We start from the raw sequence: 56,895 nt of genomic DNA on the forward strand, positions 1-56,895 counted from the left end.
GCTCCGGGTCGATCATGGCCGTGGCGCTGCTTTCCACGATCTCCTGAATCGTCTTCATGCCCGCCCACACGCCGCTGAAGCGGCTCATGGCAATGGCGTGCAAGCCCAGGTCCAGAATGTCCTGCACCGAGGTCGGGAAGAACACCGGCAGGCCGCAGGCCTTGAAGATGTGGTCGCTCTGGTGCGCGGCGGTCGAGCTCTTGGCCACGTGGTCGTCCCCGGCCACCGCGATGACGCCGCCCCATGGCGTGGTGCCCGCCATGTTGGCGTGTTTGAACACGTCGGAGCAGCGGTCCACGCCCGGGCCCTTGCCGTACCAGATGCCGAACACGCCATCGAACTTGTTGATGCCGGGCGGCGCAAATCCCAGCTGCTGCGTGCCCCACAGCGCGGTGGCGGCCAGCTCTTCGTTCACGCCCGGCTGGAACACGATGTTCTGCGCCTTGAGGTGGGGCGCCGCCTTCTGCAAGGCCTGGTCGTAGCCACCCAGTGGGGAGCCGCGGTAACCGCTGATGAAACCCGCGGTGTTCTTGCCCACCAGGGCGTCGCGCTGGCGCTGCAGCATGGGCAGCTTCACCAGCGCCTGCACGCCACTCATGAAAGCGCGCCCCTGGTCGAGCGCGTATTTGTCGTCCAGCGTCACGGTTTCCAGGGCGCGGCGGATGTGTTCGGGCAGGGGGGCGTTCATCGTTGTGTCTCCGTGATGGGCAGGGTCGCCTCGTGGGCGTTTCATGGGCCGAAGCCGTGCGCCTCGTAGGCACACGGCTCCAGTGTGGCGCACAGTGTATGCCCCGTCGCGCGACAGGTGTTTGCGTTTCATGCCCGATTTATGGATGATCAAGCAACATTCTTTCTCCGAAGAGGCTCCCATGGAAACACTCGACAAGTTCGACATCACCATCCTGCAAGAACTGCAAAGCGATGGTCGCCTCACCAACGCCGAACTGGCCCAACGCGTGGGCCTCTCGGCCGCCCCATGCTGGCGCCGCGTGCGTGCGCTCGAAGAGGCTGGCTTCATACGCGGCTACCGCGCGGAGATCGACCGCGAAAAGATCGGGCTGGGCGTGCTGGCCTTCGTGCGCCTGGACGCCGACCGCAACAGCGGCGACGTCACGCGCAAGCTGGAGAACGCGATCCGCGAGATTCCCGAGGTCGTGTCCTGCCACTACATCAGCGGCTCCGGCACCTTCGAGCTGCAGGTGGTCAGCCGCGACCTCAACCACTTCAGCCAGTTCGCCCGCGAGGTCCTGCTCAACCTGCCCAACGTGAAGGACCTGCACACCAGTTTTTCTCTGGGTGAGGTCAAGTCGGCGAGTGCACTTCCGTTGTCTCACCTGCTGGCAAAAAGTACGAGCTCGGCAAACCGCTCCAGAACTTGAACATTTTTGTGGCCATTCGTCTAAAATTTTCGACCGTTGGGTAACAAAGTCGCCGTAAGTTGTTGAGATATGTGAATTTTTTCCCACTGCAAGCTTGCCAGCGCTTGTGCCATTTCGTAACATTGGGCCAACCAACCCCGTGGAGCAGGTACCTGAAAGTGCTCAGTCCACACATCTCACTTCCACTTGAAGGAAACGTCGTGAAAAAAGCCCTGCTGCTCAAAACCACCCTGGCCCTGGCCCTGGCCACTCCTTTGCTCGCTTCGGCCGAATCGCAGCTGGTCACCGCGGGAAATGCTCAGGCCGCCCTGGACTTTCGCGTCATCATCCCGCGCGTACTCTTTCTGGGTGTGGGCGCCGGCGCGCTCACGGTCCCCCCGGTCAACAACACATCCGTCAACCTGGTGACCTTCGACTACACGACCAACCCGGGCGCCGTCGGCGCTGGCGCGGGCTCGCCCGCCGCGGTCATCACCGGCGCCGTGGTGCCGGTGCGTGTGGTGGGCAACAACGGTCAGATCGTGCTCACCGCCGCCACCGTCGGCGCGTTGTCGAACGGCGTCCCGGGCGAAACCATTCCCTGGACCCAGATCACCGCCACCAGCAGCCTGGCTGCCCTGCCCAGCCCGGTGATTCCCGCGAGCGGCACGGGCGCCGGCAGCAACGTGACGCTGTCCTCCGGCACCAAGATCACCGACCGTACGGCCGACTGGACGTTCAGCTACGCCAACACGGCCGTGGTGCCTGCCGGCACCTACGGCGCGATCGTGGCCAACAACAGCCGTGTGACCTACACCGCCACCATGCCCTGAGTCTGCTTCAAGGAGGCGGCCAAGCCGCTCCCATTGAGATCGCGGAGGGTTTGCGTGGAGCAACCCTCCGTGATCATTTCAGGCCTTTGCAAAGGCATCGATGACAGTGCCCAACGGGAACCCTTTTGAACAGCCCCCGTCACAATGACACCATGAAGCGCACGACCCGCCGCATCACCGTCCGCCAGGCGGGCAGCGCCTGTCTGGCTTTGCTGTTCGTTGCGGAGATGGTCGCTGCTCATGCGTGGTCACTGAACGTCAACTCGGGCCAGCGTCGGTTGTTTTTGCATGTGGGCAACGGCACAGTCAGTGGCGCAAGCGGCACCCTCAACGGCGCCTCTCCCACGACCAACGCCACCCGCAACCGGGTGGAAGTGGCGGTGCCCTTTGCCCAGCTGGGCAACGGAGCGGCCCTCGCCATGACCAGCAACAGCACCCAGAACATCAGCCTGTACGGCGATGGCAACAACACCTGCCCGACACCCGCCAGTCAAGTCATGGTCGGTGCAGGTTTCCGCCGCAACTCCGGCAGCGCCAGCGCCACGCTCACCGTGGTTTCACCGGCCAACCTGACCAGCGCCGGCGGCGACACCATCCCGTTCACCCAGATCAGCTGGACCGTCTCCGCGCCAGGCAGTGGTGCGCCGAATGTGATACCTGCCGGCACCTTCAACGGTGGCACCCTGACCCTGGCCACCGTGCCCGGCAACACCTACCTCGAGAACTGCCACACCTTCAGCTATGCCAACAGCGCGGTGCGGGCAGCGGGCACCTACAACGGCACGGTGACCTACACCCTGACGGCACCATGAACCTGTCGAGTCGCCTGCTCGTGGGCATGCTGGGCGTCTTGATCGCCGGCGTTGCACTGGCCAACCCGCACCGGCTGGACGACTCGCTGAGCCACACCGTGCCACCCAATGTGCAGATGCAGTGGCTGCCCATGGCAAGAGGACAGGCGTCCTCGGGCGACATGGAAGCCTGGGTGCGCGTCAACATCCGCATCGATACGCGCGACTGGGTCGGTCGCAGCGGACGCATCTACATGGTGCTGCCGCGCGATCAGGCCTCGAACATCGAGGCGGTCTGGACCACCCAGGGCCGTCTGCAGGCTGGGCGGCTGGTATCCGGCGAACGAACCCTGGTGTACGCCGGCACGATCCCCGGCGCCACGCTGGAAGACCAGATGCAGGTGCGTCTGCGCTCGAATGCCGACTGGACGTCCAACAGCCGGCGCCTGAATTTCCACTTCGAACTCGACGTCGACTGAATCGCCATGCCGACTGTGTTGCCAGGATTGTTTGTCCGCACCCTCCATACGCTGCTGGGTTGGGCGTGTGTCGGGGTTGCCCTGTGTACGCCACTGGCTTCATGGGCCCAAGGCTTCGCTGCCTACATCACCCCACCGCGGTTCGAGGTGCAGGCGATTGCGGGTCAGTCGCTGCGCCAGGTGATCGAGATCCAGCACGCGGGTCAGCAGAAGGGAAACTACCGCATCTACACCGCCGACTGGAAACTCAATACCGACAACTCGGTGACCTTCAGCGACGAACTCGCCGCAGACAGTTGCCGGCCCTGGGTGGCGATCGAGCGGCGCGAGCTGGTAATCGAGCCTGGCGCGCGCTACCGCTACCGCTTCGAGATCACGCCCCCGCCCGGTACGCCGGCCCGCGAATGCCGCTTTGCCATCATGATCGAAGGCTTGGAGCCGGCCCAGGTTCAAGGCAGCCTGAACTTCCCGGTGGGTGGGCGCATCGGCGTGATCGTATACGCAGCCGTTGGAGACGCTGCGCCGCGGCTGGAGATTGCCAGCACCCGGGTGGTGACGGTGGATGGCAAGCCAACGGCCGTGGTCGATGTGCGCAACCTGGGCAACGCACATGGTCGGATGGGTGGCTTCGTCGATGGCACCGACGCCACCGGCGCACGCTTCGAGCTGGCACCTTCAGACCTGCCGATCCTGCCGGGCGAGACGCGAGCGGTGGCCCTCAGCCCGGTGGTTGAAGATGGCAAGCCGGTGCCCGAGGTGCGGTTTCCGCTGGTGGTCCGGGGCAAGCTTGAATGGGGCAAAAACAGCGTGCCGCTGGACACGCGCTTCAACCCATGACGAAAGGGGTGACGCGCCCGGCCCGTTGCCTGCTGGTCATCGTGGGAGCCCTCGCACCCCTGTCGTTTGCATGGGCGCAGACGGCGCCGCCAGCCACGGCCGTACCGGCCTACGTGGACCGTGTGATCGAAAACCTGCCGCCCGAGGCAACCACCGACGACACCGGCTACGAATACAACCGCGAGGGCTGGCCCCGTTTCCTGCGCCTGGAGACCCGGCTGGGCACGCAACCCTTCGACCAGACCCAAAGCACGCGCATCGGCTACGGCATCTATGGCCTGCTGGAAACGCCCAACCACGGAGCGCTGTCGGTGGACGGCACCTACGCGCCCCGCGACAGCAGCGGCACCCTCACCCTGCGCCAGCGGGCGATGCCGCTGGAGGGGGGCTGGCTCACCAGCAACGAGCTTGGCGTGATCAACGCCCCGGCACCCGAAATCACGCGCCTGCCGGGGCGCATCTACCTGCCATCGGCCATCCTCCAGGGCCTGAGCACCGAGCTGGAAAACCCCGAACAAGGCTTGCAGCTGCAGGCCTCCACCGGCGAGCCCGGGCGGCTGGACTTCCTGCCCGCCAGCGGATTCCGGTCATTGCCCGGGCGCCGCACCACCTTGTCGGGTCAATGGCGCATCAACGCTTCCGATGCCAGCCCGCTGTCTAGGCAAGGTTGGACGGCGGCGATGAAGCACGAAACCGCACGCGGCGTCAGCGAGCTGGACAGGCCCCAACAGGCCAGCGACTTCGTCAGCGCCGACTCCACCCTGCTGGCTCTGCGGCACGAAGGGACGGAGCATCACGTTCAGGGACAGTTGATCTCCACCCGGGCCACCAACGTGAGCGGCGCACGCAACGGTTTCTGGATCGACAGCGAGTGGCAAGAAGGGCCACGCCGACACGGCGTGGGCGCCTACCGGCTGGAGCCCGACCTGACCTGGGCCAACCTGCCGGTGGCCAACGACATCGTGGGTGCCTATGTGCGCTCGAACTGGCGCACGCGTCAGTGGTCGGCGGAAGGCTCGGTGGACTGGCTGGACTCGATCAGTGGACGCAGCGGCAGCGGCTATTTCGCCACCGGGTCTGCGCGCTGGCGCATCAACCGCGACCACACGCTGGGCGCCGGTGCAGCGGTGCGTCGCTTCAATGGCAACGCCTGGAGCACCTATGGTGACTGGCGCATGCAGAACAGCTGGGGCAGCACCGGCCTGAGGTTGGAACTCACGGGTGGCGAAGACCAGATCGCCTCCCGTGACCTGACCTGGGACCAGGAATGGATGGTGCCGCAGGGCTGGGCGCTGTCCACCAGCCTGGGCACCACCGCCTACAGCGCCGGCCAGAACCTGCCGGCGGAAACCACCTGGAACGGGGCGGTGAGCGTGGCCGCTCCGCTCTCCGGCCAGGCGGGCCTGCGCGGCAACCTCAACACCGAGCGCAGCAACAGCGGACAGACACGCCACAGCCTGAACGTGGGCGCCAACTGGCGGATCGACGCGCGCTGGAGCCTGGAGGGCAACTACAACCGCTCCTCCGGCCGAAGCCGCTTCAGCCCGTCACTCGACCCACTGGCGCCGTTGGCCGTGGTGATTCCGGAAAATGACCGCTCGTTCTACGCCGTGCTGCGCTATGAGTTCCAGGCCGGCAGCCGCGACGTGCCGCTCGGCGGCAAAGCGGCCGACGGGGGAGGGCGCATCGAAGGCACGGTGTACTTCGATGCCAACCGCAGCGGCACCCAGGAAGCCAGCGAAACCGGCGTTCCCAATGTCACTGTGTTCCTCGACAACCGATACGCCGTTCGCACCGACAGCCAGGGTCGCTTCGAGTTTCCGTTTGTGGCCAGCGGCCCGCGCACCGTGACTGTGCGCGGCGATACCCTGCCGCTGCCGTGGAACGTGGTCGACCAGGGCCAGGTCAAGGTGGACGTGCGCCTGCGAGAGAACATCGCAATGACGATCCCGGTACAGCGCAACGAATGAGCCCGGGGGGGCGCCCCTCAAGTTGGAGCGGTGGGTGTCGATAGTGGGACATGACCCGATTTTTGCGCCCTCTCCTTGCTGGACTGACCTCCATCCCCTTGCTGCTGATCCCGGCACCCGGCATGGGTGAGAGCCTGCTGGTCACGCAGGGACGCGCAGGCGCTTCACTGGACTTCCGCATCATCATCCCACCCATCATGCGGGTGCTGGAAAACAGCCACCCTTCACAACTGGTTCCGGTGGTCGGCGGTGACTGGAGCGCCGAGCAACGGCTGGTGGTGCTTTCCAACATGAGACGCGGCTTCTGCGTCACGTTGCGCATGAACACCTCGGACGTGGAAGCCTGGCGCTTGCAGACCGAGCAGTCCGGCGGCGTCACGCTCAGCCCAGTATCCGACGGCTACCGCTTGTGCACACCGCGCCCGGGGCGCTACACGCTGCTGCTGCAACACGAGTTCGAGGCCAGCGGCAACGGCGACATGCAGTCGCTGCGATGGCCGGTGCAGACAGACATCACGGCCCTCTGACCGAGCCGACCCGCCCGCGCAACCGCGTTTCGGGATGTAAGAACCCCACTCATGCCCAGACAGCGGTTACATCGACCTCTTGCTGCAGTGCACCATTTTGTTCTGCACTTAACGTCCAACGCGCCAGCGCGGCCTTCGCGCGGGTCACCTGGGCGGTGTCCGCAGCGCGGACCGTCCAGATGAAGGGCCTGGGTTCCTTGTCCAGCCGTTCGGTGTACTGGGCGATGGCTTGCTGAAGTTCGGGCACGCTGGTGAACCGGTCGCGGGCGATCCCATGGTGGTCGATCTCGCGAAAAAAACGCTTGACCGTGCTCAACCACGAGGTGTTGGTCGGGGTTGAGTGCACGACCAGGCGCGGGTGCTGGGCCAGCCAGGCCTGGACCTTGGGTCGCTTGTGCGTGGCCTGGTTTTCAACGATCAGGTGCAGCTGCAGATGCCTGGGCGTCTGGCGATCGATCAGGCGCAGGAACTTGAACCACTCCTCGTGGTGATGCCGGTCCTGGCACTCGGCAACCACGACACCCTCCAGCTTTTTCAGCGCGACCAACAGGCTTGTCAATTCATGGCGCACGCCGTCGCTGGCCACGGCTCCGGCAACCACGGGCTGGGTGCGGTTGTGCGTCTGGACATGGCCCTTCCCGGCACAGCTGAGCACCAGCACATGCTCGCGCGGGTTCACGTAGAGCCCCACGACGTCGATCCACCCGCCGTCGAGGCACAGAGGCGGCGGCGGTGAGACTTTGAAAGCCTCCATCAGATGCGGCTGGATGCCGTTGCGCCGCCACACCCGTCCGATGGTCGTGGCGCTCAGACCCAGATGCGAAGCCAGCGTGCGCGTACTCCAGTGCGAGCCTGTGGCCGGTTGATCTTGCAGCGTGGTGTGCAGGATGTGCGACTCGACCTCGGACGTCACGCTCGGTGTGCGCCCTGCACGCGAAGCGTCTTGCATCAATGCCTGCAGACCGCCTTCGATGAAGCGCTGCCGCCACAACGCCACTTGCCGCCGATCCAGCCTGACCTCTTGGGCAATGTCCTTGTTCTGCCAACCTTGCGCCGCCAGCAGGATGACGCTGGCACGTTGCTGTACACGTGCCTCCACCCGCCTGCCTCTGGACAGCGTGAGCAACTCGGATGAGGTCTTCTCATCCAGCTCGATCGCTTTGGCAACTCGCATCGTTTCAACCTCCTTGAGAACCGGGCCCTGTCGGAGAACACAAGAGCCATCAATTGCGGCGCATGCCGCCCATTCACCTTGAGTCATGGCATCGAAGCAAGGTTCGATCCAGCGCACTCCTCGTGGCGCAACTCAAGGCTCGTTACATGTCGAGCCGACACCTGCCATAAGAATGAAAAAACAAGTGCGCGACTGTACGTCAACGCACACAACGAAATCAGGGTGTCCATTCATGTCGTGCTTCAACCACCAGACGTTTCCACGCTCGATGCAGGTGCATTCGATGCACCCGCATGGGGTCCATGCAGTGACCACCGCCATCCGCAGGAGGCAGTGACATGGCCCGCGCCCGCCCCGCCGAGAGGCCGCCGCCAGCCGCAAGTGGCCCGAGCATCGTCGTCCCGTTCTACAACGAACACGACCTCGCCCGAAGTCTGGCCCCCTGGGCCAACCTCAACCAACGACAGCAGCAGGCCAAGGCATGTCTGGTGCTGACCGACCTGCTGGTGCTCGGGCTCTGCTTCGTCGCCGGGCGCCTGCCCGCGTGGCTGCTCCACGACATGAGCCTCCCGCAAGCGATGAACGTCTGGTGGTCTGCCAATGGCCACCTGCGCGTCATGCTGTTCGGCGCCATTGCCCTGACCATGGTGTGCTGGATGTGGACCGTGCAAGGCCACTACTCTGCTCACCGCCGCAAACCCTGGTGGGACGAAACCCGCCAGTTGATCCAGGTCATCGTGCTCGCAGCGCTGCTCGACGCCATGGTGATCTACCTCGCCAAGTGGCCGCTCTCGCGCTTGTGGACCGGGGCGACCTGGGGCCTCGTGCTGATCTGCCTGCCGCTGGCGCGCCTGGCCATCCGCTCATGGCTGTTGCGCGCCGGCCTGCTCACCCAGCCCTATGTGCTCATCGGCCATCCCGACGACGTCGAGAAGGCCGCCGCCGCACTGGCCAGCGAACCGCTGCTGGGCTACAAGCCCGTGGCCGTCGTCTGCCCCGACCCGGGCGCGCGGCTGGTCGAGCTCGGTGAGTACGTGGCCGCACCCACCGCGCTCAGTCCCGGCGTGCGGGAGTTTCTTGCCCGGCCCGGGCCCTACCAGCTGGTGGGCGTGCTCGGCATCCGGGACAACAACTGGCTGCGCGAACTCGCGCAAGACCTCATGCTCACCCGCGACGACCTGGTCATGGTGCCCGCAATCGGCGGCCTGCCGATCTACGGCATGGAGGTCTCGCACTTCTTCAGCCACGACGTGTTGCTGCTGCGCGCCCGCAACAACCTCAACCGCCGTGGTCCGCAAGTGCTCAAACGCGCGCTCGACATCGTGGGCGCTGCCGCCCTGCTGGTGCTGCTGACGCCGCTGTTCGCCTGGGTCGCGTGGCGCATCAAGCACGACGACGCCGGTCCTGTGTTTTTCGTACAGAAGCGCGTGGGGGTGGACGGCCAGCTGTTCGACTTCATCAAGTTCCGCAGCATGGTGATGGACGCCGACGGTGCGCTGGAGCGCTGGAAGACGGAGAACGAAAAGCTCTACGTGCAGTACCTGGCCAGCAACTTCAAGCTCGCCAATGACCCGCGCGTCACGAAGATCGGTCGCATCATCCGCCGCACCAGCATCGACGAACTGCCCCAGCTCATCAACGTCCTGCGCGGCGACATGAGCCTCGTGGGCCCGCGCCCGCTGCTGGCCCGCGAGCTGGGCGAATACGGCAAGAGCATCCGAGCCTACGGCAAGGCCCGCCCCGGCATCACCGGCCTGTGGCAGATCAGCGGCCGCAGCACCAGCACCTTCCAGCACCGCATCAACATGGACCTCTGGTACGTGCGCAACTGGTCGCTCTGGTACGACCTTGTGATCATGCTGCGCACCGTGCGCGTCGTGCTCCGACAGGAAGGCGCCTGCTGATGCCCACCCAACTCCCCTCCCCCATGAACAATCCTGAAACCATCTACGTGGCAGGTCACCGCGGCATGGTCGGCTCGGCCATCGTGCGCCAGCTGCAGGCCGCGGGCCACCCCGCCAGCCACATCGTCACCCGCACCCACGCCGAACTCAACCTGACCGACCAGGCCGCTGTCCGCGCCTTCTTCGCGGAGGCCAGGCCGCAGCAGGTGTACCTCGCCGCGGCCAAGGTGGGCGGCATCCACGCCAACAACACCTTCCCCGCCGACTTCATCTACCAGAACCTCATGATCGCGGCCAACGTGATCGAGGCCGCCTTCTGCAACGGCGTGCAGAAGCTGCTGTTCCTCGGCTCCAGCTGCATCTACCCCAAGCTCGCTCCGCAGCCCATGAACGAGCACGCCCTGCTCACCGGGCCACTGGAAGCCTCCAACGAGCCCTACGCCGTGGCCAAGATCGCCGGCATCAAGCTCTGCGAAAGCTACAACCGCCAGTTCGGTGACAGCCATGGCGTGGACTACCGCAGCGTCATGCCCACCAACCTGTATGGCCCAGGCGACAACTACCACCCGGAAAACAGCCACGTCATCCCCGCGTTGATCCGCCGCTTCCACGAAGCCAAGGCGTCCGGCGCGCCCGAGGTTGCCATCTGGGGCAGCGGAACGCCCCTGCGCGAGTTCCTGTATGTCGACGACATGGCATCGGCCTGCCTGCACGTGATGAACCTGCCCAAGGCCCTCTACGAGCAACACACCCAGCCCACGCTCAGCCACATCAACGTGGGCTACGGGTCGGACATGACCATCGCCGAGCTCGCCCACGGCATCGCGCGCGCCACCGGCTTCGCCGGCCAGATCCGCTTTGACACCAACAAGCCCGACGGCACGCCCCGAAAGCTCATGGACAGCAGCCGCCTGGGCCAATTGGGCTGGCAAACCAGCAAGGTCGATCTCTCCAGCGGACTGGCCTTGACCTACCAGGACTTCCTGCAGCAAACCGCTCAATGACGGACCCCATCACCATGACAAAGAACCCACCCGCTTCCCACATCCAGCCCAAGGTCGCCCTCATCACCGGCGTCACCGGGCAGGACGGCTCCTACCTTGCCGAGCTGCTGCTTGACAAGGGCTACATCGTGCACGGCATCAAGCGCCGCAGCAGCCAGTTCAACACCCAGCGCGTGGACCACATCTACCAGGACCCGCACATCGAAAATGCCCGGTTCAAGCTGCACTACGGCGACCTGAGCGACACCAGCAACCTGATCCGCATCGTGCAGGAAACGCAGCCCGACGAGATCTACAACCTCGGCGCGCAAAGCCATGTGGCGGTGAGTTTCGAGAGCCCGGAGTACACCGCCGATGTGGACGGCCTGGGCACGCTGCGCCTGTTGGAGGCCATCCGCATCCTCGGGCTGGAGAAGAAGACCCGCTTCTACCAGGCCAGCACCTCCGAGCTCTACGGTCTGGTGCAGGAAATCCCGCAAAAGGAAACCACGCCCTTCTATCCGCGCAGTCCCTACGCGGTGGCCAAGCTCTACGCGTACTGGATCGTGGTGAACTACCGCGAGGCCTACGGCATGTACGCCTGCAACGGCATCCTGTTCAACCACGAATCCCCGCGCCGCGGCGAGACCTTCGTCACCCGCAAGGTCACGCGCGGCCTGGCCAACATCGGCCAGGGACTGGAGCACTGCCTCTACATGGGCAACCTGGATTCGCTGCGCGACTGGGGCCACGCCAAGGACTACGTGCACATGCAGTGGTTGATGCTGCAGCAGGAGCGGCCCGAAGACTTCGTCATCGCCACCGGCGTGCAATACAGCGTGCGCCAGTTCATCGACATGGCCGCGAAGGAACTGGGTGTGACCCTGCGCTTCGAGGGCGAAGGCGTGAACGAGCAGGCCGTCGTGCAGTCGGTCGTGGGCGACAAAGCGCCCGCGCTCCAGCCGGGCCAGGTGGTGGTGAAGGTGGACCCGCGCTACTTCCGGCCCACCGAAGTGGAGACCCTGCTGGGCGACCCCAGCAAGGCCAAAGCCACGCTGGGCTGGGTGCCGCAGATCACGCTGCAGGCCATGGTGTCGGAGATGGTGGTCTGCGACCTGGCCGACGCGCGGCGCCACGCCCTGCTGAAACACCACGGCTACGCCGTGGCCGTGACCGGCGAACACTGAACCTGTTCGAACGCCCATGTCAGCTACACGCCCCTTGCGCGCACACCCACCCGTTCTGTCGTCGCTCGCCGGGCGCATGGCGTCGGGTGCCGGTGCGTACGGCTATGCGCAAGTGGTCAGCATCGGCACGCAGCTGGTGTCGCTGCCGCTGTTCCTGCACTACTGGGACATGGCCACCTACGGCTACTGGCTGGCACTCACCGCTCTGCCGTTCTATCTGTCGCTGGCCGACGCCGGCATCTCCACCGCGTCGAGCAACCAGATGATCGGTCTGATTGCGCAAGGCCAGAAGGCGCGGGCGGCCGAGGTGTTCCAGAGCGCGGTGGCATTTCTGTTGTCCGTCTCGCTGCTGGTCTTGCTTGTGGTGGGGGCCACCTTGCTGCTGCTGCCCGCCTCCCTGCTGGCCGTGCCGCAATGGAAAACGGTGCTCATGCTGTTGTCGGTCAGCGTGGTGCTCAGCCTCCTCTGCAGCCTGGCCGAAGTGGTCTACAAGGCTACCGGCGGCTACGCTGCGGGCACCTACCTGGTCACCACCGGCCGCCTGGCCGACTGGGCGGGCGGCCTGGTTGGCCTCGTGCTCACCCGGAGCTTCATCGGCGTCGCGTCGGGCGCGTTGCTCGCACGTGCGGCATACACGGTGCTGGCCATCGCGCTGAGCCAGCGCCGCACCGACTTTCTGCGCTGGGGCGTGCACAGCGCCAGCCTCGCCGACATCCGGCAGGCCGCCGCGCCGGGCATGCTGTTCCTCTCGCTCTCCCTGACCAACGCACTGAGCCTGCAAGGTTTCACCTTGCTGGTGGCAGCCACACTGGGCCCGGCCGCCACCGCAGTGTTCAACACCTACCGTACCGTCGCGCGCATCGTAGTGCAGGTCACCAACGCCCTGAGCAATCCGCTCTGGCCGGAACTCACCGCGCTCAACGGTCAGAAAGACGACGGCGCTTTCTGGCGGCTCTACCGCCGCGCCAACCGCCTGGGCATGCTGATCGCCGCCGCGGGCGCGCTGCTGGTGTACCTGGTGGCTCCGTGGCTGCTGGACCTCTGGACCCACGGCCAGATTCCCTTCACCGCCACCAGCATGGCACTGTTCCTGTTCTACGCGGCCGTGTGTTCGGCCACCCAGATTCCACGCGTGGTGCTCATGGCCATCAACCGGCATGGCGGACTGGCCTGGCAGAGCCTCGTGGCCGCGGTGGTCTCGCTCGGCGTGGCCTGGCTGATCTGGCGCAGCGCTGGCATGACGGGGGTGGTGGCCGCCATGGTGCTGGGCGAGGCCCTGGTCTGGTTCACCGCCACGCGCGCCGTGCACCGCTTGCGTACACCGAGGGCCGCCGCATGATCGTCGACCTCCAACACAGCCCGCCACCACAGGCGTCGCACGACGTGGTCATCGTCGGCGGTGGCACGGTGGCCCTGTTGCTGGCCGTGCTGCTGGAGCGCCAGGGCCAGCGCGTGCTGGTGCTGGAGACCGGCGGCGGCAGTTTCGAGGCGCCAGCCCAGCAACTCAACGAAGCCACCGTCACCGGCCGCGCCCACACCGGCATTGCCGTGGCGCGTGGGCGCGCTTTGGGCGGCACCTCCAACCTCTGGGGTGGCCAGCTCACCGGCTTCGTGCCGTCCGACTTCGAAGCCCGCCCGGGTGTGGCCGATGCGCCCTGGCCCATCACCTACGAAGACCTGCTGCCCTGGTACGAAGCCGTGGCCAAAGAACTGCGCCTGGCCGATGTGCTGGATGCATCCACGCCGCAGGCGCACAAGCTCTTCGGCGAGCACTACCCCGACATTCCCGGCTTCACCCTGTTCCTGACGCGCTGGCTCAAGGAGCCCGCAATGGCGCGGTACTTCCACGAACGCCTGCAAAACGCGCCGAACCTCACCGTCTTGCTGCACGCCCACGCCACGGGGCTGGATCTCGCGCCCGATGGTGAACGCATCGCGTCGGTCCGGGTGGCGCAGCCCGACGGAACATCGGTCTCCATCCGTGGCCAGCGCTTCGTGCTCGCCAACGGCACCATCGAAATTGCCCGCCTGCTGCTCGCCAGTGCGGCCGAGCAGCCCCAGGCCCCCTGGGCGGACAACACGTGGGTGGGCGCGGGCTTTCAGGACCACCTGGAGATGCGGGGCGGCCGGGTGCACCTGCTGGACAAACCCCGCTTCCTGCTCACCTTCCAGAACATCGTGCTCGGTGGCCACAAATACCAGCCCAAGCTGCGGCTGGACTCCGGCGTGGTCAACACAGGCGCGGATGCGGCGCTCAACGTCACCGGCTACTTCGCGTTCGAGTCCAGCATCGCGGAACACCTGCAGCACTTGAAAGTGCTGGTCCGGTCACTGATGCGCGGCGGACTGCCGAAGCAAGGCCTGGGCGACATGATTCGCCACATCAAGGGCATGGGCAGCGCCTGGTTTCCGATGATCGTGCAGTACCTGCGGCACCACCGCATCTACAACCCGGGCGACCGCGGTGTCTGGCTCGTCATGCACGCCGAACAGCTGCCCCGCGACGACAGCCGCATCACGCTCGACCCCGAGCGCAAAGACCGCTTCGGCATGCCACTGGCGTCGCTGGACTGGCGCATCGGCGGCCAGCCCGAGGTGTGCGCCATGGCCGCCTTTGTGCGCCGGATTGGTGACAGCCTGCTGGCGGCCGGCCTGGCCCGTGTGGAAATCGACGCACTGCTCGACACCGAAGACACCCGCGTGCTCGACCAGGCTCGCGACACCTTCCACCAGTGCGGCGGTGCGCGCATGGGCCACCACGCCGGCGACGGCGTGGTCGACAGCGAGCTGCGCGTGTTCGGCACCAGCAACCTCTTTGTGGCCGGTGCTGCCGTGTTCCGCACCTCCAGCTACGCCAACCCCACCTTCACCGCCATGGCACTGACGGCCCGCCTGGCCGAGCGGCTGCAGCGCGAACCGTCCACCGCATGACGATGGACAGCTCCACCGACCTCATTTCGCAACGGCTGGGCTTTGGCTGCGGCCGGCTCAAGGGTGGCCATGAGAAGGCCAATGCCCTGCGGCTCGTGCATGCGGCGCTGGACCTGGGTGTTCGCCACTTCGACACCGCGCCACCCTACGGGCTGGGCATGTCTGAATCGGTGCTCGGCGAAGCCCTCAAGGGTCGGCAAGAGACCGTCACCGTGTTCACCAAGGCCGGGCTGGCGCGCCCGGCTTCGCCCGGCCTCCTGCAGACGGCGCGGGCCATCGTCAAGCCCCTGGCCAGGCACATCCCCGGCCTGCGCAACGCTGTGCTCAAGGGCATGGCCCAACGCGCTGCCCAAGCCAACTTCAACCCAGACTTCATCGCCCGGTCTTTGGAGACCAGCTTGCGCATGCTCCGACGCGAGCGGGTGGACGGCCTGCTGCTGCACGAAGCACAAGACCACGACACGGTGGAACCCTTGAAGCCGCTGTTCGAGCGCTGCATCGCCCAAGGCCAGCTGGGCGCCTATGGCAGCTCCACCGGCGAGTCACGCGACCAGCTCGTGCGCTTCGGCACGGTCCTGCAATACCGCTGCCCGATGCCCGGCCTGGACGGGGCACCACCCGCAACCACCGACATCCTGCACGGCGCGTTCCGTTTCATCGCCCCCGCCATCGCACAGCAGCTGGAACGCGACAGCCAGCTCAAAGACGAACTGGCCAGCTTGCTGCCCGCCGGTACCGATCCGACTGCCGCCACCGGCGCACTCGCCCTGGCCTACGCGCTGGACCGGAGCCACAACCGCCTGCTGTTCTCGACCAACCAGCCGCAACGCCTGGCCACCACGCTGGAACAGGTGCGGCACATCACCGGCTCGGCCCGGTGGCGGTCCACGATGCAGGCGCTTCAAGCGGCCTTCAACCACACAGGTGTGTCATGCGCGGCCTGAACACACGGCTGTCGCGCTGGCTGCTGGGCGGCGCCATCTACCTCACCGGGTGGTACTCCGAGGGCCCGGCGCTGCAGGCCTCCCAGATGGGCGCCATCAGCCTGCTGCTCCTGGCGGGCTTCTTTTCCGCGCTGTCCGGCGACACTCTAAAGATTCGCCCCAGCCTGGTCGAATGGCTGTTCGGCATCGCCTTCCTGTTTGCCATGCTGGTGGCGTGGATGACGGGCAACGTGCTGTCCACGATGTACGGCGCCATGCTGTTGCTGGTGCTGGTGGCCATTGCGTTCCTGATCCGGCACCGGAGCGCGGCCGAGCTGATCGCCGTGTTCCGCTGGGCCTACGTGGCGCTGGTGGGCACGGTGCTGGCCCTGGAGTCCCCGGCCTTGTTCGCCTCGCTCGTGGGCAGCGTGGAATACGGCCTGGGACTCGTGCGGTACCAACCGCTGGGCATGCACCCCAACCTCAGTGGCCTGGTGTACGGCGGTGGCGCCCTGCTGTTCCTTCAGCGCTGGCTGGCTGCGCCCACCCGGTCGCAAAAGGGCTTTGCGCTGGCCATGGTGGCGCTGTGTCTTTGCGTGCTGCTGGCCGCCTCGGCCCGCGCCGGCATGCTCGCGCTGGCCGTTGCCGGCGCAACGGGCATCAGCTTGATTGCCTTGCGCGGCTCGCGCCGCTCGCGCATGAGCCTGGTGCTCGCGGCGCTCATCGGCGTGGGCGTTGTCCTCTTCAACTGGGCGGCCATCAAGGACTACCTCTCGCTCATCCTGGACATCGACTCACCCACCCGCGGCGTGGAGTCCGGCGCCACCGGTCGCACCGACATCTGGCGCGCCGGCATCGAACTGGTGTTCTCGGACGCCTCGTTGCTGTTCGCAGGCCGGGGCATCCGCTCGGCGCTGCCCGAGATCATCGGGTTCCCGGTCGAGAGTTCGTACATCAACCTCGCGCTGGAACACGGCATCTTTTTCGGCTCACTCATCACGCTGTCGTTCGTCGTCACGGCCGGCCGCGCGCTTCAACAGGGTCTCAACCCAGGCCAGCACAGGTACCAGCTGTTCATGGTGGGACTGATGCTGGTCTTCATGCTGGCCCAGTCCTTCTTCAACCGCTACCTGATCGGCGTGGGCAATCCCTATTCGCTGTGGATCCTCGTGTTGCTCCTGCAAGTGAACCTGAGTCCGATGGCCACCGCCACCCACCGATCGCGAAACGCCTCGCGATCGACCCTTCCATCACACAGCCTGGATCGGATCCCGACATGACACGCAGACACACAGACACCACCCTCATGCTGTGCCTGGCCACGGTGTTGATCACCTTGTCGCACCTCGACGCCTTCGTGCCGGACCCACGCATCGCCACCGGCGGCGCGATCGGCAACTCGCTGTTCTTCTTCCTTTCGGGCTATGGGCTGGCCATGAGCTTGAATGCCGCCGGGTCGGACGCAACCAGCCCCTCGCTGCTCGCCTACCTAGGCAAGCGGCTCTCACGCCTGTACCCCGCCGTCCTGATCGTCGCCTGTGCCATGCTCGCCACCCTTCAGATCCAGATGGTCAGCATCACCGACATCGTCGCGGCCTTTGTCTGGCCCACGCCGTTCTGGTTCATCTCGGCGGTGGTGGTGTTTTATGTGCCGATCTTCTACCTCGCGCGCCTGCAGCCCGCCGGCATCGCCACAGCCATGGCGGCACTGCTTGTGCCGTACGTCTTCTTCTACAGCCGGCTGGATTTGTCGCAGTTTGTGGTCGAAGGCCCGGACTATTTCAAGTGGATCAACTACTTCGGCATCACGCTGATGGGCTGCCTGGTGGCGCGCCTGAAGCTCACCCCGAAGCTCAGCCTGTTCACCGTCGCGGCACTCCTGATGTCACTGCTGCTGTTCCTCGTCACCAAGCTCACGGTGTTCCGGTACGACATGGGCCACCTGCAGTTCCTGTTCCACGTCTGGCTCTACCCCATCGTCTTCTTCAGCTTTCACATCTTCTCCTCCGAGGCGGTTCTCAAGCCCCTGCGGGCCACGCCCCTGTTCCCCGTCGTCGCGCTGCTGGGCGGCCTGACCCTGGAGATCTACCTGACCCAAACCGCCTGGATCCACTGGCTGGAAGCGCAGAACTACGACTTCGGCCACACCGTTCTCCTGCTCATGGCCCTGGTGCCCGTGTTGGTGTTTTCGGTGCTGACGCAGTGGCTGTCCCAGCGCCTGACGGCCGGCGCATCGCGCGTGCTCCACAAGCCCCGGGTGAACCCACAGAAACCGGTCGACCTGACATGAACTTCGTCTTCTGGCATTCCTACCTCATGTTCCACCAGGCCGCGTACATCCGCGAGCTGGCGAACATGCCCGGCAACACGGTGCACTGGTGCGTGGACGAGGCCTTGCCCCGCCGCTACCGCGAGCGCGGCTATCCGGTGCCGCACACCGGCCAGGTCCAGGTGCACGTGGCGCCCACACCGGCGCAGATCGCCGAGCTGGCATCGCTGCCCGACTCGGTGCAGGTGTTCTTTGGCCTGCGGGGTTTCGCCCTGCCGCTGGCCGCCTTCAAGGCCAGCCTGGGCGAGCCGGTGCACCGCTTCCTGATGACGGAGAACCGCTACGAGCCGGGCGCACAGCTGCTGCCCCGCTGGCTGGTCTACACATGGGACGCGCTGCGCTACCGCCGCCACCTGAGCGGCGTGTTCTGCATCGGCCATTCGGGCCGTTACGGTGGTGCGCGGTTCTTCTCGGCCTGCGGCTACCCGGTGGATCGCATCGTGCCCTTCATCCACGTGGTGGACAGCACACCGGTGCAACACCTGCCGGTGCAGCGCGATCACAAAGAAATCCTCTTTGTGGGCCAGTTGATCGTGCGCAAGCGGGTCGATCTGTTGTTGCAGGCCTTCAGCCAGCTCGACGTTCCCTCGGCCCGCCTGCGCATCATTGGCCAGGGTGAAGAAACGCAGAACCTTCAGCGGCTCGCCATCCAGCTCGGCGTGGCCGGGCGGGTGAGCTTCTCGCCGGGCATGCCCAACGCCGAGACCGTCGCGGCCATGGCCTCGGCCGACGTGCTGGTGCTGCCCAGCCGGTTCGACGGCTGGGGCGCGGTGGTCAACGAAGCCTTGATGGTGGGCTCCCCCGTGATCTGCAGCGACCGCTGCGGCGCCAGCGATGTGATCGAGAACGGGCGCAATGGTTATGTGTTCGAGGCCGGCAACGCCAGCGCGCTGGGGGAGCGCCTGCAGCGCATCTGCGAGGACTTCCAGTGGGACCGCGCTGCGCTGGCGAGCGCCGAGTCCGTGCGCCTGGGCGGAGCGGCGGTGGCCGCGCGCTTTCAACGCAACGTCCGGCGACTGCTCGCCACCTGCCCGGCCCACAGCCCGCGCGGCGCAACCCCCACCCAGAAGATTCTCAAAAAATGAACGTCGGCATCCTCACCTTCCACTTCAGCGACAACTACGGTGCCGCGCTGCAAGCCTATGCCTTGCGCCGCTGGATGAACGAGCGAGGCCACCACGCCAGCTTCATCGACTACCGGCCGGCGCACATCGAACACGGTGGCAGCCTGTGCCTGCCCACGTCACCGGCCAAACTCAAGGCCAACCTGAAGGTGGTGTATCTGGCGGTGTCGTCATTCATCAACGAGCACTTCGGCAACAAGAGCCAGAAGGCGAAGTTCGATCAATTCCGTGAGCGCTTCCTGGATGTCAGGCCCGATGCCGCGCCCACCGACAACAGCGCATCGCTGGCCGCCGCGCGGTCGTTCGACCTGCTCGTGGCGGGCAGCGACCAGATCTGGAGCCCGTCCCAGCATTTCGGTTTTGATGCGAACTACTTTCTGGCCTTCGCCAAGCGCTACCCCGCCCGAAAGATCTCGTACGCCGCCAGCTTCGGTCGGGACCGGGTGTCCGCGTCGGAAGCGGCGCAGCTGCCGCCGTTGCTGCGCAACTTCGATGCCATTTCGGTGCGTGAAGCCTCCGGTGTCACGCTGGTCGAACGCGCCACCGGGCACAAGCCGGCCAACGTACCCGACCCCACGCTGCTGCACAGCGACTACACGGAGCTGACCGAGAGCGCGCCGTCCACGCACGACGAGTCCTACCTCTTTTGCTACGGGCTGCGCTCGCCCGACAACATCCGTCAAACAGCCGAACTCGTTGCACAACAACTGGGTTGCCCCATCCGTTCGCCGCACAACCCGCACCGGCGCTGGGTCGAGATCGGCGACACCGTCCATCCCGATCCCGGCGAGTGGGTCGCCTTGATCAAGAACGCACGGTTTGTGGTGACCAACTCGTTCCACGGCACGGTGTTCTCGCTGCTGTTCAAAAAGCCCTTCATCGTGGCCGGGCTGACGGGCGACAAAGCCGCCGCCAATGCCCGCGCGATCCACCTGCTGCGCGCCGTCGGACTGGAAAGCCGTTTTGCGCCGGCGTTCTCGGCGCAGAACACCCAGGCCCTGATGGCGCGGGACATCGACTGGGCCGACGTGGACCAGCAGCTGTCGGAGCTGCGACGGGCCGGCAACGCATTTCTGAGCACGCAAATGGAGGCCGCAGCCCCATGAGCGAATCCCTGAACGACGTCACGCGCGACTTCCGCTCGCTGCGCTACCGCAGCGACTTCAGCACCGCGGCCAAGCTGCGGCGCTTCGCGTGGGAAGTGGTGTGGCTGCTGGCCTTCAGGCCCACGCCGCGCTGGGCGCTGCACGGGTGGCGGCGCCAGCTGCTGCGCTGGTTCGGCGCCGAGATCGGTGATGGCTGCCGCATCGCACCCAGCTGCCGCGTGTGGGCACCGTGGAACCTCGTCATGGGCGAGTTCTCGGCGCTCGGCGATGGTGTGGACTGCTACAGCATGGGCCGCATCACCCTGGGCTCCAAGGTCGCGGTGAGCCAGCGCACTTTTCTGTGCGCCGGCTCGCACGACATCCATTCCCTCTCCAGGCCCTTGATCACCGGCCCCATCGTGATCGAAGACCACGTGTGGATCGCGGCGGAGTGTTTTGTGCACCCGGACGTGGTGATCCGGGAAGGTGCCGTCATCGGCGCGCGTTCGGTCGTGCTCAAGGAAATGCCCGCTTGGTCCGTCTGCGCCGGCAACCCGTGTCGAAAGATCAAGGACCGTGTGGTGAAGGAACGCCATGTTTGACAAACTGGCCAAGGTGGTCGGCATCTTCAGCGAGGCCCTGCGCGACGCTCTCTTGTTCCTGCGGTTCAACTCGTACTCGCCGCTGGTGGACAAGTCCCGGCGCGCGTTCTACAAAATCATCATCGAAGCCCACACGATCGAGAAGGGGCTGTCGCTGCCGAACCCGAAGCTGCTGTTCGGCAAGGACAAGATCCGTTTTGTCATGGCCGCACTGTCGCGCTACGACCTGCAGCACTCTGCCGTGCCCGCCCACATGTCGCTGGGCGCCCTGGACGCCTACGTGAACTTCCATGCCAAGGTGGGCGCGTCCGACCCCTTGCTCGACGAGATCGCGAACTACCTGAAAACCTGGGAAGCGAAACTGCCCCGGCCCTGGAAGGGTGGCACGCGTGACTACTCGTTCAATGGCCAGCCACCGAGCAGCCTGCAGCACCTGATGGCCAGCCGCTCCAGCATCCGCACGCTCCAATCCACGCCGCTGCACCCCGACCGGATACTCGAAGCGATCGCACTCGCACAGCTCGCGCCCTCCCAGTGCAACCGCCAGTCATCGCGGGTACATGCCTACCAGGACCCCGAGCGCATCCAGGCGCTGCTGGCCCTGCAGGGCGGCTCGCGCGGCTTTGCGGGATCGGTCGGCAACCTGTTCGTGGTGAGCTCGGACATCTGCGCCTGGGGTGGCCCGGGGCAACGCAACCAGGCGTATGTCGACGGTGCGCTGTTCGCCATGTGCCTCATGTTTGCCTGCCGCTCGATGGGCTGGGGCGCCTGCCCGCTCAACCTCGCCATCAACCACAAGACCGAGTCCGCGATCCGCAGCGCGGGCGACATACCGGCCGGTGAGCGGCTGATCATGATGATCGCCTTCGGTGAACCCATCGCCCCCGACACCCGGGTGGCTTTCTCGCCGAGAAGGCCGGTGGCGGAAATCGCCACGCTGCACGCATGAGGAGATTTCCATGACCATCACGGCGATCATCCTGACGTACAACGAGGCCCTGCACATCGAGCGCGCCATCCGGTCCATCCAGCCATTCACCGACCAGATCTGCGTGGTCGACTCCGGCTCCACCGACGGCACCACCGAGATCGCGCGCAGGCTGGGGGCCGAGGTGCACACGCACGCGTTCGTCAACCAGGCCAAGCAGTTCCAGTGGGCGCTCGACACGCTGGTCATCCGTGGCGACTGGGTGCTGCGCCTGGACGCCGACGAAATCATCGAACCCGACCTCGCGCGCGAGATCGCCGACCAGTTGCCGCTGCTGTCGGGCGAGGTGGTGGGCGTCAACCTCAAGCGCAAGCACATCTTCATGGACCGTTGGGTGCGCTTTGGTGGGCGCTACCCGCTGGTGATGCTGCGCCTGTGGCGCCATGGGCACGGCCGCATCGAAGACCGCTGGATGGACGAACACATGGTGGTCTGGGGCGGGCACACGGTCACCTTTGACGGCGGCTTTGCCGACCACAACCTCAACGACCTGAGCTACTTCGTCGACAAGCACAACAAGTACGCGACGCGCGAAGCCATCGAAGTGCTGAACCAGCGGCTGGGCCTGTTCGGCCGCGACGAAGGGCTCAACGCCCACAGCGCTTCGTTCCAGGCCTCGTCCAAGCGCTGGGTCAAGGAACGCATCTACAACCGCATTCCCTTCACCGTCAGCGCCACCCTGTACTTCTTGTGGCGCTACATCTTCCAGCTGGGTTTTCTGGACGGCCGCAGCGGGCTGGTCTACCACTTCCTGCAGGGTTTCTGGTACCGCTTTCTCGTGGGCGCCAAGCTCATGGAGCTGGAGCGGGCCGTGGCCCACCTCGACGACAAGGCCGCCATCTGCGCCGAGCTGAGCCGCCTGACCGGACACAAGCTGGTGGCGCAGAGCGCGCCCGTGGCGAACCCGGCCGTCAACCAAGACCGGCTGGCACCCCGCCTCTGACCCCAGGACTCACATGCCGACCTCCACACGACTTCCCTTCATGACACTGATGCTGGTGGCCCTTTGCCTGGCCGCGCGTGCCGGGGCGCAGGCCAGCGACCACCTGATCTGCAAAGACGCCGCCACCCCAGCGGGCGCCACACAGGTGGGCGCCTTGCAACCGTTGTTCCGCGATTGCCCCCGGCTCAATGACATCGATTTCACCGGGCGGGCCGACGGGCGCAAGTACTACAGCGGCGTCTACACAGGTCCGCCCAAGGACCGCAGCTTTTACGAACAGGCCGACGACGGCGTGGTGATGCAGCGGGGGGGCGTGCTGGCCACCGTGAAGACCACCTCGTACCCCGGACACTTCCCCTTGCTCAGCGGGGCACGGCCGTTCTACATCGAAGCCCAGGTGTCGACGTCGTCCAACCACCGGGACAACTTTCCGGCGGTGTGGCTCATGCCGATCGAACACAACGCCCGCATGGAAGACGTGTACGAAGGCGACCCCAAGAGTTTCGAGCGCTGGTTCGAGCTCGACATCGACGAAGGCGGCTTCGGACCGGGCGGCCACCACACCGCCATCTCGTGGTCCGGCATCTGGCCCAACTACAAAAAGATCCAGAACCCCAACCCGACATCGAAAGTGCCGCTGGACCGGACGCAGCCCAACGTTTTCGGCGTGTCGTACTCACCCGAGACCCTGACGGTGCGCTGGTGGCTGAACGGCCAGCAGGTGCTGGAAGCGACCCAACCCTTTGTGCCCGAGATCGCGCGGCGGCAGAACTTCTACCTGATCGTCTCGGCGCAAAGCCACAGGAACATCAGCCACTACCAGATGAAGCTGCTGGGCGTGCGTGCCTTCGTGGGCGACGCCGTGCCAGCACCCAAAGCCAAGGGGCCGCCGTGAAGCTGCTTTTCTACGGCATCAACTTCGCCCCCGAGCTCACCGGCATCGGCAAGTACACCGGCGAGATGGCGCAGTGGCTGGCCCGCGCGGGGCACGAGGTGCGCGTCATCACCGCACCGCCCTACTACCCGGCCTGGAAGGTGAGCACCGGCCACAGCGCCAGCGCGTACCGCACCGAGACGTGGCAAGGTGTTCGGGTGATGCGCACGCCGCTGTGGGTACCGGCGCAGCCGGGCGGCCTCAAGCGCCTGCTGCACCTGGCCAGCTTTGCGCTGAGCAGCCTGCCGGTGTTGTGGGCGCAGTGGCGCTGGAAGCCCGACGTGGTGTGGGTGGTGGAGCCCGCCCTGATGTGTGCGCCGGCGGCGGCGGCATTTGCTTCCCTGCGGGGCGCCCGCAGTTGGCTGCACATTCAGGACTACGAGGTGGACGCCGCGTTCGACCTGGGCCTGATCAAGGGCCCTGCGCTGCGCCACTGGGTGCAGCGGGCCGAGCGCTGGCTGATGCGCCGCTTCGACCGCGTGTCCACCATCTCCGGCCGCATGGTGGACCGCGCCCGGACCAAGGGCGTGGCGCCCTCGCAGGTGGTGCATTTCCCGAACTGGGTGGACATCAGTGGCATCACCCCGCTGGCAGCACCCAGCACCTACCGCGCCGAGCTGGGCCTGGCGCCCGACGCCGTGGTGGCCCTGTACTCCGGCAACATGGGCAACAAGCAGGGGCTGGACATCCTCGCCGACGTGGCACGCCTGCTGCAGGACGAGCCGCGCATCCAGTTCGTATTGGGCGGCAACGGCTCGGGGCGGGCCGACCTGCAGGCGCGCTGCGCGGGTCTGAACAACGTGCGCTTTCTGGACCTGCAACCGCTGGAGCGGCTGAACGACTGGCTGGGCCTGGCCGATGTGCACCTGCTGCCCCAGCGGGCCGATGCGGCCGACCTGGTGATGCCCTCCAAGCTCACCGGCATGCTGGCCAGCGGCCGCGCCGTGCTGGCCACCGCCTTGCCTCACACCGAGTTGTGCCGGGTGGTGGAGCACGACGCCGTGTGTGGCGTTGTGGTGCCGCCTGAGAACCCGGTCGCCATGGCCCACGCGCTGCGTGCGCTGGCCTCGGACCCGACCCGCCGCGCCACGCTCGGCGCCAACGGCCGCCGCCACGCCGAAGCCGAGATGAGCCAGGACGTGATCCTGCGCCGGTTCGAAACCCAGTTGCGCGAGCTCGTGCAATCCCAAGGAGCGCTGCATGACCGCCCCGCTCCGCAATGAACATAGGCCGATGTGCCTGAAAGGAGACGCACCATGCGCCATCACCACTTCCTGACGTTCAAGCACTGGGCCATGGGCGTGCTCGCCGTGGCAGCGGCCCTGCCGCTGCTGGCGCAGACGCCCACGGCCACCGATGCCGTGAGCGTCATCGAGTCGCCGAACGCGCCCATCAGCGCCCCGTCCACCGCTGGCACCGACTACCGCATGTCGTCCAACGACCTGATGGAGTTCGACGTGTTCGGCGTGCCCGACATGAAGCGCGATGTGCGCGTGAACGCGTCGGGCGAGATCACGCTGCCACTCATTGGCCAGGTGAAGGTGGCGGGCCTCACGGCACAGGCCGCAGAACAACTGATCGCTGCGAAGTACGAGGAGAAGTACCTGCGCGACCCGCAGGTCTCGCTCTTCATCAAGGAGTTCACCACGCAGCGCGTCGCAATTGAAGGTGCAGTGATCCGCCCGGGCATCTACCCCATGACGGGCCAGCTCACGCTGCTGCGCGCATTGGCCCTCTCGGGCGGCTTCGCACCCTACGCCGACATCAACCAGATCGTGGTGTACCGCAGCGGCACAGGCGGTGCGCGCGAACAGGCCACCTACGACCTCGACAAGGTGCGATCGGGCCAGGAAATGGACCCGGACATCCGCTCGGACGACGTGATCGTGGTCCAGCGCAACGCCCGGCGGACAGCGCTGCGGGACTCGCTCTTCGGCGACATCCTGAGCACGCTCAACCCCTTCAAGTAACAGGGCTGCACACCATGGCTTACACCGACCAACACCCATCGCCCGCCGTTCCCGGCCCCAGGGGCGCGCTGGCCCTGCGCCGCGAGGGCGCCCTGTCCGACCACCTGCTGGCCCGGGGCGAACCCGAATCGATCACCGACGACCGCATCGACCTCAAGTCGCTCTGGCGGGCCGGGGTCAAACACAAATGGACCATCGTGGGCATCGCTGCCCTGTGCACCGTGGCGGCCGTGCTGTACACGCTGCGCATCGCGCCGCTCTACCAGAGCGCGGCCCTGCTGCAGATCGACCGCGTGGCGCAAAAGGTGGTGGGCTTCAACGCCGAGGTCGAGCTGGACGAGGGCCCCGCATCCGATCAACTGCAGTTGCGCACACAAATCGAATTGCTCAAGAGCCGCAGCCTGGCCGAGCGGGTGATCGACGAAATCGGCCTGTACAAGCCGGACGCACCGCCCGCTGCGCCCGACCCGGCTGGCGATGTCGATGCCTTGTCGACAGGCTCGGAGCCGGTCGACAAGGCATTGGCCTGGGCCGTCCAAGGGTGGGGCCAGCTGCGCGCGCTGGTGGCCCCACCACCCGAGGACAGTGGCCCGATCAGCCGGGCCGCGGCCGTGGCGCAGTTCAAACAAGCGATCACGGTGGAGCCCATCCGCAACTCGCGCCTAGTCGAGGTACAGGTGCTCAACGCCGACCCGGAGCTGGCCGCCCACATTGCCAACACCATGGCCAAGGCCTTCATCGCCACCAACATCGAGCGCAAGCTGCACTCGTCGATTTACGCGCGCGAATTTCTGGAAGAGCAGATCCGCCAGACCAAGACCAAGCTCGAAGAGAGCGAGCGCGTCATCAACACCTACGCGAAGAAGAACGAGATCCTGAACCTGGGCGACAAGGGCAGTGCGGCCACCCAGACCTTCGTGGACTTCTCCGCTGCGCTGGCCAAGGCGGAGCAGGACCGCATCAAGGCCGAGACGCAATACAACCAGGTGCGGCTCAACCCCGAGAGCGCGCCGCAGGCGGTGGTCAACGAGGCCATTCGGGCCTACAAGGAACAGCGCGCGCGACTGGAAGCCGAGTACGCCAAGAACCTGGCCATCTACAAGCCGGACTACCCCACCATGGTGCAGGCGCGGGCCCAGATCGCCGATCTGGAAGCGCGCATCAAGACCGAGGTGAACACCATCCTGGCCAGCATCCAGGGGCAGTACATCGCGGCCCGAAGAACCGAAGAACAGCTCAAGGCCAAGGTGTCCAGCAGCCGCAGCGAGGTGCTCAATGTGCAGGACCGCAGCGTGGACATGAACCTGTTGAGCCGTGAGCTCGACACCAACCGGCAGGTGTACGACAGCCTGCTGCAGCGGCTCAAAGAGGTGAGCGTGACCGCGGGCATCACCACCAACAACGTGAGCATCGTGGACGAGGCGTCGGTGCCGCTGTTCCCGGCCAGTCCCAACCTGAAGATCAATGTCGGCCTGGGCATGATGCTGGGTCTGTTCCTGGGCTTGCTCGCGGCCTTGCTGCGCGAGCAGCTGGACGATTCGGTGAAACACGCCAACGAGATCGAAGGCCTGTACCGCCTGCCCCTGTTGGGCCTGATTCCGTTCACCAAGCCCGAGAAGGGCCGCAATGAACCCGTGGCCCTGCTGGCCCACCGCGAACCGCGCAGCGGCTTTGCCGAGTCGTACCGCTCCATGCGCACGGCGCTGCAGTTCAGCACGACCGAGGGTGCCCCGCAGCGCTTCATGGTGACGAGCTGCGGCAAGGGCGAGGGCAAGACGACCACCGCACTCGCGCTGGCCATCAACTTCGCCCAGCTGGGTCAGAAGGTCTTGCTGATCGATGCCGACATGCGCAAGGGCTGGGTGCACTTGATGCTCAACATGTCCAACGAGCGCGGCCTCTCGAACCTGCTGAGCGGGGACCGCAACACCGACGGGCTGATCCGGGACACGGCGGTCACCAACCTCGCCGTGATAACGGCGGGCCCCGTGCCACCCGACCCGGTGGAACTGCTGATGGGCCCCCGGCTGGGCATGCTGCTGGAGAAAGCGCAGGCCATGGGCTACCACCAGATCGTGATCGACGGGCCGCCGCTGCTGGGCATTGCCGATGCGATCGTGCTGGGCAACCAGATCCAGAACATCGTGTTTGCCGTGAAGGCGGGCGGCACGCGCAAGGACAGCATCAAGGACGCCCTGCGCCGCCTGCGCAACGCGGGCCTGGCACCCATGGGCATGGTGCTCACGCACGCGCGCAACGAGCACACCAGTGACTACGCCTACGCGGCCTACTACGGCGATGGCTACAACGACCGCCAGACGCCGCGCGCCGCCCGGGCCAACCCGGTGCCCACCGCGAACACCCCACCCGTGCCGCTGCCGGCGGGCAGCCGCATCGAGCCCACGCTGGATCCGTCGTCCGCATGACCCCGCCCGACTGGCGTAGCGTGCTGCCCCGGCTGATGGCCTTCGAACGATCACCCGGGCTCTACCGCGTGGTGCTGCGCGAGCCGCGTCCGCTGTTCGAGCACATCGGCGGCGTGATGCTGCTGGCCACCGGGCGCCCGGTGGCCAGCCTGCCTGAGGCCACCGCCAATGCGCATGAGCTGCGCCGCGCCGCGCGCTTTTTTGTGCGCACGGTGATGCTGCGCCCCGGCTCGGACCCCTTCACGCTGCTGGGCCTGCCCCCGGATTTCGAGTCGGCGCAATTGCGCGAGCACTACCGCCTGATGATCCGCCTCACGCACCCCGACTTTGGCGCCACCGCCGAAGGCTGGCCGGCCGACGCCGCCACGCGGGTCAACCTGGCCCACGACCTGCTCTCGTCGCCCCAGAAGCGCGCCGCCTACGCGGAGGCCATGCACACACACCTGCCAATGCGCCGCCGGCTCATGCGGCCATGATCGATCTGCACAGCCACATCCTGCCGGGCATCGACGACGGTGCGAAGACGCTGGACGAGTCGCTGGCGATGGCGCGCATTGCCGTGGAAGACGGCATCCACACCATGGCCTGCACACCGCACATCTACCCCGGCATGTACATGAACGACGGCCCGGGCATTGCGCAGGCCTGCGCCCGCCTGCAGGCCGAGCTGGACCAGCACGGCATTGCGCTGAAACTGGTGGTGGGGGCCGACGTGCACCTGGTGCCGGGCCTGGTCGATGGGCTCAGGACAGGCCGGGTGCCCACGCTGCACGGCTCGCGCTACTTTTTGCTGGAGCCCTCGCACACCACACCACCGCCACAGCTGGAAGCCTCGGTGTTCGACCTGATCACCGAGGGCTACACACCCATCATCACGCATCCGGAACGGCTGACCTGGGTGGAGAGCCACTACCCGGTGTTCCTGCGGCTGATCGAACAAGGCGCGTGGATGCAGGTGACGGCGGGCGCACTGACCGGCGTGTTCGGCAAGCGCGCCCGGTACTGGGGCGAACGCTTCATCGGCGAAGGCCACACCCACCTGCTGGCCACCGACGCACACTCCACCGGCCGGCGCCTGCCGCGCCTGACCGAAGGGCTGAAGGTGGCGCGCCGCCTGGTGGGCGACCATGAAGCCAGCCGCCTGGTGACCGAGCGGCCGGCGGCGGTGTTGGACAACCTGCCCCCGCAGGGCTTGGGACTGACGCCGAAGCAAGCGGATCGCCCTTCAATGATCAGCACCTGGTTTTCAAGACGGCCTTCGTTGCTCTGAATGAGGACCGCAGACGCGGCTTGCGACAGATGACCGGGCTGGTGCGACCCAACGCAGCTGCCTTGACCACGATGCCTGATGTCGGCCATGTCTTGACCCGTCCCCACGCCGCCGCAGCACTGCTCGGCTTGGCGTTTCCTGTTCAATCACGGCCAACGACGGAGACTCTGACATGACGCCCTCGAACCCCCCGCCACGCCGCTTCACGATGATCCGAGGGTTTCATCTGGCCGACTTCATCACACTGGGCAACGCCGCCTGCGGCGTGTTGTCGGTGTTCCTCGCGATGATGTACATGGCCAGCGGCTCGCTCACGCACTTTCTGCTGTCGGCCGCCATGACACCGCTGGCCTTCGTCTTCGACGTCTTCGACGGCAAGGTGGCGCGCTGGCGCCACCAGCATTCGCCGCTGGGACGCGAGCTCGATTCGCTGGCCGACGTCATCTCCTTCGGCGTTGGTCCGGTAGCGCTGGGCTTTGCCGCGGGGCTGCAGAGCGGTTGGGACATCGTCATCCTGTGCTACTTCGTCTGCTGCGGCGTCAGCCGGTTGGCGCGTTTCAACGTCACGGCCGAACAATTGACCACCGACTCGGGCAAGGTGGCCTACTTTGAAGGCACGCCGATCCCCACCAGCGTGATCCTTACTGCGGTGTTGTCATGGGCCGCCTGGCAGGGTGCGCTGGGAGCGCAACTGTGGGGCGGAGTGTGGCAACTCGGGCCCTGGCAGCTGCACCCTCTGAGCCTGCTGTTCGCGCTGTCGGGCACGGCCATGATCAGCAAGACCCTGCGCATCCCCAAGTTCTGAAAGAGGCGGGCCATCCAACGCTTGATCATGGACATGCCACTGACAATCTCGGCGGCGATACGGAATGCCGCCGACCACCACGGCAAGACCGAGGTGGTGGCGCTCGCGATCGAAGGCGACATCCACACGGGTCACGCCTTCACTTCAACCACCTGTTCGAACCCGCCGAAGATCATGCGTTTGCCGTCGAAGGGCATGGGTGGGTTCCCGGGTGTGGACGGGTCCATGCGCGGGTCTTCCATCATCTTCTTCATGCCGGCGTCGCGCGTGGCCTTGTCCGGCCATTCGATCCACGAAAAGGCCACCGTCTCTTCGGCCGTGGCCTGCACTGCGCGGCGGAAGTCGGTGACTTTGCCGTCGGGGACGTCGTCGCCCCAACCCTCGATCACACGGAGGGCGCCCAGCTCGATGAACATCGTGTCGAAGTGGCGCGCGTGCTCGATGAACTTTTGCTTGTTGGCGGTGGGGACCGCGATCACGAAACCGTCGATGTATGACATGTGTTCACTCCTGTTGGGTTGACCGGTCGGCGCGCCCGCCTGTGGGCGCCCCGTATTCCCTCGACGAACGACGGTACGCCAAATCGACAGGGCCTGCCCGGCAGGAAGACACGCGCTCTGTAGTGCCCACCTGGGCAGCTGATGGCCTCTGCCTCAGCGCGGCACCAGCACCCACATCTGCAGCGGTTGCTTGAGCGCCGCCGCCGTGAGGTAGGCCTCGTCGTCCCAGTCACCCCAACCGGTGAACAGGTCGGCGCGCACCGCGCCCACGATGGCGCCGCCCGTGTCTTGCGCCATCACCAGTTTCTGAACGTTCAGCGTGGGTCCTTGCGAGGCGAGCCAAACGGGGGTGCCGTAGGGAATGCTTTGGGGATCAACCGCGATCGAGCGGCCCGGCGTGAGCGGCACACCTTGCGCACCGCGTGGGCCGAAGCGCGCGTCGAATTCCGACAAGGCTTCTTCGCGGAAGAACACGGTGCGCGGGTTGCTCCACAGCATCTCGTTGAGGCGTTGCGGGTTCTGCGCGGCCCAGGCCTTGATGGACGACCACGAGGCTTCGCGGATCGCGCCCTGGTCGAGCAGCCAGCGGCCCACGCTCTGGTACGGCTGGCCGTTATGCGCGGCGAAGGCCACACGCACCTGACGCGCGCGGCCATCGGCATCCACCAGGTTCAGCCGTCCCGAGCCCTGGATCTGCAGGATCAGCGCGTCGATGGGATCGGCCAGCCAGGCCACGGCGCGGCCCTGCAGCGCAGCCTGCGCTGCAGGCAAGGTGTCGATCTCCTGGCGGCTGTACCAGGGCTGACCATTGCGCAGCCCGGCGGGTGGTGCGTAGAGCGGCGTGCGGTAGGTGGCGGTGGGCACGCGGCTGGCCGCCATGATGGGTTCGTAGTAGCCGGTGAGCAGACCGTCGGGCACGCTGCCGTCCAGCTCGGTCACGCGGTAGGGCTGAAACCGGCGCATCACCCAGGCCTGCTGCTCGGCGGGTGTGCCGATGGCAAGCTGGCGCAGTTCGGCGCAAGCTGGCGCCTGGCCGGGCGCAGGCCGCTCGCAGCCGCGCACCCAGGCGTTCCAGGCCTCAAACAGGCTGTCCTGGCCCCAACCCGGCAGCTCGCTCCAGTTCACCGGCGTCCAGCGGCTCTTGCCCCGCTGGATCGCGGGCGGCAGCGCGCCCGCATCCACTGGCGCTGTGACCACGGCGGGGCCGGGCCGGGCGACGGGTGCGGGAATCTGCACCGGGCCGACCGCGCAGGACACCAAGCTTCCTACAATCACTCCGCTCGCCCCCAACCGCATGAACGTCTGAACAAACCGACCGAACCGATCCATGACCTTGTTGTTGCTTGAAGCGCTCGGCGCGCTGGTGTTGCTGGTGTTCATCGTGTGGTGGACCATGTTTTCAGGGCGCAAGGGTGGTGAACTGCCCGAGGAGGTGGAGCGCCAGAAGCTCGAACAACCTCCGGGCAAAGACAAGCCGGAAGACCGCTGAGGCGAGGCGGGGGCCGTCAAGGCCGCAGGGCATTGGCCAGCTCCACGGCCGACTTGACGCCCATCTTGTCGAACACGCGCGAGCGGTGAACCTCCACCGTGCGCACGCTGATGTTGAGTTGATCGGCCACAAGCTTGTTCGGCAGGCCGGCGATCACGAGGTCCATCACCGCGCGCTCGCGCTCGGTGAGGCTGGCCAGGCGCTGTTGCAGTTCGCGCTGCACGCGGCGCTGGGCCAGCACCTGGGCCGACTGTTCCAGCGCGCGTTCCACTCGGTCGACCAGCGCGTTGTCGGAAAACGGTTTCTCGCAAAAATCAAAGGCCCCACGCTTGACCGCGTCCACCGCAGTGGCCACATCGGCATGGCCCGAGAGAAAGATCACCGGCAAACTCGCGCGCCAGGGCAGGGCCTGCAGCAGTTCGAACGCCGCCAGGCCACTCATGCCGGGCATGCGCACGTCCAGCAACACGCAGCAGGGCGCCATGGGTTCGTGCTGCAGGACGCTGGCGTCGGCCAGAAACGATTCGGCGCTGTCGTAGCCGTCGCTTACCAGCCGGCGCGTGCGCAGCAACCAGGCGAGTGCCTCGCGCACACCCGCGTCGTCATCAACCAGGTAGATCTTGGCGTCGAGGTGCGGGGTCATGAGCGAGATGATAGGTGCGCGGGCAGCGTGAACCGGAACACGGTGCCGCGCGGCTGGTTCGGATCAAAAGTCAGCGCGCCGCCGTGCTGCTCGATCACCGTGCGGCACAGGCTCAGGCCCAGGCCCATGCCTTCGGTGCGCGTGGTGAAGAAGGGTGTGAAGAGCTTGGCCTGCACCTCGGGGCTCAGGCCCAGTCCGTGGTCGCTCACCTCGAAGGTGATCCATGCCTTGTGCTGGTCACCGCCCGGGCGCAAGCCCGAGTGCAGCCGCGTCTGGTGCACCGCGATGCGCAGCACCCGCGCGCCTTGCCCCAGCGCCGGGTCGCCTTGCGGCATGGCCTGCATGCCGTTGCGCGCCAGGTTGAGCAGCACCTGTTCGACCATGGTGCGGTCGCAGTGCACGGCAGGGCAGCCGGGCGCAATGGCGATCTGCAGCTGGATGCCTTGTTTCTTGGCCTGCAACACCAGCAGCGGCTGGATGGCGTCGATCAGATCCCGGGGGCTCACCGCCTCGCGCACCTGCTCGCGCCGCCGCACGAAGTCGGCCACGCTCTTGATGACGCGCCCGGCGCGCTCGGCCTGTTCGCTGATGCGCTTCATGGCCTGCGAGAGGTCGGCCTGCGACAACGACTCCGTGGGGTGCTCCAGCAGGTTCATGGCGCCGCTGGCGTAGCTGGAAATCGCGGCCAGCGGCTGGTTGAGTTCGTGGCTGAGCAGCGAGGCCATCTCGCCCACCGTGGCCAGGCGGGCGGTGGCCTGCAGCCGCTCTTGCGAGGTGCGGTTGAGGTCTTCCACGCGGCGCTGCTCGGTCAGGTCGAGGATGGCGCTCATGAAGCCGGTCTGTTTGCCCTGCGCGTCGATCAGCGGTGCTTCGATGATGAGTACCGGAAAACGTGTGCCGTCGCTGCGCTGGAACACCGACTCATAACCTTCGCGCGGGAGCGTCTGCCCGGCCAGTCGCACCAGCTGGCGCTGCTGGTATTCGTCCACCAGCTCGGGTGGCCACCAGGGCGCAGGCAAGCCGGTGCCGATGAGTTGTTCAGCGCTCAGCCCGACCATGTCGCAGAACGCAGGGTTCACATAGGTGATGCGCCCCGTCATGTCGCGCGCGCGCAGGCCGGTCACGAGCGAGTCTTCCATGGCCTTGCGAAACGCCAGCGCATCGGCCACGCCGAGCTCGGCGCGCTGGCGCAGGCGCGTGTCGCGCGCTAGCAGGGCGAGCACCGCGAGCAAGGCCAGCGAGAGCGCACTGATCACGGCGGTGAGCACATTGGGAAACAGTCCGTCCACCAGCCGCGGGCTCTGCATCTGCAGGATCAGCGTGTGCCCGGGCAACTCCAGCACGGCACTGGCATTCAGGGTGCGCCGCGTGCCGGGCACCATGCGGTGCAGCGCCAGCCGGGTGCCGTCGGCGTCGTTGAACGACAGGCCGCGGCTGCGCAAGGCGTCGGGCTGGGAAAACTCGGACAGGATGCCGGGCAAGGAGTAGGTGGCCACCAGAAAACCGTTGGGCACGCCCGAACGCACCACCGGCATGCACATCTCCATGAGCTCCATGCCCAGGCCGTCGCGCATGGGCCAGAAGTAGCTGGACGAATAGGCCGGGCCCGACTGGCGCTGGGCGTTGTCGCAGGCCAGCTTCACGTCGGCCACGGCGCGCGTGCGGTCGAGGTAGGCGAACACGTCGCTGAGGTAGGGCGTGTCGCGGTGGCTGATGAGGCGCTGCGTGTTGTCGCGCCACTCCAGGCGCATCAGCTCGCGGTGCTGTGCCAGCAGTTCGGCGGCGGGCGCATTCCAGCTGTCGGCGGTGGGGGAGACGCTGTTGAGCGACTGCAGCGTCTGCACATTGCGCAACAGCTCGTTGCGGATGTCGCTCACCACCGCCGCGGCCTCCTGCTCCAGCGCTTGCTGGTCGCGGGCTTCTTCGTATTCGCGCGCGAGGAACACCAGCACCACCAGCAATGCCAGAACCAGCAACACCAGGGCAGCCCACAGACCCCAGCGGCGCGAACCGGGGTCGTTGCGCTCGGCGCCCGGGCCTTCGCTCACTGGAGTACCTTCGCGGTTCAAAGGCGACGGTGTTGCAGCGAAGGCAGTTGCTCGCGCACGCTGCGCAGCTGCTCGAAGTCCAGCTCGGCCATGACCACGCCCGGGCCTTCGGCCTGCATGGCCATCACACCGCCCCAGGGGTCGATCACCATGGTCTGGCCCCAGGTGCGCCGGCCGTTTTCGTGCACGCCACCCTGCGCGCTGGCGATCACGAAGGCCTGGTTCTCGATGGCCCGCGCGCGCAACAGCACTTCCCAATGCGCCTGACCGGTGGTGTGGGTGAAGGCCGAAGGCACCAGCAGCACATCGGCCGCGAGCATGCGGTAGAGCTCGCCGAAGCGCAGGTCGTAACACACGCTCTGGCCCACGCGCCAGGCCTGGCCGCCGGCGTCGCGGCACTCGAACACGGTGGGCGTTTCGCCGGCACGCAACACGGCCGCTTCGTCGTAGCGCTCGCGGCCGTTGTCGTATCGGAAGAGGTGGATCTTGTCGTAGCGGCTCGCGCATTCACCCCGCGGGTTGTAGGCCAGCGACGCGTTGGCAGCGTGCGTGGGGTCGTCGGTGGCCATGGGCAGCGTGCCGCCCACGATCCACATCTTGAGGTCGCGTGCGCAGTCCGACAGAAAGTCCTGCACCTTGCCCAGGCCCGGCGTCTCGGCCAGCACCAGCTTGTCTTCGTCGCGCGCACCCATGAAGCAGAAGTACTCGGGCAGCACCGCGAGTTCAGCGCCCGCGTTGGCGGCCTGGCGCAACAGCCGCAAGGCCTCGCTGAGGTTGTTGTCCAGGCTGATGCCCGAAACCATCTGGATCGCAGCGACCTTCATGCGGCCGGGAACGGGGGGTTGGTGAGGCATGGTCATGGGCGTCTTTCGGTGGGCCGGGGCGCGCGCGGGGCGCTCGGGAGGGTCAGCTTACTGCAGTGCCCCGGCGGGGGCGCGGGCGGGCGCGGCGGGTGGCGTTCGGTCCACCTTGGTCACTTGTGGATCGGCCCAGCTGCCGCTGACGCGAAACTCCTGCGTGCCGGCGCTTTGCAGCGGCTGGCGCAGCAGGAACTGGGCAAGGAAACTGCCCAGGCCGATGGCCGGGTTGATGGCGGTGGCGATCAGCGACGCCGTGCCCGCGTTGATCTCCGGGACCACCACCACCTTCAGGTCTTGCTGCTCACGCGCCAGGTCGGCCGTGCCTTCCATCAGCACCGCGGCGTTCACGCCCTTCATCTGCAGGTTGTTGGTGAACAGCACGCCTTGTTCGATGCGCGCATCGCCGCGCACGAAGTCGAACGCGAAGCCGTCGGAGAACACATCGCGAAAATCCAGCGCCAGGCGCCGAGGCAAGGCCTGCAGGCTGAGCACGCCCAGCAGCCGGCCGGCACCGGGCTCGACCTTGAGGAACTGGCCGCGCTCGAAGTCGGCCTGCAGCTGTCCCGAGAGCGTGGGGTAGTCGGGCGCCAAGGGCGAGCCGATCCAGCCCACGCTGCCTTCGATGCGGCCCTTGCCGCCACGCACCAGGCCCGGGCGGTTGAAGCGCGTGAGCAGGGCGCCGGAGTCGTCCACATCGAGACGGAAGCTCAGCGCGGTGCGCCGCTGCTCGCCCGCCGATGCGCCGGCGGCGCCGGAGAGCGGCGCCCAGTTGCCGGTGGCGCTGAGACGCGCTTCGGGCACGGCGAGCCGGAACTTGGTCAGCCGCCATTCGCCCGCCCGGGTGGGCCCGCCGCGGTTGACCGCCTCCACCTCCACACGACCCAGGCGCCGCCCGCCAAATTCCAGTTCTTCCACCGCAATGTCGAGTGCGGGCACGCTGGTGGGCTGGCTCAGCAGCTGCTCCACCTCGGTGGCCGCCGTGGGCTCCAGCTTCAGGCGCGCGAGCCGGGCAAACACACTGCCCGCCGTGTTGGGCCCGGCCTGGCGCACCTCCACATAACCGTTGAGTTCGTCGGCGGTCACGTTGGCGCGCCACTGCGTGCCCTCGCGCGAGCCGCCCACCACCACCCGGTTGAAGCTGCGGCCTTCCAGCGTCAACCGGTTGGTGCGCAGCGCCAGCGTGGTGGGCAGGTAGGCGAGTTCGGCGTCCTGGTCGATCGCGCTCAACGTGGCAGCCGTGGGCACGCGCACACCGGCTCGGCCGGCCAGCTGCGACCAGGCATCGAGGTCGAGCTGATCGAGTCGCAGGTTGCCCACCACACCGGTGGCGGGCATGGGAGCAGCATCACCGCCCTCCAGCCCCACCGCCACGCTGCCACGCAACACACGCGGCACCGCTTCGGTGATGTCGCGTTCGTAGCGCAGCGAGACCAGCGGCGCCAGCGCAGACCCCAGCTCCAGCGCCACGCGGTCGGTGGCGGCCACGTCGCCGTCGACGCTGAGCACCGCGGTGTCCACGCGCAGCGGCAGCACCGCGTCGGCCGTTTTGCCCAGTGGAGCGGGCAGGTTCAGCGCCATGCCCTGCAGCGTGCTGACCACCTGCAGCTCGGGCACACCGCCGCGAAAACCCAGCTGTGCGGTGTACGCGGCCGAGCCGGACGCGTTCCGGAACAGGCTGGAGGCAGCGCCCAGTCCCCCGTCACGCAGACCCTCCGCGCTGGCCACGCCCTGGCCGCGGAACTGCAGGCGCGCCACACCTTGCGGGTTGGGGCGCAGGCCCCCTTCAAATTTCATGTCGCCGCCGAACACGCGGGTGTTGCCCCCGAGCACCACAAAGCCCTGCTCGGTGAAGGCCAGCGTGCCGCGGGTGCGCGCCAGCAACGGCGCTGCGGGGTGGAACTTCAGGTCGTTGCCGTCGAACGCCACCGTGCCCGCCACCGTGAAGGCATTCAGGTCAAACAAGGGCAGTTTGAGGGTCATGCCCAGGTCGGCGTTGCCCCCGACCGTGGTCTGTGCCAGCGCCTCACCGGTGAGGGTCTTGAGGGGCGAACTCTGCACAAAACCCAGCATGGCGCTGGCGGGACCCTGGGCACGGGTCCTGACCGTCAGAGTGGTGTCGCGGGCCAGGTCGTCGAGCTCCACCGCGCCATCGCTCAGACGCACACCGGTCGCTCCCACCACGCCCGATGTGCCGCCGGAGATGTTCAGCTTCAGGTGGTCCAGCACCAGCTGCCCCGAGAAGCCCCGCAGACCCGGCCAGGGTGCGGCATCGGCCGGCTGAAAGCTGGTGGGCAGGTAGTCGAAGTCGACCCCGCCGAGCTGGGCCGAGATGCGGAATTCGCTCGGGGCCTCTGCGTTCTTGAAGGGCAGGCGGTCCATGTCGCCCTGGATGCGGAAGTCCACCGTGCTCGCACGGCCCGCGAGCACGGCTTCGCGCACGTAGCGCCGCGCCTCGGCATCCACGGTGAGCGGCAGGTAGCGGTGCACCCGGGTGCCGTCGGCGCGTGTCAGCTGGGCCGTCAGATCGATCACGCCGGGGAAGCGGGACCTGGACGGGCTGGTGGCCGGGTCGCTGGTCTGCCACTTCACCTGGGCAGTGCCCTCGGCGTCGGCGTTGGCCAGGGTCATGTTGTCCAGCTGGGCTTCGATGAGATCGCCCTGCAGCTGCCACGACGCGTCGGCCGCCAGCCGCTGCAGTGGAATGCGCGCCTCTTCAAAGATGTCGGGCAGCTCGATGGAGCCGTCGGCCACGGTGATGCGGGCGCGCCCGCCGCTCTGGTTCAGATCGAAGTCGACCGTGGCACCGGTGATGCCGGGTCGGCCCGGCAACGGGAAGCGGCCACTCAAGGACATCTGGCCACTGGGCTCACCCGCCAGCGCAAGGTCCTGCACACGGCCACGCGCCTGGTAGCTGCCCTGCGTCCAGTCGATGGCGCCCTCCACCGCATCGGCCGATGCCGTGGCAGGGCCTTGCCAGCGGGCGGTGAAACCGTCCATGCGGCCGGCGGGCTGCAGCCGCTGCAGCCAGCTGCGGACCACTGCGGGCAGCGGCACCCGTTCGGCAATGTCCGCCAGCGCCGCCAGATCGAGTTGTTCGGCGCTCACCTCCACGCTGGGCGCCTGGTTGGTGCTGCGCGCCACATGCTTGACCAGCAGGCGGCCACCGGGCCAGGTTTCGCCCTCGCGCGTGCGAAAGCGCAGGTCCTCCGTGGTCACACCAAACCCTTCGGCGTTCCACTGCACGGCCAGCCGTCCCTGCACGTTCTCCAGCGCCAGCGCTGGCAGCTGCGGGCCGAGCTGCGCTTCGACGTTCTGCAGCGCCAGGTCGGCCGTCACGGCAACCACCTGCCCGCGCTCCACCTGCGCCCAGGCGCGCAGCGCGCCCTCGCCGGTGCGCACCTCCACGCCACGATCGGACAGGTCCACATAGGCGCGCAGCCGGGCCACGTCGACGCGGGCGAAGTCGGCAAAGACCTCGCCGCTCCAGTCGTGCCAGACCGGCTGGCCGCTCGCGCGCTGGCCCAGCGAGAGCAGCGGCTCGCGCAGCTGGCCACGCAGGCTCAGGCGATCACCCCACTCGGGCGGTGGTGTGGCATCGATGCGCCAGTGGTGCGTGCGCGTGGTGTTGCGGCTCACAAAGTCGAGTTCACCCAAGGCCAGTGTGGGTTGGCGACGCTGGTCGTCGGTCCAGCGCACGGTGCCGCGGCGGATCACGAACTCGCGCTGGGCAAAAAACCAGTCGGCCGCCTGGCTGTCGTGGCTGGGCCCGGACATGTCCAGACCGGCCACCTCGATGCGGCCCTGGGCGGTGCGGCGCACGTCGAGGACAGGCGCTTCGATCACCACCTGCTCGAAGCCGCCTCGCCACAGCGACTGCACCGACATGGCGGTGCGCACCAATGGCAACTGCAACGCCACGCGGCCTTGTGCATCGATCAGCTGCACATCGCGCAGCTCGAAGGACGGCATGAGTGTGGGCAGGAAACTGGCGCCGCCGCTACCCGATTCGGCGCGGATTTCGCCGATGCGCACCGGTACCCCGACCGCCTCGGTAGCCCACCTTTCCAGCTCAGGACGCCATTCGCCGATTCGGGGCACAATCGCGCCATTCAAGCCGGCCCAGGTCAGCGCAAAGAGCCCCCAGACCGCCAGCAACAGCCACAACAACAGGCGGCTGACCACGGCAAATGTCTTGAGGGATCTCGAGGCTGTTGCATGTGGTGCAGAGGAGGCACCAGTGGCCGGTAGTTGATGGTTCATGTCCAGCGCAAATTATGACGGCCAGTCATCTCACGGTTTCCAACACGGACGTTGCCCCTTTGTCATCAAATGTGAACGCATTGCCTGAGTTGTCGCTGGCCGATCGCCGCGCCGATCACTCCCGTTTTGTGCAGCGCGTGCGCCGGCGCTATCCCGATGAACTCGCCTGCCTGCCGCCCGGCGAACCGGTGCGGTCCAGCATGCAGGCCTGTCTGGGCACCTTGACGCAGCGCGGCCTGCCCATGCCGGCTGCGTTGCGCGTGCTGCGCCAGCTGGTGCTGGAGCGCCTGGTGGTGCTCGACTGTGAAGAGGGTGCACCGCTGCAGGCGGTCACCCGCGCCGTGACCGAGCTGGCCGAGATCGCGCTCGACGTGGCCTGCGAACTCGCCTGCGCCGAACTCGACGACCTGTTTGGTGCGCCGCAATACACCGACGCACAGGGCCAGACCGCCCGGGCGCAGCTGTGGGTGGTGGGCATGGGAAAGCTCGGCGCGCGTGAACTCAATGTGTCCAGCGACATCGACCTGATCTACGTGTACGACCACGACGGTGAGACCGCCGGCAACGCGCAGGGCCGCAACCGCATCAGCAACCACGAGTACTTCGGCAAGGCCGTCAAGCACATCTACAACACGGTGGGCGAAACCACCGAACACGGCAACGTGTTCCGGGTGGACCTGGCGCTGCGGCCGAACGGCAACTCGGGACCGAGCGCGGTGTCGCTCGGCGCGCTCGAAGAATATTTCCTGGTGCAGGGCCGCGAATGGGAGCGCTTCGCCTGGCTCAAGAGCCGCGTGATCGCACCAGCGGCCTGCGTGGCGGCCGGCGGCGCCAACGCCTTGCGCGGCTCGGTGCTGCCGTTCGTGTTCCGCCGATACCTCGACTACGGCGTATTCGAAGCTCTGCGCACGCTGCACCGCCAGATCCGCGAGCACGCGTCCAAGCGCGCCGCCGGCAACCCCGGCCGCGCCAACGACGTGAAGCTCTCGCGCGGCGGCATCCGCGAGGTGGAGTTCACCGTGCAGCTGCTGCAGGTGGTGCGCGGTGGCCAGTTCCCGGAACTGCGCACCCGACCCACACTCGACGCACTGCCGCGCCTGTGCCGCGCCAGCCTCATGCCGCAAGCTTCAGCCGACGCGCTGGCGGAGGCCTACCGTTTTCTGCGCCGGGTCGAGCACCGCATCCAGTACCTGGACGACCAGCAGACGCATGTGATGCCCACACGCGACGACGACCTGGCCTGGATGGCCGCGACCATGGGTTGCGCCAACGTGTGCGAGTTCCTGCACACGCTCGATGCCCACCGTGAACTGGTGGCGCAGGAGTTCGACACGCTGCTCGGCGGCCCCACCAACGGCGGCTGCAACGGCAAGGGTTGCAACGGCAAAAGCGGCCCGGCCGACGATCTTCAGAGCGTGCTGGCGCAGCTCCCGGAAGCGTTTGCGGCCCGGGTGTCGCAGTGGCGCGAACACCCGCGCGTGCTGGCGCTCAAGGAAGACAGCCGCTTTCGCCTGGTGCGGCTGGTGCAGCGCACCGGCGCCTGGCTCGAAGAGGGCCGAGTGAGCGAAGAAGCCGCGCTGCGCATGGCCGACTGGATCGAACCCATGTTGCGCCGTGACAGTTACCTGGCGCTGCTGCAGGAGCGGCCTTCGGTGCACGAGCGCCTGCTGCGCCTGCTGGGCGCTGCCAAGTGGCCCGCGCGCTACCTGCTGCAACATCCGGGCGTGATCGACGAACTGGCGAGCCAGCAACTGCTCACCGACCGCTTTGATGCGGCGCAGTTCGAGGTCGAACTCGAATCGCGCCGAGTCGCCCTGCGCTCCACCGGCGAAGACGATGAAGAGGCGCTGCTGAATTTGCTGCGCCGCGCCCACCACGCCGAGGTGTTCCGCACCCTTGCGCGTGACCTGGAACAGGTGCTCACGGTCGAGCAGGTGGCCGACGACCTCTCGGCCCTGGCCGACTCGGTGCTGCGCCTGACCGCGCGCTGGTGCTGGGCGCGCCTGAAGAACCGCCACCGCGACGAGCCGGCGTTTGCCATCATTGGCTACGGCAAGCTCGGGGGCAAGGAGCTCGGCTACGGCAGCGATCTGGACATCGTTTTCGTTTATGAAGATGAGCACGAGAACGCCGGCGAAATCTACGCCGCTTTCGTGCGCAAAATGATCAACTGGCTCACGGTGAAAACCGGCGAGGGCGACCTGTTCGAAATCGACACCGCGCTGCGCCCCAACGGCAACTCGGGCCTGCTGGTCACGAGCTTCCAGGCCTACACCAACTACCAGCAGCAGCGCGGCAGCAACACCGCCTGGACGTGGGAGCACCAGGCCATGACACGGGCGCGCTTCGTGCTCGGTGGCGTGTCGCTGGCCGGGCGTTTTGATGCGGTGCGTGAAGACGTGATCACCGCGCTGCGCGACGGCGATTCGCTCGCGCGCGAGATCGTGTCCATGCGCGAGAAGGTGCGCCAGGCACACCCGGTGCGCGGCACCCGGTTTGACGTGAAGCACAGCCCCGGCGGCATGGTCGACGTTGAGTTCGTCATGCAGTACCTGGTGCTGCTGCACTCACGCACCCACCCCGAGCTGCGCGCCAATACCGGCAACATCAACCTGCTGCGCCGCGCCGAGGCGGCGGGCCTGCTGGAGCCCGGCATGGGTGAGGCGGCCGCGCAGGCCTACCGCGAACTGCGCCAGATCCAGCACCGCGCGCGCCTGGACGAAGCCCCGACACAGGTGGACGCCGAGGCGGTGCAGGCCTCGGCAGACGCCGTGCGGGCCTTGTGGCAGCACGTGCTGGGCCCGCACACCGGCGCATCGCGGCCGGCATGACACGCCCGCTGAGCTGGCTGGCGCTGTGCTGTGTGCATGGCGCGGTCAGCGTGGTGGTGTGGTGGTCGGGCGGCCATTGGACCGATGCGCTCATCTGGCACGCCGACACCTGGACACTGCATCCCTGGACCCTGTGGACCAGCGCCTGGGTCCACCTGAATGCTCCGCACCTGATCGGCAACCTGCTGGTGCTGGGCGCCTACCTCACCATTGGCTGGGTCGTGCGGCCCGATGGGCGCTGCACGCTGGCCTGGCTGCTGGCGTGGCCGCTGGTCCAACTCTCCTTGCTGCTGTGGCCCGACGTGCGACAGGTGGTCGGCCTCTCGGGCCTGCTGCACGCCGGCGCGCTGGTGGTGGCGGTGCACCTGGCGCTGGAGCGCCTGCCGATCCAGCGTGCGCGGTTCTGGGGTGTTCTGCTCGCGGTCGCGGTGCTCTCCAAGGTGGCGCTGGAGCAGGCCTGGCAGCGACCCGTGGTGTGGGACAGCACGCACGAACTCTTCGTGGTGCAGGTCGCGCACCTGGCCGGTGTGACCTGGGGCATCCTGCTGGGCCTCTTGACCGCCTGGTGGCCTGCCAAGGCGGACAAGCGCAGCGTCTGAACCGCCCACAAAAAAGCCGCCACGGGGCGGCTTCTTCGTTGGCGCGTGGACTTCAGGCCGGTGCGATCACGTCCGGCGGCGCGAGCGACTTGCGGAAGCGGTTGAGCTCCTGCACGGTCTTGAAGCTCTGCTCCATGAGCAGGCTCATGTTGTGCAGGATGCGTTCGACCACGCGGTTCTCCCACACGGCATCAAAGTCGATCTGCTTGTCCAGCCAGTGCTCCAGCCACTCGGGGTTGGGCAGGCGGCTCTGGATGGTGTCGTTGGGGAACAGGTCCTTGTTCACGTGCAGGTTGGTCGGGTGCAGGGCCTGCGCAGTGCGCCGCGCACTGGCCATGAGCACACCCACCTTGGCGAAGGCCACACGCGCCTCGTCGCCGAACTTGCCGATGGCGCGCTTCATGTAGCGCAGGTAGGCGCCGCCATGGCGGGCTTCGTCCTGGCTCAGCGTGGCGTAGATCTTCTTGATCACCGGCTCCGAGTGCCATTCGCTCGCACGGCGGTACCAGTGGTTCAGGCGGATCTCGCCGCAGAAATGCAGCATCAGCGTTTCCAGCGGCGGGGCCGGGTCGAACTCGAAGCGGATGTCGTGCAGCTCCTGCTCGGTCGGCACGAGGTCGGGGCGGAAGCGGCGCAGGTACTCCATGAGCACCAGCGAGTGTTTCTGTTCTTCAAAGAACCAGATCGACATGAAGGCCGAGAAGTCGGAGTCGTCGCGGTTGTCGCGCAGGAACATCTCGGTCGCCGGCAACGCCGCCCATTCCGTGATGGCGTTCATCTTGATTGTCTGCGCCTGCTCGTCGGTCAGGGCGCTGGCGTCGAACTGGTCCCAAGGAATGTCCTTGTCCATGTCCCAGCGCACAGATTCGAGTTGTTTGAAGAGTTCGGGGTAGAGCATGGTGGCCTTTCGGTACGGGCGCATTTTATGCGGGGGCAGAGCAGTTGCGCTCACAAATCATCGAGACGGGCCAGGGTCAGCACGGCCTGGTCCCGCACGGCCTGCCGTTCGGCCGGGTCCATGCGCTGCAGGTTCTTCACCATCAGCGCGGTGCGGGGGCTGGCTCCCAGTTCGGTCTCGTGGCGGTCCAGAAAGTTCCAGTAGAGCGTGGTCACCGGGCAGGCCTGCGGACCTGTGCGCAACTTGGGCTGGTAGCGGCAGCCCTTGCAATGGTCGCTCATGCGGTCGATGTACTGGCCGCTGGCCACGTACGGCTTGCTGGTGAAACGCCCGCCATCGGCGAACAGCGCCATGCCGGCCACGTTGGGCAACTCCACCCATTCGATGGCGTCCACATAGACCGCGAGGTACCAGTCGGCCACGGGCTGCGGGTCCACCTCGGCGAGCAGCGCGAACTGCCCGGTGAGCATGAGGCGCTGGATGTGGTGCGCGTAGCCGTGTTCGAGTGTCTGGCCCACAGCGTCTTTCATGCAGGCCATGTGCGTCTGTGCGGTCCAGTACCAAGCCGGCAGCCGGCGTGTGTGGCCGTAGTGGTTGGCGGTTTTCATCCCGGGCATGTCCATCCAGTACACGCCGCGGATGAACTCACGCCAGCCCAGCACCTGGCGAACGAATCCTTCGACGCTGGCCAGCGGCACACCCCGGTCGCGGTGCGCGGCTTTGGCCGCAGCCACCACCTCGCGCGGGTCGATCAGGTGCAGGTTGAGCGCCACCGACAGCAGCGAGTGCCAGCCGAACGGGGTCTTGGTCCACATCGCGTCCTGGTAGCTGCCGAACATCTCCAGGCGCTGGTCCACAAAGTGGCGCAGGGCTTCGCGCGCCTGTTCGGCGGTGACGGGCCAGGCAAAGCTCTTGAGTTCGCCCGGGTGATCGGCAAAGCGCGCCTGCACGAGTGCCATCACCTCTCGCGTGATGGCATCAGGTTCAAACTGCGCGGGCGGAGTGATCAGCCCCGGCCCCTGTTTGGGGTAGCTCTTGCGGTTGTCGGCGTCAAAGTTCCACTGCCCGCCCACGGGTTGTCCGCCGTCCATGAGCACGCCGTGCTCGCGGCGCATCTCGCGGTAGAAGTACTCCATGCGCCATTCCTTGCGGCCCTGGGTCCAGCGCGCAAAGCGCTGGCGGCTGCAGAAAAAGTGTGTGTCGTCGAACCAGCGCAGGGGCACCGCGGCCGCCGTGGCGATGGCTTCAATGTCCTGCTGCAGCCGCCACTCACCCGCCTCGCACAGCCACAGCGCCTGCGGCTGGAACTCTTCGAGCAGACGCTGCAGGCGCGCAGGCAGTGTGGCGGTGGCGGGCTGGTCCAGCGCCACGTCGTCCAGGTTCACGTAGCGCAGCGGGAATCCCTTGCGCACCAGGGTCTGCCGGAAATGCCGCATGGCCGAAAGGAACAACACGATGCGGGCCTTGTGGCTCCACACGTGGCTGGCTTCGCCGGGCGCTTCGATCATGAGCACCGCGTCTTGCGTGGGGTCAAAGTCGGCCAGGGCCGGGTTGCCCAGCCAGAGCTGGTCACCCAGCACCAGCACCAGCCGGCGCAGGGGCCGGGGCAAAGGCGTCGGTAGATTCATGAAGATTTCTTGGGAGATTCGGAGCGGCAACGTTCGCTGCAGTACTTCACCTGGTCCCAACTGCGCTCCCACTTCTTGCGCCAGGTCATCGGTCGTCCGCATGCGGCGCAGGGTTTTTGCGGCAACGTTGACTTGTTGCCTTTGAAACCGCTCATGCGGCACCCGCCAGGGCCTGCGCACGCCAGCGGGCCACGCCCAAGGGAATGTCCTGCAAGCGGGCCATGGGCCAGAAGAACGGGCCGGTCCCGGGCAGGCGACCTCGCTGGGGCTTGAGCAAGGCCGGGCTCTGGCCACCGGTCCAGATTTCCACGCGCGGCGGCAGGCGCTCGCGCAACTGCTCGAGCGCGGCGCGCACATCGCGCGGGTTTTGCGCCGCCGTGATGCCCAGCGCCACGATGTCGGCGCCGCTGGTGGCCGTGGCGGCCACGATGTCGGGCAGCGGGGTCTGCACGCCCAGCGGAATGGTGTGACAACTTTCCATCACCATGAAGCACTCGGCCATGAGCAGGCCCAGGCTGTGCACCTCGCCCGGCAGGGTGGTGAGCAGAATGCGCGGCGGTGTGGGCGCGCGGGCCTGGGTCAGCTGGCCCAACGCTTGGCGCAGCACCGACTGCACGATCTCGGTGTAGAGGTGTTCTTCGTACACCGCCAGCTGGCCGTCGAGCCAGGCCTGGCCCACCTGCACGTTCATTGGCGCCACGCAGTCGGTGATCAGACGCGCCAGGCCGCGCTCCATGAGCGCCTGGGCCATGGCTTGGCGCAAGGCGTGGGCGTCCTGGCGGCGCAGCATGGGCAGCAACTGCGCCATGGTCGGGCAAACGTCATCGCTTGTGTCGGGCGCACGCGCCTGAATCCGCTTGCCCGGCCGGTGCGTATCCAATGCAACGAGTTCTTCCAGCGGCAAGGCCACCACCCCGCCGGGTCGATGGCCGGCGTCGATGAGGCGGCGGATGTGGCGCAGGCGGATCAGTTGTTCGTTGTCGTACTGCCGTTCACCCTGTGCGTCGCGCACCGGCATCGGAAAACCATAGCGCCGCTCCCACACCCGCAGCGTGTCTTTGGACAGGCCGGTGTCGCGTTCGACGTCGGCGATGGTGTGTCCGGCAGGGGTTTCGGAGCTTGAGCTTGTCATGGACAAATGATCCAATGTTTCTTTAGATTATGGAGTTTTTGTCATGAAATCACCGCTTGTCCACGGCAATCCCCGTGTATTCAAGGGCTGGGCTGCGGGCTGCGTGGTCGCGGTCTGCGCGCTGCTGGGCCCGGCGGCGCAAGCCCAGGCGCCCCAGCCTGTCGCCACCCCGACCTGCCCGGCCCTGCTGCAGCACCGCTTTGACCGCCTGCAGGACGAAAAGCCCCAGTCGCTGTGCCAGTACAGCGGGCAGGTGGTGCTGGTGGTCAACACCGCCAGCTTCTGCGGCTTCACTGGCCAGTACGAAGGGCTTGAGGCGCTGTACGCGAAATACAAATCCCGGGGTTTGGTGGTGCTGGGTTTCCCCGCCAACGATTTCGGGCGCCAGGAACCGGGCAACAACCAGGCCATTGCCGACTTCTGCGAAAACACCTTCGGCGTGAAATTCCCGATGTTCAGCAAGTCCAGCGTGGTCGGGCGCGAGGCCAACCCGCTCTACAGGCAGCTGGCGCAGAAGACTGGCGAGACCCCCCAATGGAACTTCCACAAGTACCTGATCGGGCGCGACGGACAGACCGTGCGCAGCTACCCGAGCACGCTCGATCCGAAAAACCCTTCACTCGTCAAGGATATCGAGCGATTTCTATCGACCAAATCGTGACTGATCAGTCACAATAAAACCGTTCAGTCTATTTTGACCCCCTTGACCGCCATGCACGCTCCTTCGCCCGACAGAAAAAACAGCCCCCGGACACCCGTCCGGAACTTTTTTGGGCGTGTTTTTCTCTCAACCGACACGCCGATTGAGCAGCCGGCCACCGAATTCCGTTTTGCACTGCGAAGCCTGTCCGGTCCTTGTGACCGGCCTGAAATCCCGAGGCGCTTCTCCTCCTCCTCCCTCCCTCCCTTGTTCGTTTCGGGGCGCTTCGCAGTCTTTTGTATCCCGACCAGCACCGCTGGCTCCCACTGAGGCCCGACCATGTTCACGGACCTCATCTCCACCCCCTCCCACCCCGTACGGGGCGACGCCCGACCACCGCGCGTGGCCATCGTCGGCTCGGGCATCTCGGGCCTGGCCGCGGCGCACACGCTGCAAGGTCTGGCCGACATCACGCTGTTTGAAGCGGGCGACTACTTCGGCGGCCACACGCACACGGTCGACATGACCTTGCCGAACGCGCAAGGCGTGGCCACCACCTTCGGCGTGGACACCGGCTTTCTGGTGCTGAACGAACGCACCTACCCCAACCTGCTGGCGCTGTTCGCCCAGCTGGGCGTGCCGATTGCCAAGTCCGACATGTCGTTCTCGGTGCAGGCCCCGGGTGCCGCGCCCGGCGGCGGCCCGCTGGAATGGAGTGGCTGCAACCTCTCCACCGTGTTTGCCCAGCGCCGCAACCTGTTCAACCCACGCTTCCTGCGCATGCTGGCCGACATCGTGCGCTTCAACCGCGTCACCACCCGGCTGGCCGAGCAGGGCGAAGACCTGCGGGACAACAGCCCGCTGCTGCAGCCGCTCGGCGACTTCCTGAAGGCCCAAGGTTTCTCCGACGAGTTCCGCGACTGGTACTTCCTGCCCATGATGGGTTGCATCTGGAGCTGCCCGACCGACCAGATGTTGGCCTTCCCGGTGGCCACCATGGTCCGCTTCTGCCACAACCACGGCCTGATCCAGGTGACCAACCGCCCGCAGTGGTACACGGTGGACGGCGGCGCGCGCCAGTACGTGCAGAAGATCACCGACAACATCGCCGACAAGCGCCTGAACGCGCCGGTGCAGCAGGTGCTGCGCGACGCTCAGGGCGTGCGCGTGGTGACCGAAGGACAGGTGGAACGGTTTGACGCCATCGTGCTGGCTTGCCACAGCGACCAAGCCCTGCGCCTGCTCGGTGGCGAGGCCTCGGCAGACGAGCGCGAGGTGCTCGGCGCCATCCGCTACCAGCCCAACCGCGCGGTGCTGCACACCGACGCCTCGGTGCTGCCCAGGAGCGAACTGGCCTGGGCCGCATGGAACTACGAACGCGCACCCAGCAAAGGCGTGGAATCCGCGCAGGTCTGCCTGCACTACCTGCTCAACCGCCTGCAGCCGTTGCCGGTGACGCAACCCGTGGTGGTGTCGCTCAACCCGCAGCGCGAGATCGCGGCGAAACACGTGGTGGGCGAGTACGAATACGACCATCCGGTGTTCGACCTCGCCGCCATCCGCGCGCAAGCCCGTGTGCCGGCCATACAGGGTCAGCTCAACACGTACTTTGCCGGCGCGTGGACCGGCTACGGCTTCCACGAAGACGGCTTGAAGTCGGGCCTGCACGCGGCGCGCGCGCTGATCGATGCGCATCAGCTCGTGCCCATGACGCAGCGCGTCGACGCCCAGCGCGCCGCCTTGCCCGGGGTGTTTGCATGAACACGGCGCCGGTCGCACAGATCGGTTTTGGTCAGGTGCGCCACACGCGCCACCGCCCGCAGCGCAACGCCTTCGCCTACCCCACCTATTTCCTGATGCTGCCCATGCGCAGCCTGCGCCAGCACGGCCCGGGCGCGCTGGCCCGCAACCGCCGCGCGGCACTCAGCTTCAACGACGCCGACCACGGCGATGGCCGCGCCGACAGCCTGAAATGGCTCGACGAACTCCTGCAACAGCACGGCATCGACGACGCGCAGGGCGAGGTGTGGCTGCACACCTACCCGCGCGTGCTGGGCTACACCTTCAAGCCGGTGAGCTTCTGGTACTGCCACCGGGTTGATGGCACGCTGCGCGCAGTACTGGCCGAGGTGAACAACACCTTTGGCGAACGCCACTGCTACCTGCTGGATGAGCCGCACTACGGGCAGCCCGTCGAGGCCAGCAAGGTGTTCCACGTGTCGCCGTTTTGTCCGGTGCGCGGGCGCTACCGCTTTGTCTTCATGCGCGCCGAAGGCGCCACGCCGCGCACCGTGGCGCGCATCGACTACTTCGACGACCTCGGTGCAGGCGCAGACAGCGAGCCACTGCTCAACACCAGCGTGAGCGGCGAACTGCAGCCCCTGAATGCGCGCAGCCTGCGCCGCGCGCTGTGGTCCTACCCCGCCATGACTTTCGGCGTCATGGCGCGCATCCACTGGCAGGCCGTGCGCCTGTGGATCAAGAGCGCGCCCTTCTTCCGCCAGCCACCGCCTCCGGGCGAATTCGTCACCGCCGCCGCACTGCCGGCCTCTCCCGTGAACGCCGAACACAGCCACCCATGAACAGCTCCACCGCCTCCACCAGCCCCGCCGGTTTCTCGCTGCCGCGCAACGCACCCGCCGCCGCCCGCACCACGCTGCAACTGTTGCAGCGCCTGGTGCACGGCAGCCTCACGCTGCAACTGCCCGATGGTTCCGTGCAGCGCTTCGGCCAGGTCGACGGCCCGCACGCGAGCATGAAGCTCAACAACTGGAACGTGTGCTCGGCCTCGCTCAAGTCGGGCGACATCGGCTTTGCCGAAACCTACATCGCCGGCGACTGGACAACATCGAACCTGCCCGCGCTGCTCTCGCTGATGGTGGCCAACCGCCGCGAGGTGGAAGACGTGATCTACGGCTCGTGGCTCGGGCGTTTTGCCTACCGCGTCAAGCACCTGCTCAACCGCAACAGCAAGACCAACAGCCGCAAGAACATCCACGCCCACTACGACCTGGGCAACGCGTTCTACGGCCTGTGGCTGGACGACACGATGAATTACTCGTCGGCCCTGTTCGAGAGCCCCGACCAGACCATGGAGGCCGCGCAGCACGCCAAGGTGCGCCGAGCGCTGCGCATGACCGACGTGAAGCCGGGCGACCGCGTGCTGGAGATCGGTTGCGGCTGGGGCGCGCTGGCCGAGAAGGCCACCACCGAGTTCGACGCGCACGTCACGGGTGTGACCTTGTCCACCGAGCAGCTGGAATTCGCCAACGAGCGCATGCAGCGCCTTGGCTGCGCGGACCGGGCCGATCTGCGCCTGCAGGACTACCGCGACATCAACGACGCACCGTTCGACGCAATCTGCTCTATCGAGATGGTGGAGGCCGTGGGCCGCGAGTACTGGCCGACCTACTTCCAGACCGTTGCCCGCCTGCTCAAGCCCGGAGGCAAGGCCTGCGTGCAGAGCATCGTGATCGACGACGAACACTTCGAGCGCTACATCAAGGGCACCGACTTCATCCAGCAGTACGTGTTCCCCGGCGGCTGCCTGCCGTGCCCGAGCGAGTTCCGCGCGCAGGCCGCCAAGGCCGGCCTGGAGGTGGTGGACGAATTCGCCTTTGGCCTGGACTACGCCCGCACGCTGTCCATCTGGCGCGAACGTTTCCTGCACGAGCAGGAACGGGTGTTGCAGCTCGGCTTTGACCAACGTTTCCTGCGCATCTGGGAGTTCTACCTGGCGTACTGCGAAGCCGCCTTCGAGCAGGGCAGCACCGACGTGGTCCAGTACACCTTGCGCAAGCCGGTTTGAGGGCCACACCATGAAGCTCGCCGTCATTTCCTTCGCTCTGATCCTCGGCAGTCTGGCCGGCGCGCCCGCGTTTGCGCAGGCGCCCGAGCCCACCCTCAGCGCGGCCCTGCAGGACAAGACTGCTGTGGGCAAAGCGCGGCTGCGCTACTGGGGCTTCGATGTGTACGACGCCAGCCTGTGGGCGCTCCCCGGCTTCGACGCGGGTCGCTTCGAGAACCAGCGCTTCGGCCTGGAGCTGGCTTACCTGCGGGATTTCAAGGGTGCCGACATTGCCGAGCGATCGATTGGCGAGATGAAGGACCTGGCCCCCATCGAACCGGCCCAGGCCACGCGGTGGACTCAGGCCATGAGCAGCCTGTTCCCCGATGTGAAGCGCGGCGACCGCATCACCGGTGTGCACGTGCCCGGCAGCGGCGCGCGCTTCTACTTGAACGGCAGGCTGCTCGGTGAGGTGGCGGACGACGCGTTCTCGCGCCTGTTCTTCGGCATCTGGCTATCGCCCAAGACCTCGCAGCCGCGCATGCGCGACACGTTGATCCAGGGCATCACCGGCGCGGCCCGCACGCCATGACCTCGGCGGCAGCCACCCCGGTTGAGCCGGCCAGCCGCTTCATCGGCGCGGGTGCCTGGCGGCGCGGCTTGGGCTACGGACTGCTCGGCCTGCCGCTGGCCTTCGTGGCGCTGCCGCTGTATGTGATCCTGCCCAACCACTACGCCCGCGAATTTGGCGCACCGCTGGCCCTGCTCGGCCTCGTGTTGCTGGCCGCGCGCCTGGTGGACGCGGTGCTCGATCCGATCATCGGGCGCTGGTGCGACCGCCTCTTTTCGCGCTCCATTGCCGCCGTGCTCGCAGCATCCGCCGTGGCTGCGGTGGTGTTGGCGCTGGGGCTGTGGGGCTTGCTGTTTCCGCCCACGGCCGTGCGTGAGGCAGGCACCACCGTGCTGCTGGCATGGGCCGGCCTGCTGATGGCCATCACCTACACCGCCTACAGCGTGGTGGCCGTCGCCCACCAGTCGTGGGGCGCGCGCCTGGGCGGCAACGAAGCGCAGCGCAGCCGCGTGGTGGCGTGGCGCGAAGGTTTGTCCCTGCTGGGCGTGTTGATCGCTGCAGTGCTGCCGGCCACGCTCGGCTTGGGCGCGACCGTCTCCACCTTCGCCGTCTTGCTCACGCTGGGCTGGTGGGCGTGGAGCCGCTCGGCCACACCGATCGCATTGAAAGCCGCGGGGCCCGTCCTGAAGCTCGGCGCCTCACCCTTGCGCCAACCCGCATTTTTGCGCCTGCTCGCGGTGTTCGTGATCAACGGCACCGCCAGCGCCGTGCCCGCCACGCTGGTGCTGTTCTTCGTGCAGGACCGCCTGCAGGCCTCGCCCTCGGTGGAGCCCGCGTTTCTCGCCACCTACTTCCTGTTTGCTGCGCTGTCGATTCCGCTTTGGGTGCGGCTGGTCGGGCGCATCGGCCTGGCGCGCACCTGGCTGGTGGGCATGGCGCTGGCCGTGGCGGTGTTCATCTGGGCCGCCACGCTGGGTGCGGGCGACGTGGTGCCTTTCCTCATCGTCTGCGCGCTCTCCGGCATTGCCCTGGGCACCGACCTCACCCTGCCCAGCGCCATGCTCGCCGGCCTCATCGGCCAGCTGGGTGAACGCGGTCAGCGCGAAGGCGCCTACTTCGGCTGGTGGAGCTTTGCCACCAAGCTCAACCTGGCGCTGGCCGCCGGTCTGGCGCTACCGCTACTCGCGCTGTTCGGCTACGAGCCCGGCGCACGCGACCCGGCCGCCCTGCAGACGCTGACCATCGCCTACTGCCTGCTGCCCTGTGTGCTCAAGCTGCTGGCCGGCAGCGCGCTCTACGCGCTTGTGATCCGGCCCGAGCAGCGCGCGGCCCTGCTTCCGCAAACATCCACCACTTCCTGAGACCCCACCATGCAAAGACGACTCTTGCTCGCCGCCGGCATCACCTCCGCTGCCGCCCTCGCGGGCTGTGCCGGCCCGCAGATCGGCCAGTACGCGAGCGAAAAGCCGCTGCTCGATCTGCGCACCTATTTCAACGGCACGCTGGACGCCTACGGCGTGTTCACCGACCGCTCGGGTGCGGTGGTCAAGCGCTTCACCGTGGTGATGGTCTGCACCTGGAACGGCGACGACGGCGTGCTGGACGAGACCTTCAACTACAGCGACGGCACCACCGGCAAGCGCATCTGGCGCATGAAGCACCTGGGCAACGGGCAGTTCAGCGGCACGGCCGACGACGTGGTGGGCACCGCGCGTGGCGAACAGAAAGGCAACGCCTTCCGCTGGGGTTACACCTTGCTGTTGCCCGTCGATGGCAAAACCTACGAGGTGCAGTTCGACGACTGGATGTACCTGATGGATGAGCGTGTGATGCTCAACAAGGCAGAAATGAGCAAGTTCGGCATCCGCCTCGGTGAGGTCACTCTGTCGTTCGTGAGGCGCGCGCCATGAGCACGCCGCGCGCATTCGTCGAGTCGCCGATGCCGGCCGCCACCGTGGCACCCGCCCCGCGCGGCTTCACGCTGTTCAAGCCCATGAACCCGCCCATCACCGACTGGCGTGGCCTGCGCGTGTGGCTGGTCGGCGCCTCCAGCGGCATTGGTGAGGCCACTGCCTCGGCCCTGCACGCGCGCGGCGCGCAGGTGTTGGTGTCGGCACGCAGTCGCGAAGCACTGGACCGCTTCGTTCTCAACCACCCGCCGCAGCACGGCGTGACCGCACAAGCCTGGCCACTCGACGTGACCGACGCGGATGCGGTCACGGCCACCGCCCGCGAGATCCTGGCCCAGGGGCCGCTCGATCTGGTGGTGTACTGCGCCGGCCATTACCGCGAAATGCGCGCCACCGAAATGGACATGGCCGATCTCAAGCGGCACATGGACATCAACTACATCGGAGCGCTGCACGTTATGGATGCGGTGGTGCCGGCCATGAGCACACGTGGCAAAGGCCACATCAGCCTCATCAGCAGCGTGGCGGGTTTCCGCGGCCTGCCCAAGAGCCTGGCCTACGGTCCGACCAAGGCCGCACTCACCAACCTGGCGGAGAACCTCTACCTCGATCTGGAGCCACTGGGCATGGGCGTGAGCGTGGTGCATCCTGGTTTCGTGCAGACGCCGCTGACGGCGCAAAACGACTTCACCATGCCCGCACTCATCACGCCGCCGCAAGCCGCGCAGGCCATGATCGACGATTGGGGCCGGGGCGTGTTTGAAGTGCACTACCCCAAGCGCTTCACGCGCTGGATGAAGCTCATGCGCCTCTTGCCCTACCGCGCCTACTTTCCCGCGGTGCGCCGCGCCACCGGCCTGTGAGCAGCGACACCCGCGCAGCGGTCGACCGCCTCTGCGCGTACTTCGAGACGATCTCGCCGCAATCGGTGGCGAGCATCGGCGAGTTCTATACAGCGGATGCGCGCTTCAAGGACCCGTTCAACGAGGTGCACGGCATCCCCGCGATCGAGCAGGTGTTCAGGCACATGTTCGAGAGCCTGCACGAGCCGCGCTTCGTGGTGAGCAGCCGCATTGTGGACGGCACGCAGTGCTTTCTGGTGTGGGAGTTCCGCTTTCGCTTCAAGCGTTTTGACACCACCACCGAACAGGTGGTGCGTGGCGGCTCGCACCTGGTGTTGACAGCCGACGGCTTGATCAGCGACCACCGCGACTACTGGGACGCAGCGGAAGAGCTCTACGAAAAACTGCCCGTGGTGGGCAGCTTGATGCGCTGGCTCAAACGAAGAGCCAACACCTGAGCGCAATCAATCCGGCTTCGTGTCGACGAAGCTTGGGCGCTGGTTAAGTTTCTCGGCCAGACGCGCGAGGTTCGGGTACGGCGTGCGCCAGTCGATCACCGGGAAGCGGAAGTCCAGGTAACCCAGCGCACAACCCACGGCCACATCCGACAGGCTGAAGTGGATGCCCGAGCAGAAAGGCTTTTCGCCCAGGCCCTGGCTCATGCTTTTCAGGCTCGCTTCAATCTTGGCCATCTGGCGGTCGATCCAGGCGTCGCTGCGCTGCTCGCCGGTGCGTCCGGGCCAGGTGGATTCCAGGCGCGCGAGGATGGCGGCGTCGAGCAGGCCATCGGCCAGGGCTTCCCAGGTCTTCACCTCGGCGCGTTCGCGGCCTTGTGTCGGGATCAGCTTGCCCACCGGCGAGAGCGTGTCGAGGTATTCCACGATCACGCGCGAATCGAACACCGCTTCGCCGCCTTCCATGACCAGGCAGGGCACCTTGCCCAGCGGGTTGGAGGTGGCGATCTGGGTGTCGGCCGACCACACGTCTTCGAGGATGAACTGGTAATCCAGCTTCTTCTCGGCCATGACGACGCGCACTTTGCGCACGTAAGGGCTGGGGATGGCGCCGATGAGTTTCATGGAGGACAGGTGGGTGAAGACGGTTGCCCGTGGGAAGGCGATTTTAGCCAGCCCGGCCTTCGGTCCGACTGACAAGGCCGATTGAAAGCCCCGCCTCCTACAATCGCCGGATGCGCCCCACCACCCCATCGGCTTCAGCCTCCACGCCCTCTGCCGCCGCACCGTCAGCGGTCTTGTCCCCCATTTCTGCCCTGTCTCCGCTGGACGGCCGCTACGCCGGCCGCCTGGGCCAGCTGCGCCCGTTCATGAGTGAACTGGGCTACATGCACCGCCGCGTGCAGGTGGAAATCGCGTGGTTCATTGCCTTGTCCGACGCCGGTCTCGCCGAGTTCAAACCGCTGTCTCCGGGTGCTCGCACCTACCTCATGGGCCTGGTGAAAAACTTCAGCGAGGCCGATGGCCAGGCCATCAAGGACATCGAAAAGGTCACCAACCACGACGTGAAAGCGGTGGAGTACTGGATCAAGTCCAAGTTCGAAGCCCGGCCCGAGCTGGAGAAGGCGGCCGAGTTCGTGCACTTTGCCTGCACCAGCGAAGACATCAACAACACCAGCCATGCACTGCAGCTCAAGGGCGGGCGCGATGCGGTGCTGCTGCCTTCGCTCGACGCGGTCATCTCGAAACTGCGCGAGATGGCCCACGCGTTTGCGGCCGTGCCCATGCTCAGCCGTACCCACGGCCAGACCGCGAGCCCCACCACCGTGGGCAAGGAAATCGCCAACGTCGTGGTGCGCCTGGCCGCCGCGCGCGAGAAGATCGCCAGCGTGAAACTGCTGGGCAAGATGAACGGCGCGGTGGGCAACTA

52 protein-coding genes and 1 pseudogene (1 of these 53 only partly in view) are annotated in these 56,895 nt (G+C 66.8%); 40 read left to right on the top strand and 13 right to left on the bottom strand.

The window, feature by feature from the left end; genetic code table 11:
• Positions 1-688 (bottom strand): annotated as a pseudogene (locus Q7J44_RS07955) (indolepyruvate ferredoxin oxidoreductase family protein); the annotation flags it as partial.
• 181 nt (positions 689-869) lie between these two features.
• On the opposite strand from Q7J44_RS07955, the gene Q7J44_RS07960 reads away from it, so the two are divergent.
• From Q7J44_RS07960 to Q7J44_RS07990, 7 genes are all read left to right on the top strand, one after another.
• On the top strand, positions 870-1,379 hold the full coding sequence (locus Q7J44_RS07960) for an Lrp/AsnC family transcriptional regulator (protein ID WP_291217250.1): 510 nt from the start codon (positions 870-872) through the stop codon (positions 1,377-1,379).
• 200 nt (positions 1,380-1,579) lie between these two features.
• Positions 1,580-2,191, top strand: a complete 612-nt coding sequence (locus tag Q7J44_RS07965; protein ID WP_304878700.1) for a hypothetical protein — start codon at positions 1,580-1,582, stop codon at positions 2,189-2,191.
• A 152-nt stretch (positions 2,192-2,343) separates the two neighbouring features.
• Positions 2,344-3,003, top strand: coding sequence for a hypothetical protein (locus Q7J44_RS07970; protein WP_304878701.1), 660 nt, complete (start codon positions 2,344-2,346; stop codon positions 3,001-3,003).
• Positions 3,000-3,461: a hypothetical protein gene (locus tag Q7J44_RS07975; RefSeq protein WP_304878702.1), complete on the top strand. Its 462-nt coding sequence runs from the start codon at positions 3,000-3,002 to the stop codon at positions 3,459-3,461. The genes Q7J44_RS07970 and Q7J44_RS07975 overlap by 4 nt, the downstream gene beginning before the upstream one ends.
• Positions 3,462-3,467: 6 nt before the next feature.
• Positions 3,468-4,298, top strand: a complete 831-nt coding sequence (locus Q7J44_RS07980) for a hypothetical protein (RefSeq protein ID WP_304878704.1) — start codon at positions 3,468-3,470, stop codon at positions 4,296-4,298.
• Positions 4,295-6,268, top strand: coding sequence for an SdrD B-like domain-containing protein (locus tag Q7J44_RS07985; protein ID WP_304878706.1), 1,974 nt, complete (start codon positions 4,295-4,297; stop codon positions 6,266-6,268). Before Q7J44_RS07980 ends, Q7J44_RS07985 begins: the two co-directional genes overlap by 4 nt.
• 50 nt (positions 6,269-6,318) lie before the next feature.
• Entirely contained in the window at positions 6,319-6,795 is a 477-nt protein-coding gene (locus Q7J44_RS07990; RefSeq protein WP_304878708.1) for a hypothetical protein, read from the top strand.
• 49 nt (positions 6,796-6,844) lie between these two features.
• Here Q7J44_RS07990 and Q7J44_RS07995 read toward each other — a convergent pair whose 3' ends face one another.
• The gene (locus Q7J44_RS07995) at positions 6,845-7,969 is read right to left on the bottom strand and encodes an IS630 family transposase (protein WP_304878710.1); all 1,125 of its coding nucleotides are present in this window, start codon (positions 7,967-7,969) and stop codon (positions 6,845-6,847) included.
• A 338-nt stretch (positions 7,970-8,307) separates the two neighbouring features.
• On the opposite strand from Q7J44_RS07995, the gene wbaP reads away from it, so the two are divergent.
• From wbaP to Q7J44_RS08095, 20 genes are all read left to right on the top strand, one after another.
• Positions 8,308-9,873 (top strand): undecaprenyl-phosphate galactose phosphotransferase WbaP, encoded by a 1,566-nt coding sequence (gene wbaP, locus Q7J44_RS08000; protein WP_304878712.1) that lies wholly within the window; start codon positions 8,308-8,310, stop codon positions 9,871-9,873.
• Complete coding sequence (locus Q7J44_RS08005; RefSeq protein WP_304878713.1) at positions 9,873-10,877, top strand: GDP-L-fucose synthase; 1,005 nt, start codon at positions 9,873-9,875, stop codon at positions 10,875-10,877. The genes wbaP and Q7J44_RS08005 overlap by 1 nt, the downstream gene beginning before the upstream one ends.
• Positions 10,874-12,043 carry a GDP-mannose 4,6-dehydratase gene (gene gmd, locus Q7J44_RS08010; protein ID WP_304878715.1) on the top strand — a complete coding sequence of 390 codons (1,170 nt, stop codon included), beginning with the start codon at positions 10,874-10,876 and terminating at the stop codon, positions 12,041-12,043. The genes Q7J44_RS08005 and gmd overlap by 4 nt, the downstream gene beginning before the upstream one ends.
• 76 nt (positions 12,044-12,119) lie before the next feature.
• Positions 12,120-13,382: a lipopolysaccharide biosynthesis protein gene (locus Q7J44_RS08015; RefSeq protein WP_304878717.1), complete on the top strand. Its 1,263-nt coding sequence runs from the start codon at positions 12,120-12,122 to the stop codon at positions 13,380-13,382.
• Positions 13,379-14,974: a GMC oxidoreductase gene (locus Q7J44_RS08020; RefSeq protein WP_304878718.1), complete on the top strand. Its 1,596-nt coding sequence runs from the start codon at positions 13,379-13,381 to the stop codon at positions 14,972-14,974. Before Q7J44_RS08015 ends, Q7J44_RS08020 begins: the two co-directional genes overlap by 4 nt.
• Positions 14,971-15,918: an aldo/keto reductase gene (locus tag Q7J44_RS08025; protein ID WP_304878720.1), complete on the top strand. Its 948-nt coding sequence runs from the start codon at positions 14,971-14,973 to the stop codon at positions 15,916-15,918. The genes Q7J44_RS08020 and Q7J44_RS08025 overlap by 4 nt, the downstream gene beginning before the upstream one ends.
• Complete coding sequence (locus Q7J44_RS08030) at positions 15,906-17,177, top strand: O-antigen ligase (protein ID WP_304878722.1); 1,272 nt, start codon at positions 15,906-15,908, stop codon at positions 17,175-17,177. Before Q7J44_RS08025 ends, Q7J44_RS08030 begins: the two co-directional genes overlap by 13 nt.
• Positions 17,174-18,187 carry an acyltransferase gene (locus Q7J44_RS08035; RefSeq protein WP_304878724.1) on the top strand — a complete coding sequence of 338 codons (1,014 nt, stop codon included), beginning with the start codon at positions 17,174-17,176 and terminating at the stop codon, positions 18,185-18,187. The genes Q7J44_RS08030 and Q7J44_RS08035 overlap by 4 nt, the downstream gene beginning before the upstream one ends.
• The gene (locus Q7J44_RS08040) at positions 18,184-19,311 is read left to right on the top strand and encodes a glycosyltransferase (protein ID WP_304878726.1); all 1,128 of its coding nucleotides are present in this window, start codon (positions 18,184-18,186) and stop codon (positions 19,309-19,311) included. The genes Q7J44_RS08035 and Q7J44_RS08040 overlap by 4 nt, the downstream gene beginning before the upstream one ends.
• Entirely contained in the window at positions 19,308-20,456 is a 1,149-nt protein-coding gene (locus tag Q7J44_RS08045; protein WP_304878728.1) for a polysaccharide pyruvyl transferase family protein, read from the top strand. Before Q7J44_RS08040 ends, Q7J44_RS08045 begins: the two co-directional genes overlap by 4 nt.
• On the top strand, positions 20,453-21,037 hold the full coding sequence (locus Q7J44_RS08050) for a hypothetical protein (RefSeq protein WP_304878730.1): 585 nt from the start codon (positions 20,453-20,455) through the stop codon (positions 21,035-21,037). The genes Q7J44_RS08045 and Q7J44_RS08050 overlap by 4 nt, the downstream gene beginning before the upstream one ends.
• Positions 21,030-21,986 (top strand): nitroreductase family protein, encoded by a 957-nt coding sequence (locus Q7J44_RS08055; protein ID WP_304878733.1) that lies wholly within the window; start codon positions 21,030-21,032, stop codon positions 21,984-21,986. The genes Q7J44_RS08050 and Q7J44_RS08055 overlap by 8 nt, the downstream gene beginning before the upstream one ends.
• Before the next feature lie 10 nt (positions 21,987-21,996).
• Complete coding sequence (locus Q7J44_RS08060) at positions 21,997-22,968, top strand: glycosyltransferase family 2 protein (RefSeq protein WP_304878735.1); 972 nt, start codon at positions 21,997-21,999, stop codon at positions 22,966-22,968.
• Between the two features lie 40 nt (positions 22,969-23,008).
• On the top strand, positions 23,009-23,863 hold the full coding sequence (locus tag Q7J44_RS08065) for a hypothetical protein (protein WP_304878736.1): 855 nt from the start codon (positions 23,009-23,011) through the stop codon (positions 23,861-23,863).
• Positions 23,860-25,125: a glycosyltransferase WbuB gene (locus Q7J44_RS08070; protein ID WP_304878737.1), complete on the top strand. Its 1,266-nt coding sequence runs from the start codon at positions 23,860-23,862 to the stop codon at positions 25,123-25,125. Before Q7J44_RS08065 ends, Q7J44_RS08070 begins: the two co-directional genes overlap by 4 nt.
• Before the next feature lie 33 nt (positions 25,126-25,158).
• Entirely contained in the window at positions 25,159-25,872 is a 714-nt protein-coding gene (locus Q7J44_RS08075; protein ID WP_304878739.1) for a polysaccharide biosynthesis/export family protein, read from the top strand.
• A gap of 14 nt (positions 25,873-25,886) precedes the next feature.
• Positions 25,887-28,298 (top strand): polysaccharide biosynthesis tyrosine autokinase, encoded by a 2,412-nt coding sequence (locus Q7J44_RS08080; RefSeq protein ID WP_304878741.1) that lies wholly within the window; start codon positions 25,887-25,889, stop codon positions 28,296-28,298.
• Positions 28,295-28,774, top strand: a complete 480-nt coding sequence (locus Q7J44_RS08085; protein ID WP_304878743.1) for a DnaJ domain-containing protein — start codon at positions 28,295-28,297, stop codon at positions 28,772-28,774. The genes Q7J44_RS08080 and Q7J44_RS08085 overlap by 4 nt, the downstream gene beginning before the upstream one ends.
• Entirely contained in the window at positions 28,771-29,568 is a 798-nt protein-coding gene (locus tag Q7J44_RS08090) for a tyrosine-protein phosphatase (RefSeq protein ID WP_304878745.1), read from the top strand. The genes Q7J44_RS08085 and Q7J44_RS08090 overlap by 4 nt, the downstream gene beginning before the upstream one ends.
• Positions 29,569-29,740: 172 nt before the next feature.
• A complete protein-coding gene (locus Q7J44_RS08095) occupies positions 29,741-30,373 on the top strand; it encodes a phosphatidylcholine/phosphatidylserine synthase (RefSeq protein WP_304878747.1) in 633 nt (210 codons plus the stop codon).
• 131 nt (positions 30,374-30,504) lie between these two features.
• On the opposite strand, the gene Q7J44_RS08100 is transcribed toward Q7J44_RS08095, so the two are convergent.
• Both Q7J44_RS08100 and Q7J44_RS08105 read right to left on the bottom strand, forming a co-directional pair.
• Entirely contained in the window at positions 30,505-30,873 is a 369-nt protein-coding gene (locus Q7J44_RS08100) for a DUF1428 domain-containing protein (RefSeq protein WP_304878749.1), read from the bottom strand.
• Between the two features lie 153 nt (positions 30,874-31,026).
• Entirely contained in the window at positions 31,027-32,202 is a 1,176-nt protein-coding gene (locus Q7J44_RS08105; protein WP_304878750.1) for a murein transglycosylase A, read from the bottom strand.
• On the opposite strand from Q7J44_RS08105, the gene Q7J44_RS08110 reads away from it, so the two are divergent.
• Positions 32,201-32,362, top strand: a complete 162-nt coding sequence (locus Q7J44_RS08110) for a hypothetical protein (RefSeq protein WP_291216031.1) — start codon at positions 32,201-32,203, stop codon at positions 32,360-32,362. The genes Q7J44_RS08105 and Q7J44_RS08110 overlap by 2 nt on opposite strands.
• Before the next feature lie 16 nt (positions 32,363-32,378).
• Here the strand turns inward: Q7J44_RS08110 and Q7J44_RS08115 are convergent, their stop codons facing one another.
• Genes Q7J44_RS08115 through Q7J44_RS08130 form a run of 4 tightly spaced genes read right to left on the bottom strand, consistent with a single transcriptional unit; the run spans position 32,379 to position 40,095 of the window.
• Positions 32,379-33,005 carry a response regulator transcription factor gene (locus tag Q7J44_RS08115; protein ID WP_291216029.1) on the bottom strand — a complete coding sequence of 209 codons (627 nt, stop codon included), beginning with the start codon at positions 33,003-33,005 and terminating at the stop codon, positions 32,379-32,381.
• Positions 33,002-35,053: a nitrogen regulation protein NR(II) gene (locus tag Q7J44_RS08120; protein ID WP_304878753.1), complete on the bottom strand. Its 2,052-nt coding sequence runs from the start codon at positions 35,051-35,053 to the stop codon at positions 33,002-33,004. Before Q7J44_RS08120 ends, Q7J44_RS08115 begins: the two co-directional genes overlap by 4 nt.
• Before the next feature lie 17 nt (positions 35,054-35,070).
• Positions 35,071-35,913: a carbon-nitrogen hydrolase family protein gene (locus Q7J44_RS08125; protein ID WP_304878755.1), complete on the bottom strand. Its 843-nt coding sequence runs from the start codon at positions 35,911-35,913 to the stop codon at positions 35,071-35,073.
• A gap of 51 nt (positions 35,914-35,964) precedes the next feature.
• A complete protein-coding gene (locus Q7J44_RS08130) occupies positions 35,965-40,095 on the bottom strand; it encodes a YhdP family protein (RefSeq protein ID WP_304878758.1) in 4,131 nt (1,376 codons plus the stop codon).
• Between the two features lie 167 nt (positions 40,096-40,262).
• Here Q7J44_RS08130 and glnE point away from each other — a divergent pair, with 167 nt between their 5' ends.
• Together glnE and Q7J44_RS08140 are read left to right on the top strand one after the other, a co-directional pair.
• Positions 40,263-43,004 (top strand): bifunctional [glutamate--ammonia ligase]-adenylyl-L-tyrosine phosphorylase/[glutamate--ammonia-ligase] adenylyltransferase, encoded by a 2,742-nt coding sequence (gene glnE / locus Q7J44_RS08135; RefSeq protein WP_304878760.1) that lies wholly within the window; start codon positions 40,263-40,265, stop codon positions 43,002-43,004.
• Positions 43,001-43,603: a rhomboid family intramembrane serine protease gene (locus Q7J44_RS08140; RefSeq protein ID WP_304878762.1), complete on the top strand. Its 603-nt coding sequence runs from the start codon at positions 43,001-43,003 to the stop codon at positions 43,601-43,603. The genes glnE and Q7J44_RS08140 overlap by 4 nt, the downstream gene beginning before the upstream one ends.
• 52 nt (positions 43,604-43,655) lie before the next feature.
• On the opposite strand, the gene Q7J44_RS08145 is transcribed toward Q7J44_RS08140, so the two are convergent.
• Genes Q7J44_RS08145 through Q7J44_RS08160 form a run of 4 tightly spaced genes read right to left on the bottom strand, consistent with a single transcriptional unit; the run spans position 43,656 to position 47,261 of the window.
• The gene (locus tag Q7J44_RS08145; protein WP_304878764.1) at positions 43,656-44,501 is read right to left on the bottom strand and encodes a hypothetical protein; all 846 of its coding nucleotides are present in this window, start codon (positions 44,499-44,501) and stop codon (positions 43,656-43,658) included.
• A 50-nt stretch (positions 44,502-44,551) separates the two neighbouring features.
• Positions 44,552-46,129 carry a cryptochrome/photolyase family protein gene (locus Q7J44_RS08150; protein ID WP_304878766.1) on the bottom strand — a complete coding sequence of 526 codons (1,578 nt, stop codon included), beginning with the start codon at positions 46,127-46,129 and terminating at the stop codon, positions 44,552-44,554.
• On the bottom strand, positions 46,126-46,284 hold the full coding sequence (locus Q7J44_RS08155) for a DUF2256 domain-containing protein (protein ID WP_291215642.1): 159 nt from the start codon (positions 46,282-46,284) through the stop codon (positions 46,126-46,128). Before Q7J44_RS08155 ends, Q7J44_RS08150 begins: the two co-directional genes overlap by 4 nt.
• Complete coding sequence (locus tag Q7J44_RS08160; protein ID WP_304878768.1) at positions 46,281-47,261, bottom strand: MerR family transcriptional regulator; 981 nt, start codon at positions 47,259-47,261, stop codon at positions 46,281-46,283. Before Q7J44_RS08160 ends, Q7J44_RS08155 begins: the two co-directional genes overlap by 4 nt.
• Before the next feature lie 43 nt (positions 47,262-47,304).
• Here Q7J44_RS08160 and Q7J44_RS08165 point away from each other — a divergent pair, with 43 nt between their 5' ends.
• The 9 genes from Q7J44_RS08165 to Q7J44_RS08205 all read left to right on the top strand — a co-directional run bounded on the left by Q7J44_RS08165 (position 47,305) and on the right by Q7J44_RS08205 (position 55,469).
• Positions 47,305-47,922, top strand: coding sequence for a glutathione peroxidase (locus Q7J44_RS08165; RefSeq protein ID WP_304878770.1), 618 nt, complete (start codon positions 47,305-47,307; stop codon positions 47,920-47,922).
• 318 nt (positions 47,923-48,240) lie between these two features.
• Positions 48,241-49,662: an NAD(P)/FAD-dependent oxidoreductase gene (locus tag Q7J44_RS08170; RefSeq protein ID WP_304878772.1), complete on the top strand. Its 1,422-nt coding sequence runs from the start codon at positions 48,241-48,243 to the stop codon at positions 49,660-49,662.
• Entirely contained in the window at positions 49,659-50,483 is an 825-nt protein-coding gene (locus tag Q7J44_RS08175) for a DUF1365 domain-containing protein (protein WP_304878774.1), read from the top strand. The genes Q7J44_RS08170 and Q7J44_RS08175 overlap by 4 nt, the downstream gene beginning before the upstream one ends.
• A complete protein-coding gene (locus Q7J44_RS08180) occupies positions 50,480-51,709 on the top strand; it encodes a cyclopropane-fatty-acyl-phospholipid synthase family protein (protein ID WP_304878776.1) in 1,230 nt (409 codons plus the stop codon). The genes Q7J44_RS08175 and Q7J44_RS08180 overlap by 4 nt, the downstream gene beginning before the upstream one ends.
• Positions 51,710-51,719: 10 nt before the next feature.
• On the top strand, positions 51,720-52,280 hold the full coding sequence (locus Q7J44_RS08185) for a chalcone isomerase family protein (RefSeq protein WP_291215628.1): 561 nt from the start codon (positions 51,720-51,722) through the stop codon (positions 52,278-52,280).
• Positions 52,277-53,620, top strand: coding sequence for an MFS transporter (locus Q7J44_RS08190; protein ID WP_304878778.1), 1,344 nt, complete (start codon positions 52,277-52,279; stop codon positions 53,618-53,620). The genes Q7J44_RS08185 and Q7J44_RS08190 overlap by 4 nt, the downstream gene beginning before the upstream one ends.
• Before the next feature lie 9 nt (positions 53,621-53,629).
• Positions 53,630-54,169, top strand: a complete 540-nt coding sequence (locus tag Q7J44_RS08195; RefSeq protein ID WP_304878780.1) for a DUF3833 domain-containing protein — start codon at positions 53,630-53,632, stop codon at positions 54,167-54,169.
• Positions 54,166-55,032, top strand: coding sequence for an SDR family oxidoreductase (locus Q7J44_RS08200; RefSeq protein ID WP_304878782.1), 867 nt, complete (start codon positions 54,166-54,168; stop codon positions 55,030-55,032). The genes Q7J44_RS08195 and Q7J44_RS08200 overlap by 4 nt, the downstream gene beginning before the upstream one ends.
• Entirely contained in the window at positions 55,029-55,469 is a 441-nt protein-coding gene (locus Q7J44_RS08205; protein ID WP_304878785.1) for a nuclear transport factor 2 family protein, read from the top strand. Before Q7J44_RS08200 ends, Q7J44_RS08205 begins: the two co-directional genes overlap by 4 nt.
• 6 nt (positions 55,470-55,475) lie before the next feature.
• On the opposite strand, the gene Q7J44_RS08210 is transcribed toward Q7J44_RS08205, so the two are convergent.
• Positions 55,476-56,090: a glutathione S-transferase family protein gene (locus tag Q7J44_RS08210; protein WP_291215617.1), complete on the bottom strand. Its 615-nt coding sequence runs from the start codon at positions 56,088-56,090 to the stop codon at positions 55,476-55,478.
• A 110-nt stretch (positions 56,091-56,200) separates the two neighbouring features.
• On the opposite strand from Q7J44_RS08210, the gene purB reads away from it, so the two are divergent.
• A protein-coding gene (gene purB, locus Q7J44_RS08215) for an adenylosuccinate lyase (RefSeq protein WP_304878787.1) crosses the window boundary here: on the top strand, positions 56,201-56,895 show its 5' portion. 742 nt of this gene lie beyond the right edge of the window; the window shows 695 of its 1,437 coding nt (coding positions 1-695); its start codon is at positions 56,201-56,203; its stop codon lies beyond the right edge, outside the window.

The organism is Pseudotabrizicola sp. (assembly GCF_030656345.1).
Lineage (GTDB): Bacteria > Pseudomonadota > Alphaproteobacteria > Rhodobacterales > Rhodobacteraceae > Pseudotabrizicola.

Bases quoted from the DNA above. Each gene is read 5' to 3' on its own strand.
- Q7J44_RS07960 (WP_291217250.1), top strand. From the start codon at position 870: ATGGAAACACTCGACAAGTTCGACATCACCATCCTGCAAGAACTGCAA.
- Q7J44_RS07970 (WP_304878701.1), top strand. From the start codon at position 2,344: ATGAAGCGCACGACCCGCCGCATCACCGTCCGCCAGGCGGGCAGCGCC.
- Q7J44_RS07975 (WP_304878702.1), top strand. From the start codon at position 3,000: ATGAACCTGTCGAGTCGCCTGCTCGTGGGCATGCTGGGCGTCTTGATC.
- Q7J44_RS07980 (WP_304878704.1), top strand. From the start codon at position 3,468: ATGCCGACTGTGTTGCCAGGATTGTTTGTCCGCACCCTCCATACGCTG.
- Q7J44_RS07985 (WP_304878706.1), top strand. From the start codon at position 4,295: ATGACGAAAGGGGTGACGCGCCCGGCCCGTTGCCTGCTGGTCATCGTG.
- Q7J44_RS07990 (WP_304878708.1), top strand. From the start codon at position 6,319: ATGACCCGATTTTTGCGCCCTCTCCTTGCTGGACTGACCTCCATCCCC.
- Q7J44_RS07995 (WP_304878710.1), bottom strand. From the start codon at position 7,969: ATGCGAGTTGCCAAAGCGATCGAGCTGGATGAGAAGACCTCATCCGAG.
- wbaP (WP_304878712.1), top strand. From the start codon at position 8,308: ATGGCCCGCGCCCGCCCCGCCGAGAGGCCGCCGCCAGCCGCAAGTGGC.
- Q7J44_RS08005 (WP_304878713.1), top strand. From the start codon at position 9,873: ATGCCCACCCAACTCCCCTCCCCCATGAACAATCCTGAAACCATCTAC.
- gmd (WP_304878715.1), top strand. From the start codon at position 10,874: ATGACGGACCCCATCACCATGACAAAGAACCCACCCGCTTCCCACATC.
- Q7J44_RS08015 (WP_304878717.1), top strand. From the start codon at position 12,120: ATGGCGTCGGGTGCCGGTGCGTACGGCTATGCGCAAGTGGTCAGCATC.
- Q7J44_RS08020 (WP_304878718.1), top strand. From the start codon at position 13,379: ATGATCGTCGACCTCCAACACAGCCCGCCACCACAGGCGTCGCACGAC.
- Q7J44_RS08025 (WP_304878720.1), top strand. From the start codon at position 14,971: ATGACGATGGACAGCTCCACCGACCTCATTTCGCAACGGCTGGGCTTT.
- Q7J44_RS08030 (WP_304878722.1), top strand. From the start codon at position 15,906: ATGCGCGGCCTGAACACACGGCTGTCGCGCTGGCTGCTGGGCGGCGCC.
- Q7J44_RS08035 (WP_304878724.1), top strand. From the start codon at position 17,174: ATGACACGCAGACACACAGACACCACCCTCATGCTGTGCCTGGCCACG.
- Q7J44_RS08040 (WP_304878726.1), top strand. From the start codon at position 18,184: ATGAACTTCGTCTTCTGGCATTCCTACCTCATGTTCCACCAGGCCGCG.
- Q7J44_RS08045 (WP_304878728.1), top strand. From the start codon at position 19,308: ATGAACGTCGGCATCCTCACCTTCCACTTCAGCGACAACTACGGTGCC.
- Q7J44_RS08050 (WP_304878730.1), top strand. From the start codon at position 20,453: ATGAGCGAATCCCTGAACGACGTCACGCGCGACTTCCGCTCGCTGCGC.
- Q7J44_RS08055 (WP_304878733.1), top strand. From the start codon at position 21,030: ATGTTTGACAAACTGGCCAAGGTGGTCGGCATCTTCAGCGAGGCCCTG.
- Q7J44_RS08060 (WP_304878735.1), top strand. From the start codon at position 21,997: ATGACCATCACGGCGATCATCCTGACGTACAACGAGGCCCTGCACATC.
- Q7J44_RS08065 (WP_304878736.1), top strand. From the start codon at position 23,009: ATGACACTGATGCTGGTGGCCCTTTGCCTGGCCGCGCGTGCCGGGGCG.
- Q7J44_RS08075 (WP_304878739.1), top strand. From the start codon at position 25,159: ATGCGCCATCACCACTTCCTGACGTTCAAGCACTGGGCCATGGGCGTG.
- Q7J44_RS08080 (WP_304878741.1), top strand. From the start codon at position 25,887: ATGGCTTACACCGACCAACACCCATCGCCCGCCGTTCCCGGCCCCAGG.
- Q7J44_RS08085 (WP_304878743.1), top strand. From the start codon at position 28,295: ATGACCCCGCCCGACTGGCGTAGCGTGCTGCCCCGGCTGATGGCCTTC.
- Q7J44_RS08090 (WP_304878745.1), top strand. From the start codon at position 28,771: ATGATCGATCTGCACAGCCACATCCTGCCGGGCATCGACGACGGTGCG.
- Q7J44_RS08095 (WP_304878747.1), top strand. From the start codon at position 29,741: ATGACGCCCTCGAACCCCCCGCCACGCCGCTTCACGATGATCCGAGGG.
- Q7J44_RS08100 (WP_304878749.1), bottom strand. From the start codon at position 30,873: ATGTCATACATCGACGGTTTCGTGATCGCGGTCCCCACCGCCAACAAG.
- Q7J44_RS08110 (WP_291216031.1), top strand. From the start codon at position 32,201: ATGACCTTGTTGTTGCTTGAAGCGCTCGGCGCGCTGGTGTTGCTGGTG.
- Q7J44_RS08105 (WP_304878750.1), bottom strand. From the start codon at position 32,202: ATGGATCGGTTCGGTCGGTTTGTTCAGACGTTCATGCGGTTGGGGGCG.
- Q7J44_RS08115 (WP_291216029.1), bottom strand. From the start codon at position 33,005: ATGACCCCGCACCTCGACGCCAAGATCTACCTGGTTGATGACGACGCG.
- Q7J44_RS08125 (WP_304878755.1), bottom strand. From the start codon at position 35,913: ATGACCATGCCTCACCAACCCCCCGTTCCCGGCCGCATGAAGGTCGCT.
- Q7J44_RS08140 (WP_304878762.1), top strand. From the start codon at position 43,001: ATGACACGCCCGCTGAGCTGGCTGGCGCTGTGCTGTGTGCATGGCGCG.
- Q7J44_RS08145 (WP_304878764.1), bottom strand. From the start codon at position 44,501: ATGCTCTACCCCGAACTCTTCAAACAACTCGAATCTGTGCGCTGGGAC.
- Q7J44_RS08150 (WP_304878766.1), bottom strand. From the start codon at position 46,129: ATGAATCTACCGACGCCTTTGCCCCGGCCCCTGCGCCGGCTGGTGCTG.
- Q7J44_RS08155 (WP_291215642.1), bottom strand. From the start codon at position 46,284: ATGAGCGGTTTCAAAGGCAACAAGTCAACGTTGCCGCAAAAACCCTGC.
- Q7J44_RS08160 (WP_304878768.1), bottom strand. From the start codon at position 47,261: ATGACAAGCTCAAGCTCCGAAACCCCTGCCGGACACACCATCGCCGAC.
- Q7J44_RS08165 (WP_304878770.1), top strand. From the start codon at position 47,305: ATGAAATCACCGCTTGTCCACGGCAATCCCCGTGTATTCAAGGGCTGG.
- Q7J44_RS08170 (WP_304878772.1), top strand. From the start codon at position 48,241: ATGTTCACGGACCTCATCTCCACCCCCTCCCACCCCGTACGGGGCGAC.
- Q7J44_RS08175 (WP_304878774.1), top strand. From the start codon at position 49,659: ATGAACACGGCGCCGGTCGCACAGATCGGTTTTGGTCAGGTGCGCCAC.
- Q7J44_RS08180 (WP_304878776.1), top strand. From the start codon at position 50,480: ATGAACAGCTCCACCGCCTCCACCAGCCCCGCCGGTTTCTCGCTGCCG.
- Q7J44_RS08185 (WP_291215628.1), top strand. From the start codon at position 51,720: ATGAAGCTCGCCGTCATTTCCTTCGCTCTGATCCTCGGCAGTCTGGCC.
- Q7J44_RS08190 (WP_304878778.1), top strand. From the start codon at position 52,277: ATGACCTCGGCGGCAGCCACCCCGGTTGAGCCGGCCAGCCGCTTCATC.
- Q7J44_RS08195 (WP_304878780.1), top strand. From the start codon at position 53,630: ATGCAAAGACGACTCTTGCTCGCCGCCGGCATCACCTCCGCTGCCGCC.
- Q7J44_RS08200 (WP_304878782.1), top strand. From the start codon at position 54,166: ATGAGCACGCCGCGCGCATTCGTCGAGTCGCCGATGCCGGCCGCCACC.
- Q7J44_RS08210 (WP_291215617.1), bottom strand. From the start codon at position 56,090: ATGAAACTCATCGGCGCCATCCCCAGCCCTTACGTGCGCAAAGTGCGC.